This is a genomic window from Arthrobacter oryzae (assembly GCF_037911235.1).
Taxonomy (GTDB): domain Bacteria; phylum Actinomycetota; class Actinomycetes; order Actinomycetales; family Micrococcaceae; genus Arthrobacter; species Arthrobacter oryzae_E.
Genome location: NZ_JBBLYW010000003.1, coordinates 114,806 through 171,519, shown reverse-complemented (window position 1 = coordinate 171,519; position 56,714 = coordinate 114,806). Strand labels below are relative to the sequence as shown.

Below are 56,714 nucleotides of genomic sequence, written 5' to 3'. Positions count from 1 at the left end.
TCTGAGGCGTCGGCATTCCACATAGGGGCCGCGGCGTGGCCGGATTTCCTCCCGGCCACCTGGGGGAAACGCTGAGCCTGCCCGGGGACACAAGCTTGGAAGCGAAGGGACAGTCAATTGGGGGCTGTCCCTTTTCGTTTGCCCACCTAGCCAGACGATTCGACAGGGCGCTACCGCTGCCCGGGCCGCGGTAGTAGGGTCAAGACAAAGCCGCCAGGACACTCCAGGGAGCACTCCAATGAAGAAGCTGATCAACGATCCCCGCGCTGTGGTGGACGAGTCCGTGGAAGGCTTCGGCCTTGCCCACGCGGACCTCGTGACCGTCAGTGCCGAGCCCAAATTCATTACCCGCAAAGATGCCCCGGTGGCGGGGAAAGTGGGCCTTGTCAGCGGCGGCGGGAGCGGCCACGAACCGCTCCACGGAGGATTCGTCGGACTGGGAATGCTCGACGCCGCCGTGCCCGGCGCCGTCTTCACTTCGCCCACGCCGGACCAGATCATTCCGGCCACCCTGGCAGTGAACTCCGGTAAGGGCGTCGTCCACATCGTCAAGAACTACACCGGTGACGTCCTGAATTTCGAAACGGCCGCCGAAATGGCGGAAGCCGAGGGCGTCCAGATCCGCACTGTCCTGGTCAACGACGACGTCGCCGTGGAGGACTCGCTCTACACCGCCGGCCGCCGCGGCGTGGGCGGAACGGTCCTGGTGGAGAAGATCGCAGGTGCGGCCGCGGAACGCGGGGACGACCTGGACGCGGTGGCCGCCATCGGAGACCGCGTCAATCAGAACGTCCGCAGCATGGGCGTCGCACTGACTGCCTGCACCGTCCCGCACGCAGGGACGCCCAGTTTTGACCTGGAAGAGAACGAAATCGAAATCGGCATCGGCATCCACGGTGAGCCGGGGCGGCACCGGATCCCCATGGAAAACGCCGACGGCATAACCGACCGCCTGCTGGAGCCTATCCTGTCCGACCTTGGCGTCGCCTCCGGCGACAAGGTGCTCCTGTTCGTGAACGGCATGGGCGGAACCCCGCAAAGCGAGCTCTACATCGTATACCGCCGCGCAGCCCAGGTGCTCGCGGAGAAGGGTGTCACGGTGGAGCGTTCCCTGGTGGGCAATTACATCACCTCGCTGGAGATGCAGGGCTGCTCCATCACCGTGCTGCGGCTCGACGATGAACTCACCAGCCTCTGGGATGCGCCGGTCCACACTGCCGCGCTGCGATGGGGCATCTGACCATGGGGCTGGACGTTGACTGGGCCGTGCGGTGGCTTACCCTCTCCGCTCAGGCCATGGCGGACCACCGGGTGGAACTGATTGAACTGGACCGGGCCATCGGGGATTCCGACCACGGCGAAAACATGGACCGCGGCTTCAAGGCCGTGATGGAGAAGCTTGCCGAGGCACCCCCCGCCACGCCGGGCGCGGCCCTGAAGCTCACGGCCATGGCTTTGATGTCCAAGGTGGGCGGTGCCGCCGGTCCTCTCTACGGCACGGCCTTCCTGCGTGCCTCCACCTCACTGGGCGACACAACGGACATCGATCCCGCAGCGATGGCCGCCGCTATCCAGGCCGCCCGCGACGGCGTTGTGGCCCGGGGGAAGGCCGAATCCGGCGACAAAACCATGGTGGACGCCTGGACGCCCGCCGTCGATGCGGCAGCAGCGCAAGCCGCTGAAGGCGACGGGAACGTCGTCAAAGTCCTCCTCGCAGCTGCGGAGGCTGCTGAGGCGGGTGCCGTTGCCACTGATCCGCTCATCGCCCGCAAGGGGCGCGCCAGCTACCTGGGGGAGCGCAGCGCCGGCCACCGCGATCCCGGCGCGGTCTCCACCGCCCTCATCCTGCGCGCTGCGGCCGGGGCAGCCGAGTGACGGTACGCCTCGTCGTGGTGTCCCACAGCGAAAAGATCGCCGACGGCGCCGCGGAGCTGGCCGCCCAAATGGCACCCGACGTCGTCATCCTTCCGGCCGGCGGTACCGACGACGGCCGGATCGGCACCAGCCTCGAAAAGGTCATGGCGGCCCTGGAACAAGCAGCCGGCGGCGACGGCGTTGTGGTTCTGACGGACCTCGGTTCCGCCGTGATGACGGCCGAATCGGCTGTGGAATTCCTGCCGGATCCGGACTCGGTCCTGTTGGCCGATGCTCCCCTGGTCGAGGGGCTGGTGGCAGCAGCTGTTGCGGCGCAGGCGGGGGCGGACGCCACGGGAGTTAGGCAGGCGGCGGAAGCGGTCCGCCGCGCTCCGGCTCCCGAGGCCCCGGAGGCGCCGGCGGAAGAGGAGCTGTCAGGGCCGCCCGAAGCCGCGGGTGATTTTGAGCTGGTTAACCAGGCGGGCATGCACGCCCGCCCCGCCGCGAAGATCGCCGGGGGGCTCGCAGGCATGGACGCGGAGGTGACGGTCAACGGCGTGGACGGCGCGTCCATGACCGGCCTGATGACCCTCGGCGCGGGCAGGGGATCGGTCCTCCACATCGAGGCGTGGGGGCCGGACGCTGCCAAGGCTGTGAAGTACGTCGGCGGCCTGGTGGAGGCGGGGTTCGGGGAGCCTTAACTTACGGCGCCTGCCTGAGGCCGTCTGCATCCAGCAGCACGCCGGCCGTAACGAACTTTCCGCACTGCTCCCCGAACGGGTACTCCGCCCTTGGCAGGAAACTCAGCGTGCGTTCAGGCAGCGGCGCCCCGGCCGTGGAGGTGCCGGTGGCTGTGGCGTCGATGCGCGATTCGGTCAGGACGTCCATCATCAGCATGCCCGTGAGGGTGCCGTCAGGCGAGGAGGTTGCGGAACATACGCCGTCGGGGCCGGCCGAGGGCTCGCAGCCCAGATCCACGGCGGTGCTGCCCGGCATCAGTTCAAGGTCGGCTTCCCGGCACGTGCCGTCCTGGCAGGCCTTCAAATGGATGGCCTTGACGCTTGGCGCGTAGCTGGCCGCCACAGTCAGCGCCACCACGGGTGCCTGCGCGATGGCCGGGCACGGCACTGCTTCTGGCAGGCATGCGGACGGGAGCAACGACGTCGTGACCGCTGCCAGAAGCACGCCCAAGCTGCGCATGCTTCAGCGTAGATCTGTCCGGACTGGCGCGCCAGAGCGCGCCGGCATTCCGGCCGATTCCTGCGCGCACTCGGGGCAGGCACTCAGGCCGGTTGCCTCAGGCGGGCAGCGTCAGGCCGCCAGGGCGGAGTTCGGCAAGGCCGTCGCTGACCAGCCCGGCCAAAGCGCGCTCCAGCTGTTCCGGCGCGGAATTCAGCCGGTGCAGCGCCGCAAGCGGGACGCCGATGCCGCTTGCTTCGAAGCCAAGGTCCGCGGCGGGCTGATGGAACATCTCCGGTGCAACCGGCGCCTCCGCAAGGCGGAGGACGGCCATCACGGCACCCCGGACCTGCCGGTCGGTGCCGTGCCAGGACTGTCCTTTGGGGGTGTACGACGGCGGCGGCTCGCCCGCCGCCAGCCACGCGCACGCGCCGCGCACCGGGCAATCACCGCACTTGGGCGCCCTGGCCGTGCATATCAAAGCTCCCAGCTCCATGACCGCGGCGTTCCAGCGGACCGAGAGTCCGGCGTCGGCCGGAAGCAGTTCAGCGGCCAGCCGCATTTCCGCCGCTGTCAGCGATTGTGCCGGCAGGGCCGTGCCCGAAAAGAGCCGCGCGTGGACGCGGCGGATGTTGGTGTCCACAACGGTTTCGCGGCGGCCGAAGGCGAACGCCGCTACGGCCGCCGCCGTGTAGCTGCCCACCCCTGGAAGTTCCAAGAGGGCGTCGTACGTTCCCGGCACCTCGCCGTCGTGCTTCTCGACGATGGCGGCGGCTGCCCCGTGCAGGCGCAGTGCCCGCCGCGGGTAGCCGAGCCGGCCCCAGTGCCGCACGGCCTCACCGGACGCTTCGGCTGCGAGGTGGGCAGGCGTGGGCCACCGGAGGAGCCAGTCTTCCCACACGGGCAGGACCCGGACCACGGGCGTCTGCTGCAGCATGATTTCGCTGACCAGGACACCCCACGGGGAGCATCCGGGGTCGCGCCACGGCAGCTCGCGGGCGCTGGTCCCGAACCAGGTGTCAAGGGCTTCGTGGAGGGCGGCCAGCGGCGGCAGCGGGGGGCGACTCGCCGGGGACATGGCAGTGGGTACGGCTAAGGCTTCGATGCAAATACTGTAGTGGATACTGGCCAGGGGTCCGCCTTCCCGGCGTGGTGGTGCGCCAATGTGCCCGGCGTTCTCTAGCCTAGAAGGATGGTCAGGCAAGGCACTTCAGGAAAGAGCGGTTCGAAACCGAAGGGCACCCCCGGCCGGCAGGCGGGGCGGCCTCCGCTGAAGGCGGTCTACCGCCGTCGCAGGCTGTTTGTTGGCCTGGTGCTGCTTCTGGTTGCCTCTGTGGCGCTGGGAGGCTTTGCTGCCGTGTCCGGGGCCATGCGTTCCTCCGAGCAGGCCTCCTCCACGGAGCGGAAGGGTTCGGACGCGCAAGGGGCGAATCCGGATGCCACGCCGTCGGCATCTGCCACGCCCAGCACACCGGCGTCGCCAACGTGCGACCAGGGCCTGGTCACAGTCTCCGCGTCCACCGATAAGGCTGCCTACGCCGCGGGCGAGACGCCGCTGCTCAGCCTGAAAGTCACCAACGGCGGAAAAGTGGCATGCGAGGTGAACCTGGGCACGTCCCAAATGGAGTACACGGTGACCAGCGGCTCCGACCGGATCTTCTCCTCGGTTGACTGCCAGGCGGAGAGCAGTGACCTGGTCAAGACCATCGCTCCGGGCCAGAGCGAGACCGCCAACTTCCCGTGGCAGCGCAACCGCAGCGTGCCCGGCTGCGGCGCGGTGTCCGCGAAGCCCGGTGCCGGCGGGGCGTACTACATGTTCGTGGCCAGGCTCGGAACGAAGTCCAGCACCAAGGCCGTCTTCCAGCTGCTCTAACGCGTCCCTGGGGCCGACGGACGGCGGCGGGCCTTAGAGGAACCGGTCCAGCAGGCTCGCCTCGGCCATGCGGCTCAGCCCCTCCCGGACCGTGCGGGCCCGCTGGTCGCCGATGCCGTCGACGGTCATGAGGTCATCGATGGTGGCCGCCATCAGGTACTGGAGGCCGCCGAAGTGGTCAACGAGCCTGTCCGCCACGGCCTTGGGCACGGCCTTCAGGCCGGACAGAAGACGGTATCCGCGCGGCTGCACCACGGCGTCGAGCGTGTCCACGCCGCCCGCGAAGCCGATGATTCCGGCGATCCTGCTGAGGTCGATCAGCTCGGTGGGGCCGAGGCTGAGCAGGGCGTTGACGGCGCCGTCGATGTCCTCCGGAGAAGCGTTCGGGCCGGCGTAATCACGGATGATCACATCGCTGCCGGGGCCCCGGCCCACCGTGAGCTCGTCCAGCTGCAGCGAAAGCAGGCGTCCGTCCTCGCCCAGTTCAAGCACGTACTGGGAGATCTCCTCGGAGATCCGGCGCACCATCTCCTGGCGCTGAAGCGTCACGGCGACGTCGCGGACGGTGACCATGGCTTCGATTTCCAGGGCGGAGAGCGAGCTGGTGACCTGGTCCAGGCGGGACCGGTACCGTTCCAGGGTGGCCAGGGCCTGGTTGGCGCGGGCCAGGACCTTTTCCGAACCTTCCAGGACGTGCCGCAGCCCGTTCACGTAAAGGGCGATGATCTGCATGGACTGGCTGACCGAAATCACCGGAACGCCGGTCTGGATGGCCACGCGCTCTGCCGTGCGGTGCCTGGTGCCGGATTCCTGGGTTTCGATGCTCGAGTCCGGAACCAGCTGCACGGCGGCCCGGAGGATGTTGCCGGCGTCCTTGTCGCAGATGATGGCGCCGTCCATTTTGGCCAGCTCGCGGAGGCGGGTGGGGGAGAAGTCGATCCCGATATCGAATCCGCCGGAACAGATGGACTCAATGGTGCGGTCCGAGCCGAGGACGATCAGCGCGCCGGTGCGTCCGCGGAGGATGCGTTCCAGGCCGTCGCGCAGAGCGGTGCCTGGAGCCACTCTGCCCAGAGTCGCCTTAAGCGAATCTTCAGGGCTCCGAGCCATAGGTTGTCCCTTCAAAGGTGCAGGCCGTTGCCTGCGAGTATGCCGGTTTTACGATGCCGCCGGCAGGATCAAAAGTACTCAATTTCCCACTGGCTCCATACTAGGGGCAAAAAGCGCAATAACCGCACGGACAAGCCTCAAAGTGGCCCGTTTGGCCTGCCGGTGATGGTGGTCCGGAAAGGCTTCGTACGACGACGGCGGGAAGCGGCACTTGGGCGTCCCACCGGCGGCGCCTGCCGCCCTGCGATAAACTGGAAACCTTGGCTGCACAGTTCACGCGTGCCGGCCCATATGCAGATCCTGTTGAACTTAGCGTTCACATCCCATCCCAGCCCCATGCCGCAGCGAAAGTAGCACCGTGTCCCAAGAAGTCCTCAGCCCCGCCCGAGTCCAGGAGATTCACAAGCAGGCGGCCCGGCGTCGGACCTTCGCGGTCATTTCCCACCCCGACGCCGGCAAATCGACGCTTACTGAAGCCCTGGCCCTGCACGCCAAGGTGATCGGCACTGCCGGCGCCTCAAGCGGCAAGGCCAACCGCAAGGAAACGGTCTCGGACTGGATGCAGATGGAAAAGGACCGCGGCATCTCCATCAGCTCCGCCGCCCTGCAGTTCGCCTACCGGGACACCGTGATCAACCTCCTGGACACCCCCGGCCACGCCGACTTCTCCGAAGACACCTACCGCGTCCTGGCCGCCGTTGACTGCGCCGTGATGCTGGTTGATGCCGCCAAAGGCCTCGAGACGCAGACCATGAAGCTGTTCGAGGTCTGCAAGCAGCGCAACCTGCCCATCATCACCGTGATCAACAAGTGGGACCGCCCGGGCCTGGATGCCCTGGCGCTCATGGACGAAATCACCGAACGCACCGGGCTCCAGCCCATGCCGCTGACCTGGGCCGTGGGCATCTCCGGCGACTTCCGCGGCGTGTGGGACCTCCGCAACGACCGCTTTGCCCGGTTCCAGCGCAACAATGCCGGTGCCAACATCGCGCTCACCGAGTACTTCACACCTGAAGAGGCTGCCGCCAACCAGGGTGACGACTGGTCCAACGCCGTGGATGAGGCCGGGCTGGTCATCGAATCCAACCTCGAATTCGACGTCGACGCCTTCCACGCGGGCAAGGCAACCCCCATCCTTTTCAGCTCCGCCGCCCTCAACTTCGGCGTCAAGGAAATCCTGGACGCCCTGGTGGACTTCGCCCCGCCGGCGGCCCCCCGTCCCGACGTCGAGGGCGACCCCCGCCCGGTGGACGCACCCTTCGCGGGCTTCGTCTTCAAGGTCCAGGCGGGCATGAACAAGGCCCACCGCGACCACGTTGCGTTCATCCGCGTGTGCTCCGGCGTCTTCGAGCGGGGCATGGTGGTCACCCAGACACGCACCGGGAAGTCGTTCGCCACCAAGTACGCGCAGCAGGTGTTCGGCCGTGAGCGCGAAGTCATCGACGAAGCGTTCCCCGGCGACGTCGTTGGACTGGTCAACGCGTCATCGCTCCGGGTGGGCGACAGCCTGTTCCTGGACGAACCCGTGGAGTTCCCGGCGATCCCGCTATTCGCGCCCGAACACTTCCAGGTGGCACGCTCCAAGGACCCCAGCCGCTTCAAGCAGTTCCGCCGCGGCATCGAGCAGCTCGAGCACGAGGGCGTCATCCAGGTGCTCCGCTCCGACATCCGCGGAGACCAAGCGCCGGTGCTTGCCGCCGTCGGCCCCATGCAGTTCGAAGTGGTGGAGGACCGCATGGCGCACGACTTCAGCGCCCCCATGCGCCTGGAGCGGCTCCCGTACTCGATGGCAAGGATTTCGACGGCGGACGCTATGCCCGCGCTGGCGAACGTGCCCGGTGCCGAGGTGCTGCTGCGCTCCGACGGCGAATACCTGGCCCTGTTCAATGACGTCTGGGCACTGCGCCGGATCGAAAAGAACCACCCGGACCTCACCCTGGTGCCGATCGGAACCCACAACCCCGCGAAATAGGCCTTCGGTCGATGGGCGGCCGCTGGCGGGATATCATAAGCCTACTTATTAAATCTATAGCCGAGAGGCCTGATGGCTGCGAGCATGGAACCCGGTTACCTCCTGAGCGGACGGTACCGGATAGAGGCCCTGATTGGCCGGGGGAGCCAGTCCGGCGTATACCGGGCCTTCGACGAACTTCTGCAGCGCCACGTTGCGGTGAAGCTGTTCCGCGATGACCCATGCAATGTGGACCACACGCGCCGCCAGGGCGAGGAAGTGCGCATCCTGGCCGGAATGAGCCACCACGCGCTGGTAACGCTGCTGGACGCGGGCGCGGACCTCAGCGATCCCCGGCAACGCCGCACATATCTCGTCATGGAACTGGTCCGCGGCCCCGACCTCCGCGAACGCACGGCCCAGGGCCCCCTCTCCGCCGCGCACCTGGCGCTGATCGGCCACGACCTCGCGGATGGACTCGCCTACATCCACCACCACGGCATCGTCCACCGCGACGTCAAGCCCGCCAACATCCTCCTGGTGGACTACAACAACGACGACCGCCGGCCACGCGCCAAACTGAGCGACTTCGGCGTGGCCATGATCCTCGGCGACGGCCGGCAGAGCGGCCCCGCTGAAAGCTCCGGAACACCGCAGTACCTCAGCCCCGAACAGGCCGCGAGCGAACCGGTGGGGCCGGCGAGCGATGTTTACTCCCTGGGACTGGTCCTTCTCGAGGGGCTGACCGGCAAGCCAGCGTACCCCGGCGCGCCGATCGCCTCGGCCATGGCGCGGCTCCTGCGGGACCCGCACATTCCCGAGGGCGTGGCGCCCAAATGGGCTGACCTGCTTACTTCCATGCTGTCCCGGGAGCCGACGGCCCGGCCGGGTGCCCGGGAAGTTTCCCTTGCCCTCCGGCAGGAGGTGATCAGCGCTGCCGGCCGCCGCCGGAGCGTCGGAACTCCGGCAGCGTCAGGAACACCAGCCTCCGGAACGCCAGCGTCCGGAAGTTCCGCCGAAGCGCTGGCGGCAGCAACGCCGTCGGACATTGCTGCCGCGAAGGAGGCCGCGAATGAAGAGGCGCGGATGCGCGCCGTCGAGCGTTACCGGATCCTGGACACACCCCCGGACGGTACCTTCGACCGGATCGTCGGCCTGGCGGCACGGATGTTCTCCGTGCCCGTGGCCATCGTGAGCGTGGTGGACCATGACCGGATCTGGTTCAAGGCCCATCACGGCACGGAGGTTGGCGAGATCGGGCGGGACCCCGGGCTCTGTGCCTCGGCCATCCTGCAGGACGATGCGTGGGTGGTTCCGGATGCTGTCACGGACCCGCGCACGCTGGCTAATCCTTTGGTGGCAGGTGAGTTCGGCCTGCAGTTCTACGCCGGGGTGCCGCTGCGCACGCCCGACGGCTACAACCTCGGGACCTTCTGCATCCTGGACCGGGAGCCGCGGGAGTTCACTGCGGAGGACGTCCGGGCGCTGGAGGACCTGGCCGCGGTCGTGATGAACGACCTCGAGCTGCGGCTGCAAAGCCGGAGCGCAATGGCAGCCGGCCGATGACCGGGCTCCTAGCGCCGCCCCGCATGCAGGGCCAGTTCCAGCTCGAACCGCGCCCGCGGGTCTTCCAGCGCGTCGCCGAAGAGCTCACGCAGCTGCGCCGCCCGGTACCCCACGGTCTGCGGATGGATGCCGAGCTCCGCGGCCACCGGGGCCCGCTGGCCCCAGTGCCGCAGCCAGGAGAGGAGGGTCTCGGCCAGCCTTTCCCGCTGGGCCGGTCGCAATCCTTCCAGGGGCGCAAGCCTGCGCTCCGCCAGCTCCGCGACGGCCGATGGTTCGGAGCCGAGGATAATCTGCGCCAAGTGGTCATCGGCCCAGATGGGCGGATCCTCGGGGTCCTCCCTCGGCGGCAGCACCGAGGCGGCCAGTACGGCCAGCCGCAGCGAGTCGGGCACCTTTTCCCAGCTGCCGGCCGGCCCCACGGCAGCGGACCGGCCCTTCAGTGCCTTCTCCAGCGCGCTCCGGGCAGAGTCGGACTTCCTGGCGGGAACAAGCGCCACGGCATCCGTCTCGCGTTCCACCACCAGCGTCCCCGGCCCCAGCTGCAGCCGGAGCCCGGCCGACCGGTCCAGCGGGAGCGTGACCACCACGAGCCGTGCCGGCAGCGACCAGTCGGCCATGGAGGCCGCCTGCCGCAGCGCGGCCTCGTCCGCCTGGCCCATCAGCAGCAGCTCGAGCAGTTCGGTCCGGCGCCGGTCCACCGCCCCGGCGCGCTCGGATTGTTCAAAGGCGTAGGCCTCGGCGCTCACGGCGGACAGTTCGTCGATGTAGGCCAGGATCGATTCGCCCAGGTCCACCACAACGCTCTGGCCCAGGTCCTTCTCCATCGAGATCCGCGACATCTCCCGGAACGTCACCCGGGCACCCATGCGGTACGCGCTCAGGAGCGCGTCCATGCTCCTGCCCTGGCGGAACTCGCCGCTGCCGAGGCCCGCCACGAGCTCCCGGCTTTCCTCGGACAGGGCGGGCAGCCTGGTGCCGGGCAGCTGGAGGAACCTCTCCAGTGCCGCAGCCACTCCGCGCCGCAGCCCCCGCCCGAACCGGCCTTCGATGGGCCTGGCGTACGCAGGAACCAGTTGGGGGACGGCGTCGATGATGGCCTCCACTATGCCGGGCATCCTGGGGCGCAGCAGGTCGCTCACCTCCCGGGGCAGGGCGAGCCACGGCGGCTCGTACGCGGGGGCTGCGGGACTCTTCGAGGCCGGAGGGTTCATGAGAGACTTCCATAAGTTGTTTCGGGGGAACAGTTTAGAACGTTCGATCGTATGCCTTGGGAGAAGAAATATGCCTCGATCCAACATAAGGTTAATAACATGATCCGGCTCCGTAAGCTGGCGCGCGCCGCATCTGTACTGACCACCCCGCTAGCTCCAGAAGACATTCTGTCGCTCTTCAATCCTGTGTTCTCCGCCCGCCAGTTGCGCGGCGTGGTCACCAGGGTGGTCGCCGAGACGGCCGATTCCGCCACCATTTTCTTCCGCCCAGGCCGTGGCTGGAAGGCGCACCAGGCAGGCCAGTGGGCCCGCATCGGCGTCGAACTCGACGGCGTGCGGCACTGGCGTTCCTATTCCCTGAGCGCTCCCGCCGGCCAGGATCCCGCCATCACGGTGACTGACGTCGGCGCCGTTTCCGGTGTCCTGGTCCGCAACACCCGTCCCGGTGACGTGCTGTTCCTGGCCCCGCCGCAGGGCGACTTCGTCCTCCCCGAGCACCCCCGCCCGCTGCTCATGCTCACTGCGGGAAGCGGCATTACGCCCGTCATGTCCATGGTGCGCACGCTGGTGCCGCACCGCCCGGATGCCGACGTCGTGCTGATCCATTCAGCCCGGACACCGGCAGACAGTATCTTCCGGGAAGAGCTGTCGGAGCTCGCCGACCAGTTCCCCAACTTTAAGGTCACGCACTGGTTTACCGGCGAACGCGGACGGGTGGACTTTTCCTCCGCAGCGCTGCTTGACGAGCTCTGCCCGGACTGGCGCCACCGCGCAGCCTATGCGTGCGGGCCGGAAGGCTTCCTGGACGACGCCGAAGCGCTGTGGTCCGCGGAAGCCGCCGCGGCGGCCGAGGGTTCCGCCGCTGAAGGTTCCGCCGCTGGCGGCGAATCCCACCAGCCGGAAGGGCCGTTTGCGGCCGATCCGATCAACCTCATCATCGAACGCTTCACCACCAGCCTGGCCGCCGGGGCCGGGCACGACGGCGGCCTGGTCACCTTTGAGGCCTCCGACCGCGAGGTGGAGGCGGACGGCGGCACTACGCTACTGGACGTCGGCGAAGATGCCGGCGTACTGATGCCAAGTGGCTGCCGGATGGGCATCTGCCACAGCTGCCTCATCCCCCTGCGGGCCGGGCATGTCCGCGACCTGCGCACCGGCGAAGTCCACGGTGAGCCGGGCCAACTAATCCAGACGTGTGTTTCGGCAGCCGCCGGACCCGTTAACCTCGACATTTGAGGAGCACCACAGCATGGCAATAGTTACCAACCACGAAGCCGAGTCCACGGAAGACACCGTTGTGCCCGCTGCGAAGACGCGGCGCGGGGCGCTGGCCACCTCAGGCAGCCCCCTGGTCCGTCCGCCGGCCGCGGCGCACCTCTCCGACGAGCAGGTGGCCGAGCTGGGCCGCGAACTTGATGCCATCAAGGACGACATCCTGGCCAAGCGCGGAGCCTCCGACGCCGCGTATATCCGCCGCCTGATCAAGATCCAGCGCGGACTGGAGATCTCCGGCCGCGCCACGCTCCTGGTGAGCCGCAACAAGGGTGCCTGGGTTGCCGGCACCACCCTGCTCAGCCTGGCCAAGATCCTGGAAAACATGGAGATCGGGCACAACGTGCTGCACGGCCAGTGGGACTGGATGCGGGACCCGGACATCCACTCCACCACCTGGGAATGGGACTTCGTCACGCCGGCCCGCGCCTGGCAGCACACCCACAACGACCTGCACCACCGCTGGACCAACGTGGTGGGCAAGGACAACGACGTCGGATACAACCTCCTGCGCATGGATCCCCAGCAGGAGTGGAAGCCGTTCAACCTGGGCAACCCGCTGTACAACGCCATCCTGGCGCCGGTCTTCGAGTGGGGCATCGCGATCTACGACCTCGAGCTGCAGGACTTCAAAGAGGGCAACAAGTCCAAGGAAGCCCTGGTCAAGGACCTCAAGGCCCTCGGGGTCAAGGCCCTCAAGCAGTTCACCAAGGATTACGCTGCGACCCCCGCCGTCGCAATGCTGACCGGCTCCGGCAAGCAGGCGCTCTACGGCACCCTGACCGCGAATGCGATCCGCAACGTCTGGGCCCACGCAGTGATCTTCTGCGGCCACTTCCCCGAGGGAACGGACACCTTCACCGAGGAAATGGTGGAAGGCGAGACCCGCGGTGACTGGTACGTGCGGCAGATGATCGGCTCAGCCAACATCTCCGGTTCCAAGTTCATGCACCTCATGACCGGCAACCTCTCGCACCAGATCGAGCACCACCTCTTCCCGGACATTCCGTCCAACCGCTATGCCGAGGTGGCGCCGAAGGTGCAGGAGATCTGCAGGCGGTACGGCCTGCCGTACACCACCGGTCCGATGTGGAAGCAGGTCGGCTCCACCTGGGCCAAGGTCTTCAAGCTGGCGCTGCCGCCCAAGAAAGCCTAGGGCCGGGTCCACAACGGGCTCGAATAGTCGACAAAAGGGACGCCTGCCAACACGGCAGGCGTCCCTTTTTTCATACTCCTCTCAGCCGAGTCATTCCCGGGGTTTTGCCGCCGCACCAAGAATGTGGGCCAGCCGCGGATTGCCGGGGAGTGCCGAGAATCCGAAACGCTCCACGTTCTGCAGTGTGAGCCCTGCTTCTGCGATCCCGGCGGCGGTGTCGCGGTTTAGGTGGCAGCCTCCGCCCACCCGGCTCCACAGGGGCGTGAGCAGGTCCTCGACGGCAGCAAGCACGCGGTGTTCCGAACGGACGTGTTCATAAAACAGCAGCATGCCGCCAGGCCGGAGGACCCGCAGCACCTCCGCCAGGACAGCGGATTGGTCCGCGACGCTGCAGAGGACCAGGCTGGAGACCACCACGTCCACCGTTTCGTCCGCCGCCGGCAGTGACTCGGCCACGCCGTCGTGAACCGCGACCGGAACCGGTGCCTCGGCTGCCTCGGCCAGCGCCAGCGCCCGGAGCGTCGGGTCCGGTTCAAGCGCCAGGACGCTGGTCACGGCCGAAGGGTAGTAGGCAAAGGTGGCGCCGTAGCCCGCCCCGATTTCGACGACGGCCCCGTACGCAGCCTCTACGAGGCGCCTGCGGTGGGCTGCCGCCCCGCGGGCATCCATGCGCGGACCCACGCGCGCAAAGTATTGACCGTAGGAGGAGTTTCCCTGGCTGGTCTCCGGCATCAGTGTGCTTCCTCGGCTCAGCGCGTCTGCCTACTTCGCGCCGGCCAGGACATAGCCGGAGGAGCGCACGGCCTCAGCCAGCGCATCCCGGTCTGCGGTGCCGCTCACGCTCAGCCGCGACGTGCCGCCAGGAACCAGCTCCACTGTTGCCGACTCCACCCCGGACACGCCGGACACGGCCTTTTCAACGGTCTGGACACAGTGTCCGCAGGTCAGCCCTTCAAGGGCGTACTGCGCTGAGTAAGCCGGAAGCTCCGGCTTTCCGGCGGCCGGAGCAGCGGCCTGCGTTTCAGTGGCGGGCGAGCAGCAGCTGCAGCCCTGCTGCGCGGTTGAGGCCAAGGGGAGCTGGGTTCGTGTTTCGGGTGTTCCGCACATGTCAGTTTTCCTTCGAAGCGAGGGATAAGGAAGAGCTGTTGCGGTTGAACGGCTGTAACGGCCCGGGCCTGGACAAACCACGTCACTGGCAACATCCAAAGCATACCCCCTAGGGGTATCTTGAGCAAGAGGTGGCCGCCTGGGGCGGGCGCGGGGACCAAAGACTCTGACGCCACGGGCCGGACGAGACGATAGTGAACCGCAGGGGCACTTGCGGGTCCTGGGCGGGACCTTGACGCATACCCCTGGGGGGTATATGTTCAGCTTAACCGGAAAACGACGTCGCGGGCGGTGCCCTCTACGCAGTGAAGGTCCGACAGCAGCTGAACCGCCCGCTGTCTTCCCCGGATACCTCTGCGAAAGGACGCACCATGACTGACTCGAAACCGGCCGCCGGAGGAGCCGTAACCGCGCCGCTAAAGAGCACTGTCGTTCAAGTGCGCGGCCTCCACTGGGCCACATCCAAAGCAGTGGTGGAACACGTTCTGATGCAGCGGCCCGGAGTCGCCGCCGTCGACGCGAATCCGGTCGCCCAGACCGCGACCGTCAGCTTCGACCAGTCCGTGACCTCGGTGGAGCAGATCTCCGGGTGGATCCGGGACTGTGGATACCACTGCAGGGGCGAATCAGTCCCCGACCACGTCTGCTACCCGATGGACGAGACAGTGCATCGGGTGGAGGGTGATCACCGGACGATGCACGCAGGCCATGCACCGGAAACGGCGGAAACGGCCGCCGGGCATGTCCACCCGCCGGCAGTCGGCCATGCCGGCCATGGCGTGGACCAGCATGGCGAGATGACCCGGACCCCGCAGGACATGATGGGCCACGGCGGACACCACGCCGGCATGTCTATGGATGACATGGTCAAGGACATGCGCAACCGGTTCCTGGTCGCCGCGATTCTGTCAGTGGGCGTGACGCTGTGGTCCCCGATGGGGCGGGACATGTTCGGCTTCACCGCTCCGACGCCGTTCGGGCTCCGTGACGACGTCATGGCCCTGATCCTGTCCCTGCCGGTCATTTTCTACTCAGCCTGGATTTTCTTCGACGGCGCCTACAGGGCGCTGAAGGCCCGCACCCTGGACATGATGGTCCTGGTCGCAATCGCCGTGGGCACCGGGTGGCTCTACAGCGTCTGGGTCACCCTCACCGGCGGCGGTGAGGTGTTCTACGAAGCAGCGACCGTCCTTACCGCCTTCGTGCTGCTGGGCCACTGGTTCGAGATGCGCGCACGCGGCGGAGCGAACGAGGCCATCCGCACGCTGCTCGAGCTCGCCCCGCCGGTCGCGGTGGTCATCCGCGACGGCGACACGGTCGAGATCCCCACCTCCGAAGTCCAGACCGGAGATCTGCTTCTGATACGGCCGGGATCCAAAATCCCCGTTGACGGGGAAGTCGAGGACGGCCAGTCCGAGGTCGATGAGTCCATGGTCACGGGCGAGAGCCTTCCGGTGACCAAGACCATCGGCTCGGAAGTGATTGGTGCGTCCATCAACACCACAGGCACGATGCGCGTCCGGGCCACCAAAGTCGGAGCCGACACCGCCCTGGCCCAGATCGTGGCCCTCGTCCAGGAAGCCCAGAACTCCAAGGCCCCGGGCCAGCGCCTGGCCGACAAGGCCGCGTTCTGGCTGGTCCTGGTTGCCTTGATCGGGGGGACCGTGACGTTCGCCGCGTGGCTCGCCCTCGGCGCCGGTGTCCAGGCCGCCCTGCTGTTCGCCATCACCGTCGTCGTGATCACCTGCCCCGACGCGTTGGGGCTTGCCACGCCGACGGCAATCATGGTGGGCACCGGGCTCGGCGCCAAGCGGGGCGTCCTGTTCAAGAACGCCACCGCCTTGGAAGTCTCTGCCCGGATCGACACCGTTGTGATGGACAAGACCGGCACCCTGACCAAGGGTGAACCGGAAGTGACCGACGTCGTCGTCGAGGGAATTGGCCAAAACGAACTCCTGGCCCTGGCCGCCGCCGTGGAGCAGGAATCCGAACATCCCCTCGCTGCGGCCGTGGTCCGGCACGCCCGTGAACACGGTGCATCCGTTCTGGCCGCCTCGGATTTCCTGAACGTTCCCGGTCACGGGGCCGGCGCTACCGTGGACGGGCGACGGGTTCTGGTGGGCAACCGCAAGCTCATGGCCGACGAAGGAATAGACCTGGGCCCGCTGGCCGCAGTGCGCGATGAACTTGCCGACACCGGACGGACCGCCGTGCTCGTCGCCGTGGACGGCCGGGCCGCGGCGGTTATCGCGTTGGCGGACGCCGCGAGGGAAACGGCAGCCGCCGCCGTCGCAGCCCTGCACGAGGCCGGGATCGAAGTCGTTATGCTCACCGGAGACAACGAAGCGACCGCCCGGAGGATCGCCGCCCAGCTGGGCATCGACACCGTCATCGCCGAAGTGCTTCCCGGAGACAAATCAGCGAAGATCGCCGAGCTTCAACAGGCGGGAAAGAAGGTCGCCATGGTCGGCGACGGCGTCAACGACGCCCCGGCCCTGGCCCAGGCCGACCTCGGCATCGCGATCGGCGCCGGAACCGACGTGGCCATCGAAACAGCCGACCTCGTGCTCATGCGCTCGGACCCGCTGGATGTGCCCATCGCCCTGCGGATCGGGAAAGGCACCCTGCGGAAGATGCGCCAGAACCTCGGCTGGGCCGTGGGGTACAACGCCATAGCACTGCCCATCGCGGCAGGAGTCTTCGCCTTCGCCGGGATCGTCCTCAGCCCGGAAATCGCAGCGCTGTCGATGTCCGGGTCCAGCTTCCTGGTCGCCGTCAACGCCCTCCTGCTCAAGAGGCTCCGGCTTCCCCGACCGGAAACACCCGAGGCCACCCCCGCGCGTGCTTCCCGGCCGCTAGCCCCTGCCGGGACCCGCTAGACCCACCCCGCCATGGACCTCCGCCTCATCTGCCGGGTGCTGTTCCTGCGGGCCGCGTGGCGGAGAAGGGACCACTGGGACGCCGCCCGGATCGCCGCCCACCAGGAACACGCCCTGCAGGAACTGCGACGGGCAGCCTACGCCGGCTCCGGGTTCTACCGGCGCCATCACGCCGGCCTGCACGACGCACCCCTGGACCAGCTGCCGTCCGTGACGAAAGCGGACCTGATGGACCACTTCGACGAGGCCGTCACCACCCCGGACTTGAGGCTGGCGGACCTGGAGAACCACCTGCGGTCCCTGACGGAGCGCGGGGGAGACCCCGGGGCGCCGTGGAACGGCCGGTGGTGGGCTGCGGCAACGTCCGGAACAACAGGCCGGCGCGGAACGTTCGCCTGGAACCGTTCCGAATGGGGGACCGTCCTGGCTTCCTACGCCCGTGCGAACGACTGGGCCGGGATCTCCGCCGGGCTGACCCGGCCGCTGAAAATGGCCCTGGTCAGCTCCCGCGTCCCCACCCACCAGTCCGCCGTCGTCGGTGCATCCCTGCGCTCCGGACTCGTTCCCGCGCTCCGTCTGGACGTCACCGCGCCCATGGATGAGACGGTCGCCGCGTTGAACCGGTTCCAGCCCCGGATCCTGGTCGGCTACGCCTCAGCACTCAAACCTCTCGCGGCAGAGCAACGCTCGGGGCGGCTGCACATCTCCCCGCAGGGCGTGATGTCCGCCTCTGAAGTCCTCAGCCCGCAGACCGCCTCCGAACTGGAGGCCGCGTGGGGGAGCGCGCCCTTCGACGTTTACGCCGCCACGGAAACGGCCGGGATCGCCTCCCCCTGCACCTACCGGAACCGCCATGTCTACGAGGATCTGCTGATCATCGAACCCGTGGACCAGGCCGGGAAGCCCGTGCCCGCCGGGACAGCCGGGTCAAAGCTCCTGGTCACAGTCCTGTTCTCCCGGACTTTGCCGCTGATCCGCTACGAAATGTCCGACACAGTGAGGCTGGGCGGTCGGGGCTGCCCCTGCGGACGCTCCTTCACCCTTCTGGAGGACATCGAAGGGCGGATCGAAGACATTCTGCAGCTGCCAGGAAAAGCAGGAAGTGTGAATGTCCATCCGATCGTGTTCCACCACCTTCTCGATGAGGCCGGGAGTTCGGGATGGCAAGTTATCCAGGAGCGCTCGGGGCTTCGCGTGCTGCTCGCAGGTCTCGCTCCCGGAGCTTCCGCTGAAGGAGTTCGGGCTGCGATGTCCGCCGCGCTCACCGAAGCCGGTGTCGTGGACACGCAAGTGGATGTACACGTTGTTGAACGCGTTGAACGGACCGCTTTGGGAAAAGCACCCTTTGTGCGGGGACTGCCCCGCCCCGGTAAGTGACCCGCCTAACGGACTTCGATGACGCCCATCATTCCGAGGTCTTCGTGGTCCAGGATGTGGCAGTGGTAGACGGACCGCCCTGCGAAGTCCCGGAAAGCGACCCGGACCTTCACCCGCCCCTGGGCGGGAATATTGACCACATCGCGCCACTCCGGGCGCGGCAGTGCCTGGCCGCCCTCCTCAATCACCTGCATCGGCCAGACGTGCAGGTGGAACGGGTGGTCCATGGGGCTCGGGTTGGTCAGCGTCCATTCCTCCACCGTGCCCGCCGTGACGGTGGTGTCCGTTCGCGCCGCGTTGAACTCGCGGCCGTTGATGGTGAACCCCATCATGCCGCCGCCCATGCCCATGCCCATGCCGGAGGAGAGCGTGAGCTGCCGGCGCGCCGCCACGGCCGCTGTCCTGAGGTCCTCCGGTTCCGGGACACCAGGCAGCGGAAGCTGCAACGGCGGCAGCGGGGAAGCCGAAGGGGAGGGGGAGGGTTCGGTGCTTCCGGCAACCCGCAGCGTGGCCAACGCCGGGCCCGCCGTGTCCGGCCGGCCCGTCTGCCCGGGGCCGCGTCCCTGGCCCATCATGCCGGCCATGCTGCCCCGGTCGTAGTACGCGGCACGCAGGATGGAGTCCCCGGCGGCTGTGGTGACCAGTACGTCTGCCCGGTTGCCGGGGGTCAGGAACAGTTCCTCCACGTCCGACGGCGTACGGTACCGGCCCGAGTCCATTCCCAGCAGCTGAAGCTGCTGGCCGTCGAGCCGCAGCGAGAGATAGCGGGCCACGCAGGCGTTGATGATGCGCCACCTCTCGCGCGTGCCCGGCACTGCTGTGAATTCCGGATTGCTTTGTCCGTTGACCAGGACGAGTTCGCCTTCCCTGCCCAGCATCCGCTCCATTTGCGAAACGCGGACGACGTTCCCGCCGCCATCCAGCGTGGTGTCGGAAACGACTAGAACGCGTTCCGTGCTGACCGGCACGGGTTCCGCGTCTTCCACGATGATCGCGCCAAAGAGGCCAGCGAAAATCTGGTCGGCAACCATGCCGTGGTGGTGGGGATGGTACCAGAAAACTCCGGGAGGGTGGTCCGCGGGAAGGCGGTACTCGTAGTCATGGGCGGCGCCCGGATTTACCATGACGAACACGTTGTCCCCGGAGCCCTCCGGGGAGACGTGCAGTCCGTGGACATGCAGGTTGGTTGGCTGGTCAAGACCGTTGGCCAGCCGGACGCTCAGCACATCGCCCGGCCGCAGGCGGAGAGTGGGACCCGGAATTCCGCCGTTGTAGCCCAGAGCCCGGGCCTGCCGCCCGGCGAGCTGGAATTGGCCCGGGCCGGCGTCGAGCCGGACCTCCAGCCGGCCGCCGGCGCTCCGCAGCTCGGATGGCTGCGACAATTCCGCACCGGTCTCCGGGGCTGTCCGCGACGTTGGCCGGGAAGCCAGGGTCCACCACAGGCCTGCTCCGCCCACTGCCGTGCCGGCCGCGCCAAGGCCGCCCAGGAGCAGCGCGCTGCGCCTACTGATCGGCCGGCGGACCTTGGGACGCGGGCTTGGTGGCGGGCCGGGCTGGCTGAAAGGCTGCGGGCCCGACGGCGGGCTTGATGGGGGATTTGCCGGAGGCACTAGGGTTCCTCGCCGAGTACCCTGACCTGCTCGCGGTACTGGTCGGGGGTCAGTTCCCCTTTGGCGAACCGTTCGTCGAGGATCTGCCGGGCCCGGCTACGGCCCGGCCAGTGGCCCCCGGGTCCCGGCTGACCGGGAGGAGGGAAGCCGCCCTGATACCCTGCGCGGCCGCCGGAGAACACCCGCACGGCAACCAGCACCAGCAGGGCTATGCCCAGCAGCATCAGCACTCCCCACAGCCACATCCAGCCCATGTCCAGACCGTAACCCCACATCATGGCTGCTCCCTTCGTGGCATGTGCTTCCTACCCCAACAGTGCGCCCGCTTCCTGAACCGCACTAGGGTCCTAAGTCGCTTGTGGAGGCACGTCTTCGGGGAAGAATCTGTAACCACAGCCGCTCCCCGCCGGGGTGACGCTCAGCTGATGAGCAGGCTGAGGGCCTCGGCCAGGTGCCCGACTTCCCGGACGGAGAAACCGGCAGGAACGGGTCCCGGGCCGTTGGGGCTTGCCGGGACCACGGCGTGGGTGAAGCCCAGCCGGTGGGCTTCCTGGATGCGCTGGTTGATGCCTGGAACGGGACGGACTTCGCCGGCAAGGCCCACCTCGCCGAACGCGATCAGCCGGATGGGTAGCGGCTTTTTCGCCTTGGCCGACGCCACGGCCAGAGCCACGGCAAGGTCGGTTGCCGGCTCGCTGAGCTTCACCCCGCCGACGGTTGCCACATAGGAATCGTCCTTGTGCAGCAGGCAGCCGGCGCGCTGCTGGAGCACGGCCAGCAGCATGGCCACCCGGGAGCTGTCCAGGCCGCTGGTGGCGCGGCGCGGCTGCGAGCTGGCGCTCTCGGCCAGGAGCGACTGCACTTCGGCCAGCAGCGGCCGGCGGCCTTCCAGGGTCACGGTGATGCACGTCCCGGACACGGGCTCCTTGGTCCGGGAGACAAACAGCCCGCTGGGATCGGCGAGGCCGACGATGCCGTCCTCGTTGAGGTCAAAGCAGCCGACGTCGTCCGTGGGCCCGTAGCGGTTTTTGACGGCCCGCAGCAACCGCAGCCGGGAGTGGCGCTCGCCTTCGAACTGGCAGACCACGTCCACCAGGTGCTCCAGGAGGCGCGGGCCGGCGATGGAGCCGTCTTTGGTCACGTGTCCCACCAGCAGGGTGGTCATGTTGCGGCGCTTGGCCGCGGCGATGAGGGAGGCGGCCACCTCGCGCACCTGCGAGACGCCGCCGGCGCTGCCTTCGACGTCGGCACTGCTGAGCGTCTGGACGGAGTCCACCACAAGCAGCCGCGGCTCCAGCTTCTCCACCTGCCCGAGCGCCTGGCCGAGGTCCGTTTCGGCCGAGAGGTAAAGGGACTCCGCTACCGCATCGATCCGGTCCGCCCGCAGCTTGACCTGGGCAGCGGATTCCTCACCCGTGATGTAGAGGACGTCCTGGGCAGTGCGGGCGAATTTGGCCGCAACATCCAGGAGGAGCGTGGACTTGCCCACTCCGGGTTCACCGGCCAGCAGGATGACCGCGCCCGGGACCAGTCCGCCGCCCAGCACGCGGTCCAGTTCGTCCACTCCGGTGGGCAGGAAAGCAGCGGTGGTGGCGTCGACGTCGGCAATCCGGCGGGCGGGCTCCAGGACTGTGGTGGCCGCCGTCGTACGGGCAACGGCGGTGCCGGTTTCCTCAACCGTGCCCCAGGCCTGGCACTCGCCGCAGCGCCCCACCCACTTGACGGTGGTCCAGCCGCATTCGGCGCATTTGTAGGCCGGGGCTTTGGACGCCCGGGAAGTCTTTGTTGCCATGGGTTCCACCCTATCCGGGGACACTGACAGTGCTGGTGATCGAGCTTGTCGAACGCCCAACCACCGGCTACAGCGGCGGGAGGATGTCCCGGGCCTCCTTCGAATCCATGCCGGTGGCTTCGAGCAGGTCCACCATCAGCGGGCGGAACAGCATGACTACGGTTTCGCCCTCCAGCCGCTGCACGTCCAGCAGCCTCGGGTGCAGCCGTCCGGCGATTTCGGTCAGCTCCAGCCGGGACGTTCGGAGGTGCGCATGCCGGGCGCCTTCGTGCATTTCGGCGAGTCCCAGCGAGAGTTCCTCAATGGCCGCCGCGGTTTCCTGCAGCACCTCCGCGATGTTTTCCGTGGCCTCGTCCGAGAGGGCGGCGTGGTTGATGGCGCTGGTCAGGCGGCGGGCGAATACCCGGCTGTTGCGGAGCGCCAGGTCGATGTAATCGAGCGACTGCTCCAGCCTGTCGATTTCGTCGCGGTGGCGCCGGTACGCCGGGGCCAGGGTGGCCACCTCGCCGGAGGCACGCAGCGACTGGCGCATCGCGTCCACCAGGGGCTGACAGTTGCGGCCGCGCACCAGGGCGTGCCAGGCCTCAGTGGAATCGCTGTTCGTTAGTGCCGACGCACAGTCACGCAGCACTTCTGCGAGTTCGTGCAGCAGCTTCTGCACATCCTTCCGCGGCTCCCGCCGGGGATCCTTGGGCACGAGGACCGTGACCAGCAGCGCGAACATGCCGCCCACTATTGCGTCGATACTCCGGGTGAACGGACCCCCGGCCGGGGCATCCAACAGCACCACCAGCAGGGACTGCAGGCCCAGCTGGGTGGTGAAGATGTTGCCACTGTCCAGGAAGCGCGCCAGCAGGATGGAGATCAGGAGTACGACGGCGGCGACCCAGATGTCGCCGCCCAGCCAGTGACGCAGGAGGTCGCCCACGGCGATGCCAATGGTGCAGCCCAGGCCCACCTCAACCACCCGCCGCAGACGGGGCTCCCTGGAGAAGCCCAGCGCAATCAGCGACGACGTCGCGGCGAACAGCGGTCCGGAATGCCCCAGGACGTATTCGGCGAACGCGTACGCACTCACGGCGCAGACTGTCATTTGGATGGCCGGCACCAGGGAATTCCGGCTCCGGACCAGCCCGGTGCGGATCCTGGCTCGCAGGAATCTTCTGCTTGCGGAAATTCCAGTAGCTGGGGCCATGCGATCCAGTCTATTCACCGGACGTTGCACTACGACCGAAGATGTGATGTGCGCAATGCTGACGCCGCACATGTAAGCCGATGTCCCGCCGTCGTTAACCTTCCGTTCACTTTGGTCCACATATCCCGTTACCTAAGGCCCCTAACTTCGATGAAGGTACAAAAAGTACCTAACTTCTTTTGTTCGGACGTCTCCGGTCCGGAACGCATCAGAAAATCCCTGGAAGGGGTACATCTAGTGAAGGCACTCCGCTTCGGCCGCCACGCGGCTATCGCTGTCATCGCAGCCGGCGCACTCGCGCTCACCGCCTGTGGTTCCGACAACGCCACCAACACGGCCCAGTCCGGTGCCCCGTCCGCCACGGGAGCCAACGTCACCGGCACGCTGACCGGCATTGGTTCCTCCGCGCAGGGCGCAGCCATGGACGTCTGGAAGACCAACTTCGCCTCCGCGAACCAGGGCGCCAACGTCCAGTACTCGCCCGACGGTTCCGGCGCAGGCCGCAAGGCCCTGCTGGACGGCTCCGCCCAGTTCGGCGGCTCCGATGCTTTCCTGAAAGACGAAGAGTACGCATCGTCCAAGGAAGTCTGTGGCCCCGAAGGTGCCCTCAACATCCCGGTCTACATCTCCCCGATCGCCATTGCCTTCAACATTCCGGACGTCAAGGAACTGAAGCTGGACGCCGCCACCGTGGCCAAGATCTTCCGTGGCGAAGTCGCCAACTGGAACGATCCCGCCATCGCGGCCATGAACCCCGATGTGACGCTGCCGGACCTCAAGGTCACCCCGGTGAACCGCTCCGATGACTCCGGCACCACCACCAACTTCACGGATTACCTGGCCGCCGCCGCTCCCGAGGTCTGGACCGACAAGTCCTCAGGCGTCTGGCCTGCATCGCTGAAGGGCGAGAACGCCAAGGGCACCTCCGGCGTGGTCAAGACTGTCACCGACACCCCGGGCGCCGTCACATACGCCGATGACTCGGCTGTCAGCGGCAAGCTGGGCATCGCCCAGATCAAGGTCGGCGAGACCTTCACCAAGATCTCCGCCGAAGCTGCCGCCAAGGCAGTGGATGCCGGCAAGCCCGTTGAAGGCCGCGGCGCCAGCGACCTCTCCATCAAGCTGGACCGCAAGACTGCCATCGAAGGTGCCTACCCGGTTGTCCTGGTGTCCTTCCACGTTGTCTGCTCCACCTACGCCACCCAGGAAACCGTTGACCTGGTGAAGGCCTTCGAGACCTACGTAGTGTCCGACGCCGGCCAGCAGGCCGCAGCAGACGCTGCCAAGTCGGCTCCCCTCTCCAAGGAACTCCAGGAGAAGGCCGCCAAGGCCATCGAGGCCATCAAGGTCAAGTCCTAGGGAATTCGCTGCACAGCAAGGCATAGTGGAAACACGAGCCTGAACCAGGTTCCCTGTCCCGGGCAGGGCGGTCACAGACCGTCGCGTCCGGGGCAGGGAACCTAGGTGTTTGTCCGAAGTAAAGCCAGTTTCACCGCTGCTTGCCGGAAAAGATCCGGTCGAGGCAGTCGGTTCTATCCGAACCCAGAGGATCGTTTGTGACCACCACCTCCCTGACACAGTCCCGGGGCGCAGGGCGCGCCGGAGACAAGGTCTTTTCCGGAGCCGCCCTGGCCGCAGGATGCCTGATCCTTGCCGTGCTCTTCGGCGTTGCCCTGTTCCTGGTAGTCCAGGCCATCCCTGCCCTGGTGGCTTCGCCGGACAAGATCCAGGGCGGCGAAGGCTTCTTCGCCTACATCTGGCCGATCGTCATCGGCACCTTGATCGCAGCCCTCATCGCCCTCGTCATCGCCACCCCCATATCCATCGGTGTTGCGCTCTTCATCTCGCACTTCGCACCGCGCGGCCTCGCCTCCGGCCTGGGCTACGTGATTGACCTGCTGGCCGCCATTCCGTCTGTGGTCTACGGCGCCTGGGGTGCTGCCTTCCTGGCCAAGGAAATCTCACCGGCCTACGACTGGCTGGCCAAGAACATGGGCTGGCTGCCGATCTTCCAGGGCCCCGCGTCGGCCACCGGCAAAACCATCCTCACCGCCGGCATCGTGCTGGCCGTGATGGTCCTTCCCATCATCACGTCCCTGAGCCGCGAAATCTTCCTGCAGACCCCCAAGCTGCATGAGGAAGCCGCGCTGGCGCTCGGTGCCACCCGCTGGGAAATGATCAAGATGGCTGTCCTTCCGTTCGGCCGTCCGGGCATCGTCAGCGCCGTCATGCTGGGCCTGGGCCGCGCCCTCGGCGAGACCATGGCCGTGGCCCTGGTGCTGTCCTCCGGCGCCCTCACCGCCAGCCTGATCCAGTCCGGCAACCAGACCATCGCCGCGGAAATCGCCCTGAACTTCCCTGAGGCCGGCGGCCTGAAGGTGAACACGCTGATCGCGGCGGGCCTGGTCCTGTTCGTCATCACGCTGGGCGTCAACATGATTGCCCGCTGGATCATCAGCCGGCACAAAGAATTCTCGGGAGCCAACTAAATGACCTCCACCCTCACCCCGGTCCGCAAGCGTTCCGCCCTCACCAAGGGGCAGTTGCCCAAGTTCGCGCCGTACGTGGTCCTTGCCCTGGCGCTGGTGGTCGGCGCCGCCATCATGGCCGTAATCGGCTTCAATGCGTTCGGTTGGGGCATCGTCTCGGCCATTCTGTTCACGGCCGGCCTTGTGGGCTGGAGCGCCGCCGTCGAAGGCGGGCGCAAGGCCAAGGACAAACTCGCGACGTGCCTGGTGATGGGCTCGTTCCTGATTGCCTTGCTGCCGCTGATCTCGGTGATCTGGACCGTGCTGGTAAACGGGCTGCCCGGCCTCCTGGACCCCGGCTTCCTCAGCACCTCCATGAACGGTGTCACCGGCGCCTTCGACAACAAGAGCGCTGAGGAGGGCGCGCCTGTCCTGGGCGGCATCTACCACGCCCTTCTCGGCACCATCCAGATCACCCTGCTGGCCACCGTCATCTCCGTTCCGGTGGGCCTGCTGACTGCGGTATACCTGGTGGAATACGGCGAGGACCGCCCGCTGGCCCGGGCCATTACGTTCTTCGTGGACGTCATGACAGGCATCCCCTCGATCGTCGCCGGCCTCTTCGCCGCCGCGTTCTTCTTCGCCGTGGTGGGCCCCGGCACCAAAACGGGGGCCGTGGCCGCCGTCGCGCTTTCCGTCCTGATGATCCCGGTGGTGGTGCGCTCCAGTGAGGAAATGCTCAAGATCGTGCCCAACGAGCTCCGCGAGGCAGCGTACGCCCTGGGCGTCCGCAAATGGCGGACCATCCTCAAGGTGGTTATCCCGACGGCGATCTCCGGCATCGCCTCCGGCGTCACCCTGGCGATCGCACGCGTGATCGGCGAAACCGCTCCGATCCTGGTCACCGCGGGCTTCGCCACGAGCATCAACAACAACGTCTTCAGCGGCTGGATGGCCTCGCTGCCCACGTTCATCTACACCCAGATCCTGAACCCCACCTCGCCGTCAAACCCGGACCCCTCCTCGCAGCGGGCCTGGGGTGCCGCGCTGGTGCTCATCATCCTGGTCATGCTGCTGAATCTCGGCGCACGCCTGATCGCCAGGACCTTCGCACCCAAGACCGGCCGCTAGGTCGCCGGTAATATTCAATTCGTATCCAGCAAGTGAAGGAATACCATGTCTAAGCGCATCGACGTCAAGGATTTGAACGTCTACTACGGCAAGTTCCTGGCCGTTGAAGACGTCAACATCAACATCGAGGCCAAGTCCGTCACGGCATTCATCGGCCCGTCCGGCTGTGGCAAGTCCACGTTCCTGCGGACGCTGAACCGCATGCACGAAGTGATTCCGGGCGCCCGGGTTGAAGGCGAAGTGCTGCTGGACGGGGATAACCTCTACGGCCCCGGAGTGGACCCCGTGACCGTGCGTTCGCAGATCGGCATGGTGTTCCAGCGGCCCAACCCGTTCCCCACCATGTCCATCCGGGACAATGTGCTGGCCGGCGTGAAGCTGAACAACCAGAAGATGTCCAAGGGTGAGGCCGATGCCCTCGTGGAGCGTTCCCTGCAGGGCGCCAACCTGTGGAACGAAGTAAAGGACCGCCTGGCCAAGCCGGGATCCGGACTTTCCGGCGGACAGCAGCAGCGCCTGTGCATTGCCCGTGCAATCGCCGTGGAACCGCAGGTGATCCTGATGGACGAGCCCTGCTCGGCGCTGGACCCCATCTCCACGCTGGCCATTGAGGACCTCATCAACGAGCTCAAGGACCAGTACACGGTGGTCATCGTCACGCACAACATGCAGCAGGCGGCACGCGTCTCGGACCGCACCGCGTTCTTCAACATCGCCGGTACAGGCAAACCGGGCAAGCTGATCGAGGTGGGCGACACCCACACCATCTTCAGCAACCCCACCCAGAAGGCCACGGAAGACTACGTCTCCGGCCGCTTCGGATAAGCGCTGCTTTCCTTCATCGGTTGCTCCGTAACCACCGTTTTGGCAGCTCGAAACGGCACCTGCGGAGCAACCGATGGTGCTTTAAAGGTCCGCGAGGGGCGAGAGTGAGAGCTCCAGCACGAAGGCCGCCGCCGCCGTCACCACGGGGGTCAGGACCCAGAACGCCAGGATCCTGAGCACAAGCCTCCGGTTGGTGACCGGGAAGCCCTGGTTGCTGCCGGCACCCAACACGGCCGCCGTCACCGTGTGCGTGGTGGAAACCGGCCAATGCAGCCCGATCGCGCCGAGCAGCAGGATGACAGAGCTGTACAGCTGGGCCACGAAGCCCCGCAACGGATCGATGCGGGTGAGCTTGTAGCCGATGGTGTACGAAATGCGCCAGCCGCCGGCCAGCGTTCCGGCGGTCAGCATCGTCGCGGTGAGCAGCGGCACCCATCCGGGCATGGCACCGCCGTCGGACAGCCCCGAGGCGAGGAGCGCCAACAGCAGCACCGCGCCGGTCCGCTGTCCGTCCTGCAGGCCGTGGCCGAAGGCCACCGCCCCGGCGGCGATGGACTGCGTCCGGCGCGAGCGGCTGTTCACCACGCTGGGCGGCGTATAGCGTGCCGCCCAGGTTGCCGGCCACACCAGCAGGTACGCGCCCGCGAACGCGATGACGGGGGACACCAGCAGGGGCAGCACTACTTGGAACAAGAGGGAGTTGTTCACGCCGCCAACGGCGTTGCCGCCCACCAGCACGCTGGCCAGGCCCGCGCCGGCCAGCCCGCCCACCAGGGCGTGGGTGGACGACGACGGAATGCCGCGCCACCAGGTGTAGATGCCCCAGACAACGGCGCTGAGCAGCCCGGCCGCCAGGATGGTCAGGCCGTTTTCACCCCGGGGAAGCGAGATCCAGGTCCTGCTCACCTCGAGCGCCAGGAGCCCGCTCAGTCCGGCCCCGACGAAGTTGAAGAGGGCGGCCAGCAGGACAGCCACCGTGGGCGTAAGCGCCCGGGTCCGCACGGCCAGGGCCACGGACGTGGAGGCATCCCTGAAGCCGTTCAGGAAGGCAAACGCGGCGGCGAACAGCACCACCACGGCGAAGAAGAACACGGTCACGTCAGGATTCCTTGACGATGATGCTGCCTACCTGGGTGGCGATGCGCCGCATGTCCTTGGTGACTTCCACCAACTGGTTGGCGATGTCCCGGTTCCGGGCGTACTGGGCCCATTTCATGTCTTTGATCATGTCCGCAACCCAGACCCGGTGGGTCCGTTCCGCGCGCTTGGCCAGGCGGAGGATCTCGATCCAGTAGTCCTCCAGGTCGTCCAGGTTGTTCAGCTGCCGCATGGCCTCCACAGTCAGCTCGGCCTGCCGGCTGATGATCTCCAGCTGGTCCGCGGCGCGCTTGGGGAGGCGTTCGAGCTTGTAGAGGGCCACGAGCTCGGCGGCGGCGTCCAGCTTCTCCATGGCCTCGTTGAGGTACCGGGAGAGTGCGTACATGTCCTCTCGCGGCAGGGGATTCACAAAGCTGGTGCGCATGTGGGTCAGCAGCGCGAACTGCAGCTCGGCAGATTTGGCCTCATGGTCGTGCATGTCTTCAACCAGGCGGTTGTGTTCCGCAGCCGGTACGCCGAGGATTTCGGCGAGGGTAGCGGTGGCTAGGACGATCTGGCGGGCCATCTGCGAGAGCAGGTGCAGTCCCGCGGGCTCCTGGGGGAAGAGGCGGAGCTTCACCTTCTGATTCCGGGAAGGGTAGGGGCCGGCAGGGAATGTGGCCGCAGGGCCATGTGACTTGACGTTGACCCGCACATGGGGATTACTTTACCGGCAGATGCACGCGGGCATAAAAGTGGTGCCGAACCGGATACGCCTCTCGGCGGTAGGCCGCTCTAGGCGGCTAAATGTTGAAGCCCGGGGGTTTCGCGGTTCGGCACCGGTTTCAGTTTTCTACTTTGGCTGAACCAAGTCAACATTGACAGCCGGGCCCCTCCGTGCGTAACAGTGGAAGACTTGCGCAGCGCGTCAGTCCAGCTCGCCGAGCCGCCAGGCGTTTGCCGCGTGCTCGAGGTCCTCTGCGGTTTTAACCAGAAGGTGGGAATTGCGCGTCAGCTTGCTGGCGTGGCTTTCGTTGCTATGTTCGGCGCCGTCGGCCAGGGTGGCCTGGCCCAGGGCCACCACCCGGCAGAACGCGGCGGAACGTTCCAGCGCAACGTCGAACTCGCCGTCGAACGCTCCGGAGAGGATGGCATCCGCCATCGACTTCATTTCATCCGCTCCCGGCGGCTCGGCAGCGCCGGCCACCACGTTGGAAACCTGCGCCGTGTCCTTGCCGGCCTTGAAGTACACGGAGATGCGTTCGGGGTCCTGGATGGTTGCGGCACGCAGGGCGTACAGCCGCCAGAGAGCGCCGGGCAGGGACCGCGCCGGGCTTTCGGCCCACATTTCCGCGATGGCTTCCAGGCCTTGCTCATCCGCAAGCTTGACGAGTCGCTTGGTCACCTTGGGATCGTCGCTGTCACGGCCGTGGCGCACCAGCGCCTGGGCCGCCAGGTGCGCTGCCTCGGATACCCGGGCAGGGTCTGCCCCGCCGGCGAACGGCTCAAAGTCGATGGGCGCAAAAGGCTTGGGCTTGTGATGCCGGTTTGCGCCGCCGTAGGCCTTGGATCCTGCTTGCTCGCTCATGCCCCCACGCTACTCCTGTGCTGTTCTGTTATCGAGCTTGCCGTCGGACGGCTTTAGGAGTAATGAGCATGCCCCGGGTGCCAGCGTTACAGTTGGCCGGCGTGCTCAAAGCACGACGGCGCCCCGCGTCGTTGTGCCAAAGCTGCCCCTGGCGTGGGGTACAGTATTTAACGTCCAGAAATGGACTGGGCTGATGGTCCGATTGCGTTCGATTGCAGCGCAGCCGCGGGCGTCAGCTGGGGCCTTTAGCTCAGTTGGTAGAGCATCGGACTTTTAATCCGTGGGTCGTGGGTTCGATCCCCACAGGGCCCACTCTTTTAGCGAAGAGTGGACAACCTCCGGCTTCCTGGCAACAGGAGGCCGGAGGTTTTTTGTTGTCCGGAAGCTCTTATGGGCATCGACCGTGGTCGATATGCTGGGCGGGTGCAGTTTCTCGAGAACACTCCGCGGTTCCTGTTCTTCACCGGCAAGGGCGGTGTGGGTAAGACGTCCGTGGCGTGTGCATCAGCGCTCACCCTTGCGCGAGCCGGCAAAAAGGTCCTCCTGGTCAGCACGGATCCCGCGTCCAATGTGGGGCAGGTTTTCGGCGTGACCATCGGGAACACGGTCACTCCCATCCCGGACGTGCCGGGTCTCGCGGCGCTGGAAATTGACCCCGAGCAGGCTGTCGAGGCATACCGGGAGCGGATCATGGCGCCCGTCCGCGGGCTCCTTCCCGAGTCGGAACTCGCTGGCATCGCCGAGAGCCTCTCAGGTTCCTGCACCACGGAGATTGCCTCCTTCGATGAGTTCACCAATTTGCTCGCCGGTGACAGCACCTACGGGGAGTATGACCACATCGTCTTCGACACTGCGCCGACGGGTCACACGATCCGCCTCCTGCAGCTGCCCGGTTCGTGGACCGATTTCCTGGCGGCCGGCAAGGGGGACCCCTCCTGCCTGGGCCCCCTGGCGGGGCTCGAGAAGCACAAGCAGGTGTATGCGAAGGCAGTCCAGGCGCTGACCGACCCGGCCCGTACACGGCTTGTCCTGGTCAGCCGTGCCCAGCCATCCTCACTCGGCGAGATCGAGCGGACTTATCTTGAACTCAATCAGATCGGCATCGGGGGCGGCTACGTCGTCATTAACGGCGTACTGCCGGAAGCCGCAGATGGGGAGGAGCTGGCACACGCCCTGCGCGCCCGCGAAGCTGCGGCCCTCGCGGGAATTCCCGACTCCGTCGCCGGCCTTCCCCGTGATGTCCTGGACCTCAAGCCGGGCAACATGGTGGGCATTCCGGCACTTGAGTCCCTGTTCGCCGGCACTTCCGACGCCGATATCACGAAAGACGCAGCGCCGCTCCCCGAGATGGTGGACGCGCCGCTGGCCGCGCTGGTGAACGAAGTGGAGTTGGACGGCCACGGCCTCGTCATGTGCATGGGCAAGGGCGGCGTCGGGAAGACCACCGTGGCGGCCGCCATAGCAGTTGCCCTGGCCAGGCGGGGTCATGCCGTCCACCTCACCACCACTGACCCGGCGGCGCACCTCACCGAAACACTCCATGGTTCCGTCCCGGGACTCAAGGTCTCCCGCATCGACCCCGAAGCAGCCATCCAGGAATATCGCAGCCATGTGATGGATACGAAGGGCCGCAGCCTGGACGACGAAGGACGCGCGGCCCTGGCCGAGGACCTCATGTCCCCGTGCACCGACGAGGTGGCTGTGTTCCGGCAGTTCTCCAGGGTGGTCCAGGAATCCCGCCGGAACTTCGTGGTGATGGACACGGCGCCGACCGGCCACACGCTGCTGCTCCTGGACGCGACCGGTTCGTACCACCGGGAGATCTCCCGCCAGGTGGGCGACACCATGGGTTTCGTGACGCCGCTCATGCGGCTTCAGGACCCGGCCCAGACGAAGGTTGTCCTCGTAACGCTGGCGGAAACGACACCGGTACTGGAAGCCGGGGAGCTGCAGGAAGACCTGGAAAGGGCCGGGATCCACCCGTGGGCCTGGGTGGTCAACAACTCGATCGCGGCAGCCCGGCCGCAGACGCCGTTCCTGCGGGCGCGGGCGGCGAACGAGATCGACCAGATCGCGAAGGTGCACACCCTTACGGACCGGTTGTTCGTCATTCCGCTGCTGCCCGAAGAACCCGTGGGTGAAGCAAAGCTGTCAGCCCTGACCGCCCTCAGTTCCCAGCCTGCCTAGTGCCGCGGGAAGCAGTTACTTGCCGGTGAGGGTCCACGACCGCTTGGACAGGCCGAACCAGAAACCGTCGATGGCTGTTTTCGCGTTCAGGTCGCCGGATTCGTAAGCGGCACCAAGGGCGACGTAGAGCGGCGCCCAGTGCTCGCTGCGGGGATGCGCCTCACGCGCAGCCGGTGCCTTGTGCAGGAAGTCCAGGATGGAGTCGACGTCGCCGGCTGCCATGGTTTCCTCTGCCCAGTGGTCGAACTCGCTCGACACGGAGGGCGGCGTGGTGTCCGGTCCGCCCGCCGGATTGAACCAGCGGAGGTTGTGCGTGGTGAAGCCCGAGCCCACGATGAGCGTGCCGCGGTCCCGCAGCGGCGCCAGCGTCTTGCCCAGGTTGAACAGGCCCTGCGGATCCAGGGTGGGCATGGACATCTGGAGCACCGGGATGTCGGCTTCCGGGAACATTTCCACAAGGGGCACGTAGGCGCCGTGGTCCAGGCCGCGCTCCTCGTCGCGTTCCACGTGGTGGCCGTGGGTGGAAACGAGCTTCTCCACCTCGGTGGCCAATTCCCCGGCCTGGGGCGCGTCGTAGGTGACGTCGTAGTACTTCTGCGGAAAGCCCCAGAAGTCGTACACCAGCCCCGGCTTGTTCACCGTGGCACTGAGGGTCACCGGGGCGTTTTCCCAGTGGGCGGACACCATCAGGATGTCCTTGGGTTTGCCGAAGGAACCCGACCATGCGCTGAGCTCGCTGGTCCAGCGGGCGTCGTCGGCCAAGGGAGGGGCACCGTGGCTGAGGAAGAGTACGGGCGGGCGGTCGAGTGTCTGCGTCATGCTTCTATTCTAAGAGCATTTAGTTGAAACTTCAACCATCATTTTCCGTATGAGGTACGGCGGGCCGCCCCGGCGCGCACAGCGATGTGATGCCGGACACTCGTTTACGTATACTGGAACGGTTTTGCAGCCAGACATGGGGCTTCCCGCTAGCGAGGGAGTGTGGCCGGCAAACCCTCCCGCCCATCAGGATCCCCAGCAGTTAGGTACCGCGCCCATGTCAGGTCGCCGAGCAGCAAGCCCCCAGCGTCACGGCCGATTCCCCCGCAAGTCACCGTTCTTCTGGCCCCGGATCCTGATGATCGTTGGCGTGGTGGTGGCCATTGGCGTTGCCGCAGCCGCTGTCCTCTGGATCACGGGGAGCCGGTCGCCCCTGGCGAAGCCGTGTGACGTCCCCGCCGAAATTCGCGTCGGCGCTGACGCGACCATCGCCCCGGCGCTGGAAAGCGTGACCGCGAAGGTGCCCGCAGAGGTCTGTGTGACGTACACGGTGGAAACCCGGACGCAGCCTGAGCTCGCCGCAATGGTCACTGCAGGCAAGGACGCCCCTGACCTGTGGGTGGCCGACTCAGCCGTCCGGGTCCAGCGCGTCGCGGCTGCCACGGCGTCCGGGACCGCGGCTCCTGAGATCACAGTCCCATCCCTCGCGTCGACGCCTGGAGTGATCGTTGGACGCCAGGGGGAAGTTCCCGGATTTGCCACCTGGATCAGCGCGCTCCAGACGCCCGGTGTCCGGTTCAGTGACCCGCTGGTGACCGGAAGCGGGGAAGTGGCGCTGCTGGGCGCGCTCTCCGAAGTGGAGGCCGGCCGCGGGGAAGCGAAAACGTTGCAGGCCGCGACGGCCCAGCTGGCGCAGAGTGAGAGCCTGCGCACGGGAGAGAAGCTGACTGACGCCAAGCAGCTCGAGGCGGTGGCCTCCGGAGGGGGCTTCGCCATCGTCACCGAGCAGGCCTGGCTGTCCTTCGGGCAGACACCTGCCGGTGCCAAACTTGCCGCGTCGATGCCGCACACCGGGTCCGTGTCGCTGGACTACCCTATGGCGGTTACCGCCGCAGGCAGGGCGCGTGGAGATGCCGCCGCTGACGCCGCCAGGGCGCTGGCTGCTGCCCTGGCCGGCGAGGACGGAACAAAGGCGCTCGCGGACGGCGGCCTTCGGCCCGTGGACGGCAGCCGCACTCCGGACCGGAAGGGCGTGGGCAGTGTTGCGGCACTCCAGCCAGCTTCACCGGAGGCCGTGCAACGGACCTTGAAAGGCTGGTCGGTCCAGGCCATACCCTTCAGGTCGCTGGTGGTGATGGACGTCTCCGGCTCCATGAACTTCGAGGCGGGCGATCAGACCCGGATGCAGCTTACGCAGCAGGCAGCCATTGCCGGCAGCAAGCTTTTTCCCAACACCGCGGCCCTTGGGATGTGGGCGTTCTCCATTGGCCTGGGCGGCGGCAGCCAGGACTACGTGGAGCTTGATCCCATCCGGAAGATGGACCAGGTGGTAGGCGGTGTCACGCAACGGGACCGCCTGGTGGCGGATATCTCCGGGCTGGACAAACGCACCGGCGGCGCCACGGGGCTGTACGATACGACCCTCGCCGCGTACCGCACCGTCAAGGCGAACTACGATGCCCGCGCCGTCAACAGCGTGATCCTGTTCACTGACGGAGCAAACGAGGATCCGGATTCCCTCAGCCTCGAGGAACTGCTCGAGGCCCTCGAACGCGAACGCGACCCGGCCAAACCTGTGGTGATCGTCAGCATCGGCATCACGGAGGATGCAGACGCCGAAACCCTTCGGACGATCTCCGAAGCCACCGGAGGCTCGAGCTATGTTGCGAGGAATCCGGAGGACATCCCGAGCGTGTTCGTGGATGCGCTGCAGGCTCGCGCACAATAGCTTCATGGCCAACAGCAGCGAGCGGCGCCTTCCGCGACTTGAAGATGTAGCGGAACGCGCCGGCGTCTCGCACCAGACGGTGTCCCGCGTCATCAACAACCACCCCAACGTGAGCAAGTCGACCCGGGCGCGCGTCGAGGCGGCCATCGCCGAACTCGGCTACCGGCGGAACACCGCGGCACGGAGCCTGGTGACACGCCGTTCGCACACCATCGGCGTCCTGGCCAGCGAGCTGTCCCAGTACGGGCCCGCCAACACGCTGCTCGGGGTGGAGCAGGCCGCCCGCGATGCCGGATATTTCGTGAGCATCGCGGCCATCCGCGAGGTCGGTGCGGAAGCGATATCCGATGCCGCGCGCCACTTTATGGACCAGGGCGTCGACGGGATCGTGGCACTGGTCCCGCACACGGGAACGCTGCAGGCCCTGGAAGAGCTGAACCTGAACGTTCCCGTAGTGGTGGTGGGTTCCAGCGGCGAAGGCCGGTTCAGCGGGGCCATGGTGGACCAGACGATGGGCGCGCGGCTCGCCGTCGGGCATTTGATCGAACAGGGCCACCAGCGCATCGGCCACATCTCGGGTCCGCAGGACTGGATCGACGGCGCGGCGCGGGCCGACGCCTGGCGGGCGGCGCTGGCGGAGGCCGGATTGGCTGATGACCTTTTTGTCGAGGGCGACTGGAGCGCAGGCAGCGGCTACAGCATCGGGCAGAAGCTCGCCGTCGAACGGGCCGCGACGGCGGTCTTCGTGGGCAACGACCAGATGGCGCTGGGGCTGCTGCGGGCGTTCGGCGAAGCGGGCGTGCGGGTGCCGCAGGACGTCTCGGTGGTGGGATTCGATGACCAGCCGGAAGCCGGCTATTTCACGCCGCCGCTCACCACGGTCCGTCAGGACTTCGAGGAGCTTGGCCGCAGTTGCGTGGACTTGATGCTGCGGCTGCTCGAGGACGGCGCCGCGGCGGGCACTACTGTGGTGGAACCGCAGATGGTGGTGCGGAAGAGTACCGCACCACCATCTGACGCCAGCGTCCCTGCGTAGGGGCGGAGGCGGTACCGGAATGACGACGGCGCGCGGCTACCTTGCGGAGCTGGCCGGCGCCGTTTCCGGCTGAACCGGGGCCTTGGCAGGCTCTGCAGCCGCCGGCGGAGTCCCCTTCCACTTGAACCGCTTGCCGGTGGCCGAACCCGACCCGCTGGCGCTGCGGTTCTTATTGAAGATGTCGAAGCCGACGGCAAGCAGCAGCACCAGGCCCTTGATCAGCTGCTGGTAGTCCGTGCCGAGGCCGAGGATGGACATGCCGTTGTTAAGGACGCCCATGATGAGGCCGCCGATCATGGCCCCGGCCACGGTTCCGATGCCGCCCTGCACCGCTGCGCCGCCGATGAACGCAGCGGCGATGGAATCGAGTTCGAAGCCGGTGCCGCCGGCCGGCTGGGCCGAGTTCAGGCGCGCCGTGAACACCAGGCCGGCCAACGCAGCGAGGACACCCATGTTCACGAACAGCCGGAACGTCACGGCCTTGGTCTTGAGGCCGGACAGTTCCGCCGCGTGCAGGTTTCCGCCGATGGCGTAGGTGTGCCGGCCGAAGATGCTGTTGTTCATGAGGGCTGAGTAGACAATCACCAGGACCGCAAGCACGATCAGGACGATCGGGGTTCCCCGGTAGCTCGCCAGCAGGAAAGTAATGGCCAGCATCAGCACCGCGATAAAAGCGGTCTTCGTGGCAAACCAGGCCATGGGTTCGTTTTCGAGGTCAAACTTACGGCGGACACGGCGTTCCTTGAGGGCCTGGAAGAGGATCGCGGCCGTTCCGCCGACGCCGAGGATAACCGTCAGCCATTCCAGCACGGAGGTTCCGCCCGAAATGTCCGGCAGGAAACCGCCGCCGAGGGCGCGCATTTCGTTGGGGAACGGCGTGATCTGCTGGTTCTTGAGGGTGATGAGTGTCAGGCCGCGGAAGATCAGCATGCCGGCGAGGGTCACGATGAACGCCGGGATGCCGACGTAGGCGATCCAATACCCCTGCCAGGCGCCAACCAGGGCACCGACGAGGAGGCACGCCGGGATGGCGATCCACCACGCCCAGCCCCAATGGACAATCATGACGCCGGACACGGCGCCGATGAAGCCGGCGATTGAACCGACGGACAGGTCAATGTGGCCGGCGATGATCACCATGACCATGCCGATGGCCAGAATCAGGATGTAGCTGTTCTGGACCACCAGGTTGGTGACGTTCTGCGGCTGCAGGAGGATGCCGTCGGTCAGGACCTGGAACAGGATGACGATCAGGATCAGGGCGACGAAGATGCCGACCTGGCGGAGGCGGCTTGCCAGGAAGCCGAGGGATTCTCGTAGGGCAGACATGGGTCGTTATTCCTTCTCTTGGGTCATGTAGTGCATCAGGGTTTCCTGGGATGCCTCGGCTATGGGCAGTTCACCGGTGATGTGCCCGGCTGAAAGTGTGTAGATCCTGTCGCAGATGCCCAGGAGCTCAGGCAGTTCGGAGGAGATCACAATCACTGCTTTTCCCTCGGCTGCCAGCGCGGCGATGATCGTATAGATCTCGAACTTGGCGCCGACGTCGATGCCCCTGGTCGGCTCGTCGAGGATCAGTACATCGGGGTCGGAGAACATCCACTTGCTCAGGACCACCTTCTGCTGGTTGCCGCCGGAGAGCTTCCCTGTGATGGCTGCGACAGAAGGAGCTTTGATGTTCATGCTCTTCCGGTAGCGGTTGGCCACCTTCGTTTCCTCGTTGCCGTCCACCCAGCCGCGTTTGGCGAGCTTGCCGAGGGCCGCCATGGAGATGTTGCGCTTGATGTCCTCGATCAGGTTGAGGCCGTAGTGCTTGCGGTCCTCGGTGGCGTAGGCAATCCCGTGGCGGATGGCGTTGGGGACGGTGGAGGTGTCTATTTCCTCGCCGTACTTGAACACTTTGCCCGAGACTGCGCGGCCGTAGGTTCTGCCGAACACGCTCATGGCCAGTTCTGTGCGTCCGGCGCCCATGAGCCCGGCAAGTCCCACCACCTCGCCCTTCCGGACGTTCAGGCTGGCGTTGCGGACAACCATGCGGGAGTGGTCCTGCGGGTGCCGCACGGACCAGTCCTCAATGCGGAGGACCTCCTCGCCAATGACGGGGGAGCGGTCCGGGTAGAGGCTTTCGAGGTCCCGGCCCACCATGCCGCGGATGATCCGTTCCTGGGTGATCTGGCCCTCTTTCAGCCGCAGGGTCTCGATGGATTTGCCGTCCCGGATGATGGTCACGGCGTCGGCGACCTTGCGGATTTCGTTGAGCTTATGGCTGATGATGATGCTGGTGACGCCCTGGTTTTTCAGGTGCAGGATGAGGTCGAGCAGGTGGTCGGAGTCTTCATCGTTAAGGGCCGCCGTCGGCTCATCGAGGATGAGCAGCTTGACTTCCTTCGACAGTGCCTTGGCGATTTCCACCAGCTGCTGTTTTCCGACGCTGATGTGCTGGATCGGTGTTACCGGGTTTTCGCTGAGGCCCACCCTGGCGAGCAGCTTGGCCGCCTCCAGGTTGGTCTTGCGCCAGTCCACCCAGCCGCGCGTGGCCAGTTCGTTTCCGAGGAAGATGTTCTCGGCGATGGACAGGTAGGGGCTGAGGGCCAGTTCCTGGTGGATGATGACGATTCCGCGCTTCTCGCTGTCACTGATGGTTGAGAAGTCGCAGGGTTCGTTCTCGAAGAGGATGTCGCCGTCGAACGTGTTGTGCGGGTACACGCCGGACAGCACTTTCATCAGGGTCGATTTGCCGGCGCCGTTTTCACCGCAGATGGCGTGGACTTCGCCGCGATTGACATCAAGGGTGACGTCCTGGAGGGCTTTGACGCCGGGGAAGGTCTTGGTGATTCCCCGCATTTGGAGGATGGGTGCATTCATGTCATTTCCCGCTGACTGGTTGGAGCCGGGCGCTGCGGATGCAGGCCCCTGGAGGGGTGCGGCCGGGCGGCGGGCCCGGCCGCACCCCCACGGTGCCTATTTGACGTCGGCCTCGGTGTAGTAGCCGGAGTCGACCAGCTCCTGCTTGTAGTTGTCTTTCGTGATGATGACGGACTCCAGGAGGTAGGCCGGAACCACCTTCACCTTGTTGTCGTACGTCTTGGTGTCGTTCGTTTCCGGCTCCTGGCCCTTGAGGACCGCGTCGACCATCTTGACGGCCTGCGCGCCGAGCTTGCGGGTGTCCTTGAAAATGGTGGAGTACTGCTCGCCGGCAATGATCGACTTGACCGAACCCTTTTCGGCGTCCTGTCCGGTGACGATCGGTAGGGTTCCCTTGGAGTAGCCGCCGGTGCTGGTCAGTGCCGAGATGATGCCGATGGAGAGTCCGTCGTAAGGCGACAGGACGCCGTCGAGCTTGGTGCCGGAGCTGTAAGCGGCGGTGAGGATGTCTTCCATCCGCTTTTGGGCAACCGGTGCCTGCCAGCGAAGGATTGCTGCCTGCTCGAACTTGGTCTGACCGCTGGGCACCTTCAGGGTGCCGGCATCCAGGAACGGCTTCAGGGTGTCCATTGCCCCGGTCCAGAAGAAGTTGGCGTTGTTGTCGTCCGGGCTGCCCGCGAACAGCTCGACGTTGAACGGGCCCTTGCCCTCCACCTTCTTGCCGGCTGCGTCGAGCAGGCCCAGCCCGGTCAGCAGCGAGGTGGCCTGCTGGACGCCCACGGTGTAGTTGTCGAACGTCGTGTAGTAGTCCACATTCGGGGTGCCGTTGATGAGCCGGTCGTAGGCGATGACCTTGACGTTCTGCTCCTTGGCTTTTGCCAAGACGTCCGTGAGCGTGGTGCCGTCAATGGCGGCGATGATCAGGGCCTTGGCGCCCTTGGTGAGCATGTTTTCGATCTGGGACACCTGGGTGGGGATGTCGTCATTGGCGAACTGCAGGTCCGTCTTGTAGCCGAGATCCTTCAGGGACTTCTCAACGTTCCCGCCGTCGGCAATCCACCGTTCGGACGTCTGCGTGGGCATGGAGATTCCCACCAATGAGCCCGCTGCATCCGCGCTTCCGGTGGCAGTCGCGCTGCCCGGCCGGGAGCCGCAGCCGGTTGCCCCGACGGTCAGGGCGAGGGCGACTGCAACGACGCCCAGGAGTTTCTTGATTCTCACGGTTTCTCCTTCCACGGCGCGGATGCGCCGCGAACTGGTTTCTGAAGCGGAAAGCGAAATGCTCCTCGCCATTATGTCGGCCACCTCAGTCCCCTCGCCCAAGCGCAGGGCGCAGGCCGACTTCTTTGTGACCAATGATCACGCCAACAGCTCTGTTAGCGCTAACAACTTACCTAAGATTAGGCCTCAATTTCCTGTGAAGCAAATCACAATGTGATTACCGCGGGTGGAGTGCATCCATGCCCGCCATTGCCGCACGCAGGCCCCGCGGTCCGCTTGACGTCAAACTTGTTAGCGCTCACAATTGGTTCAGTCCGCACCGTTGCGGTCAGGTTACTGGAGGACTTCATGGACGTCACAGCAGACGGCAAAGAAAACTACGTTATTGGCGTGGACTACGGCACGCTGTCCGGGCGGGCCGTGGTGGTCCGCGTCCGGGACGGCAAGGAGCTGGGCAGCGGCGTGTTTGAGTACCCGCACGCCGTGGTCACGGACTTCCTGCCGGAAGGCTTGGCCGGCCTACCAGACGGAACAGCCCCGCGGCTTCCCGGGGAATGGGCGCTGCAGGTGCCCAACGATTATCGCGACGTGCTTCGTTACGCCGTGCCGGCGGCGATCACGGACGCGGGGATCGACCCCGCCGCCGTGGTGGGTATCGCCACCGACTTCACTGCCTGCACCATGGTCCCGGTCAAGGCCGACGGCACGCCGTTGAACGAGGTTTCCGGTTTCGCCAACCACCCGCATGCCTACGTGAAGCTCTGGCGCCACCATGCCGCCCAGCCGCAGGCGGACCGGATCAACGCCCTGGCCGCGGACCGCGGCGAAAGCTGGCTGCCGCGCTACGGCGGGCTGATCTCTTCTGAATGGGAGTTCGCCAAGGGGCTGCAGCTGCTGGAGGAGGACCCCGAGGCCTACGCCGCCATGGACCACTGGGTGGAAGCGGCTGACTGGATCGTCTGGCAGCTGTGCGGCAACTACGTCCGCAACGCCTGCACTGCGGGATACAAAGGGATCTACCAGGACGGCCGATACCCGTCCGAGGAATTCCTGTACGCCCTGAACCCGGACTTCAAGGATTTTGTCAGCGCCAAGCTGGCGCACACCATCGGTCGGCTCGGCGATGCAGCCGGCTACCTGACGGCCGAGGCGGCAGCCTGGACGGGGCTGCCGGAAGGTATCGCCGTCGCAGTGGGCAACGTGGACGCGCACGTCACGGCGCCGGCGGCGAAGGCCGTGGAGCCGGGACAGCTGGTGGCCATCATGGGCACCTCCACCTGCCACGTCATGAACGGTGCCGACCTGCGTGAGGTGCCGGGAATGTGCGGCGTCGTTGACGGCGGAATCGTCGACGGGCTGTGGGGTTACGAAGCAGGCCAGAGCGGAGTGGGCGACATCTTCGGCTGGTTCACCACCAACGGGGTCCCGCCCGAATACCACCAGGCTGCCGCGGAACAGGGCCTGGGCATCCACGAATACCTTACGGAACTGGCCTTCCGCCAGGCCATCGGCGAACACGGGCTCATTGCCCTGGACTGGCACTCCGGCAACCGCTCCGTCCTGGTGGACCATGAGCTCTCCGGCGTTGTGGTGGGACAGACCCTCGCCACCCGGCCCGAAGACACGTACCGCGCGCTGCTGGAAGCCACGGCCTTCGGCACGCGCACCATCGTGGACGCCTTCCGCGACTCGGGAGTGCCCGTCAAGGAGTTCATCGTGGCGGGCGGCCTGCTGAAGAACAAGCTGCTCATGCAGATCTACGCGGATGTCACCGGGCTGCAGCTGTCCACCATCGGCTCCGCCCAGGGGCCCGCGCTTGGCTCGGCCATCCATGCTGCCGTCGCCGCAGGGGCGTACACGGACATCCGTGCCGCTGCGGCCGCCATGGGATCGGAGCCCGGCGGGATCTATATTCCAATTCCGGAAAATGTTGCGGCCTACGAAAAGCTCTTCCGGGAGTACCGGACACTGCACGACTACTTCGGCCGCGGCACCAACAGTGTGATGCACCGGCTCAAGGCCATTCAGCGCGCGGCAAAGCCGTCGTTTGCGGCCGTGGCTGAGCCGGCTACCGCTGAACCAGCCGCAGAGGAAGTGTCCGCATGAGCAACCTCCTTGAAACCATCGCCCAGGTCCGCCGCGAGGTCTGCCAGCTGCACGCCGAACTCACCCGTTATGAGCTGGTGGTGTGGACGGCCGGCAATGTATCGGCCCGCGTTCCCGGCCATGACCTGATGGTCATCAAGCCGTCCGGAGTCTCCTACGCGGACCTTACGCCCGAGAGCATGGTGGTCACCGATCTCCACGGCGTCCCCGCGGACGGGGAGTGGGGCAACCCGCCGTTCTCGCCGTCGTCGGACACCGCAGCGCATGCATACGTCTACCGGCATATGCCGGAAGTGGGCGGGGTGGTGCACACCCACTCCACCTACGCCACCGCGTGGGCGGCCCGCGGCGAGGCGATCCCGTGCGTGCTGACCATGATGAGCGACGAATTCGGCGGGAGCATTCCGGTCGGCCCGTTCGCACTGATCGGCGACGATTCGATCGGCCAGGGAATCGTGGAAACGCTCCGGAATTCCACGTCACCGGCGGTCCTGATGCAGAACCACGGACCGTTCACCATCGGTAAGGACGCCCGCTCCGCGGTGAAGGCCGCCGTGATGTGCGAGGAAGTGGCACGCACCGTCCACATCTCCCGCCAGCTGGGCGAACCGCTGCCCATCGACCAGGCCAGCATCGAATCCCTCTACGCCCGCTACCAGAACGTCTACGGCCAGTAGCGCCGCAGCCCGCCCGCTTTCTTCAGGAGAAACCCTATGAGCAACGCCAACAACACGTCCGCCAACAGAACTTCGCTCGGCCACTACGAAGTCTGGTTCCTTACCGGTAGCCAGCACCTGTATGGCGAGGACGTTCTCAAGCAGGTCGCCGCGCAGTCGCAGGAAATTGCCGCGGCCCTCAACGCGTCCGCCGATGTCCCGGTCAAGGTGGTCTGGAAGCCCGTCCTCACGGACTCGGACGCCATCCGCCGCACCGCGCTGGAAGCCAACTCCGACGATGCCGTGATCGGCGTGACGGCCTGGATGCACACCTTCAGCCCGGCCAAGATGTGGATCCAGGGCCTGGACCTGCTCCGGAAACCGCTGCTGCACCTGCACACCCAGGCCAATGTGGAGCTGCCGTGGGCAGACATCGACTTCGACTTCATGAACCTCAACCAGGCCGCGCACGGCGACCGCGAATTCGGCTACATCCAGTCCCGCCTGGGCATTCCCCGCAAAACCGTGGTGGGGCACGTCTCCAACCCGGAAGTTTCCCGGCAGGTCGGCGTGTGGCAGCGCGCGTCGGCCGGGTGGGCCGCCGTGCGCACGCTCAAGCTCACCCGTTTCGGCGACAACATGCGCAACGTGGCCGTCACCGAGGGCGACAAGACCGAGGCCGAGCTGCGCTTCGGCGTCTCGGTGAACACCTGGTCCGTGAACGAGCTCGCCGACGCCGTGCACGGCGCCGCGGAGTCCGACCTCGACGCCCTCGTGGCGGAGTACGAGCGCCTTTACGACGTGGTGCCCGAGTTGAAGGCCGGGGGAGCGCGGCACGAATCGCTGCGCTACAGCGCCCGGATCGAACTCGGCCTGCGCAGTTTCCTCGAGGCCAACGGGTCTGCCGCGTTCACCACCTCGTTTGAGGACCTGGGCGAGCTGCGCCAGCTGCCCGGCATGGCCGTGCAGCGGCTGATGGCCGACGGCTACGGCTTCGGCGCCGAGGGGGACTGGAAGACCGCCATCCTGGTCCGCGCCGCCAAGGTGATGGGCTCAGGCCTGCCCGGCGGCGCCTCGCTCATGGAGGACTACACCTACCACCTGGCTCCCGGGCAGGAGAAAATCCTGGGGGCGCACATGCTGGAAGTCTGCCCATCGCTGACGGCCACGAAACCGCGCGTCGAGATCCACCCGCTGGGCATCGGCGGCAAGGAAGACCCGGTCCGGATGGTGTTCGACACCGACGCCGGTCCGGGCGTGGTGGTGGCGCTCTCCGACATGCGCGACCGCTTCCGCCTCGTGGCGAACGCCGTGGACGTGGTGGACCTGGACGAACCGCTGCCCAACCTGCCGGTGGCCCGGGCGCTATGGTCTCCCAAGCCGGACTTCGCCACTTCCGCCGCAGCCTGGCTCACCGCCGGGGCAGCCCACCACACCGTGCTGTCCACCGCCGTGGGCATTGACGTGTTTGAGGACTTCGCCGAAATTGCGAAGACCGAACTCCTCACCATCGACGAAGGCACCACGATCAAACAGTTCAAGAAGGAACTGAACTGGAACGCGGCCTATTACAAGCTGGCTGGCGGGCTGTAGGAGCAGCCCGCGCTGCCCGGTCAGCCCTCCGCGGCGGGGCGGGCAGCGAGCGTGACTTTGGCTTCCTTCGATTCCGTTCCCCTGCGGTAGGCGACGTTTACCGCCTGGTCCGGACTCTTGCCGCGGAGCTCGGCCAGGAGGTCCTCCGGCGAGGCGATCTCCTTGCCGTCCAGCGCGGTCAGCACGTCCCCGGGCCGGATGCCGGCGCGATCGGCGGGTCCGCCGTCGACCACCGTGAGCACCAGGGCGCCGCGGGTGTCCGGGAGTCCGAGCTGTTCGGCGATCTGGGACGTGATCCCGCCCGGGCGGAGGCCGATGAAGGCGTGGTCCGCCGTGCCGTCCTCGCGCAGCTGTTCCGCCACCCGCACGGCCGTTGCAGCCGGAATAGCGAAGCCCAGCGCCACGGCGCCGGACTGCGGCGGGATGTACGCCTCGCTGATGCCGATCACCTCGCCCCGGGAATTGACGACGGCGCCGCCTGAGTTCCCGGGGCTGATGGCGGCATCGGTCTGGATCAGGTCCACGAGCGACTGGCTGCTGGCTGCCGAGCCCGGGATCTCGCGGTGCAGCCCGGAGATGATGCCCGCTGTTGCGGTGTTTTCAAAGCCCAGCGGCGAGCCGATCACGACCGCCAGTTCTCCCACTCGGGGGAGGTCGGACTGGAACTTCGCCGCAGGAAGCCCGGTGCGCTTGGTCTCCACGAGGGCCAGGTCCGAAATGGGGTCCGTTGCCCTGACGGTGCCGGCGACGCGCTGGCCGTCGGCGAACGCGACCTCCACATCGGTGTTGCCCCGCACCACGTGCTCGTTGGTGAGGATCAGACCCTCGGCGGCGAAGACCACGCCGCTGCCCACGCCTCCATCGGTCAGGACCGTGACAACGGACGGCTGGACGTTCGCCACGATGGACGGAATGTCCGCGGCAGTCAGTGGTGTGCCGGGTTGAGTGCCCGACTGGGCGCCCTGCTGCGCGGTTTGGGCCGGGGTGCTCATCGTCGCGGAAGTGGGACGCGCGCCCGGCGGCGGGCTTGCCGTGCAGGCGGACGTCATGCCGAATACCACTGCCATGCCCAGAGCCAGCCGCGCGCGACCTGACCTTTCCCTGTTCAAGCTGCTCATCAGACTGCCTTTCGTTCGTCGCAGTATCGACGGGTCCGGCATGTCCGCGGCCGACCCTTGACGCCAGCGCCTTCACCCTCAACAATAGATTTCTATAACGTTGTAGAGAACAAGAAAACGAGGATGTTTACGTGAGCACTACCGAATCTGCCGCAGGCAAGACAACCGCCAAGATCACCCTGGACCCGGCCTTCACCGTGGGACCCGTCCGCCGCCGCACCTTCGGCGCGTTCGTGGAGCACCTTGGCCGCTGCGTCTACACCGGCATCTTCGAGCCGGGCCACCCCAAGGCTGACGAGGACGGCTTCCGGACCGATGTCCTGGACCTCACCCGCGAACTCGGCGTGTCCACGGTGCGCTACCCGGGCGGCAACTTCGTCTCCGGCTACCGCTGGGAGGACGGCGTGGGGCCGGTGGAGCAGCGCCCGGCGCGCCTTGACCTGGCCTGGCACTCCACCGACCCCAACCATGTGGGCGTGGACGAATTCGCCAAATGGTCCGTCAAGGCCGGCGTCGAGCCGATGATGGCCGTGAACCTGGGCACCCGCGGGACCCAGGAAGCACTGGACCTGCTGGAGTACTGCAACATCGACGGCGGGACGGCCTTCTCCGACCAGCGCCGGGAAAACGGGGCGGAAACCGGCTACGGCATCAAAATGTGGTGCCTGGGCAACGAGATGGACGGCTTCTGGCAGATCGGCCACAAGAACGCCACGGAATACGGCCGGCTCGCCGCCGACACCGCCCGGGCGATGCGGATGGTGGAGCCGGACCTGGAGCTGGTGGCCTGCGGCAGTTCCGCCCCCACCATGGACACTTTCGGCGAGTGGGAGCGCGTGGTCCTCACCGAGACCTACGACCTCGTGGACCTGATCTCGGCACACCAGTACTTCGAGGACTTCGGCGACCTGCAGGAACACCTCTCGTCCGGTCACCGGATGGAGGCATTCATCAAGGACATCGTGGCGCACATTGATCACGTGAAGTCCGTCAAGAAGTCCGCCAAACAGGTGAACATCTCCTTCGATGAGTGGAACGTCTGGCACATGAGCCGCGACGAATCCAAGGCCCCCACGGGCAAGGACTGGCCCGTTGCGCCCGTGCTGCTGGAGGACCGCTACACCGTGGCGGACGCCGTGGTGGTGGGCGACCTGCTGATTACGCTGCTCCGCAACACCGACCGTGTGCACTCCGCCAGCCTCGCGCAGCTGGTCAACGTCATTGCCCCCATCATGACCGAGCCCGGCGGCCGCGCCTGGAAGCAGACCACCTTCCACCCGTTCGCCCTGACGTCGGAGCACGCCAGGGGCACGGTGCTGCAGCTCGCCGTGGAATCCCCGCTGCTCAGCGGCGGAAAGACGGCGGACTTCGCCGCGCTGTCCGCCGTTGCCACCTTCGACGCCGACTCCGGCGAGGCTGTGGTGTTTGCCGTGAACCGCTCGGCGACCGACCCGCTGACGCTGGATGCCGCCGTCGCCGGGCTGGGAAGCATGAAGGTTGTTGAGGCGGTCACCTACGCCAACAAGGACCCGTACTGGCAGGCGACGGCGGACGATTCCACCTCGGTGCTGCCCGGCGAAAACGTCAGCGTAAAGCTCGACGGCGGCCGGCTCAGCGCCGAGCTCCCCGCGGTGTCCTGGAGCATGATCCGCCTGGCCGTCGACGGCGCTGCAGGCTAGGCCGAGGACGCGGCGGAACTAGGTCTCCAGCAGCGCCGGATCGAGGTGAACGGGGGCGTCCAGGTTGCGTGTGCAGACCAGGACGTCCCCTTCCACGTGCAGACGCGCCGCGTGGATGCTGGTCCGCTGTTCACGGACCGCCCGGGCCGGATCCTCCAGGCCGCTCACCATTTCGGTGTCCTGCCACTCGGGATGCGTGAAATAGAAGATATAGGCATGGCCGCCCTGTGTCACCACATCCGCATGCCTCCCGTAAGTGGCGTCGTCCGCCCCGGTGCCGGGAGAGTCCAAAATGAGGCCGTTGTTGGCCATCTGCCGGGTCCAGTCGAGGCCGTCGGCCGAGCGGTACACGGCCTGGCCGCGCCATTCGTCCACCACCATCCAGTACCAGCCGCCCAGGCGGAACACGTTGGGCCCTTCGTGGGCGGGCAGCCCGATGACCTGCCCTTCTGCACGCCAGCGGCCGCCGTCGGACGGTTCTTTCCGGGCCGCCGGTTCCTCCCGGACCGCCGACCAGGTGGTGGAGCCGTCCACCTCATCCTTGAACCAGAGCCGCGGACGCCCGTCCGCCACGATGGCGAAGGCCGCATCGATGACGTTCTCCGAGCCCACGTCCACCCGGTTTTTGAAGGTCCATTGCTCCAGATCGGGGCTGGTGAAGTGCACCAGCCGGCGCCGGGTCTGCTCCGCCCAGGTGCCGGGAGCGCCCGCGCCCCAGGTCAGGAACATGTGATATCTGCCGTTATGCCAGACCACCTCCGGGGCCCAGTGGGTGTTCAGCCCGGGAGCGTCTTCCGGATCAAGCCCCTCCACCACGCCGCGGTACTGCCAGGTTGCGCCGGCGTCGGAGGAGACGGCAATTCCGATCCGGGTGCCGGTGATCCAGTCCACGCCGCCGGTGGTGAGGGTGGCGCGGCGGGCGGTGTAGAACATCCACCACTCGGCAGTGCCGCGGCGGTGAATAACCGTAGGATCGGCAGCACCGTCGAAGACCGGGCAGCGGAAGAGGGGTGACGGGGCAGATGGCATTGCAGTTCCTTCGCGTGTCCAGGCCTTATGCCGGCTCGGGGGCGGCAGCCGCAGCCATTCTATAACGTTGCATATCGCGCGGACAGGGCAAAAGCCGGGCGGGTCTGCAACGATGTAGCTGAAAGTGTTGACGGGGAAGGGAATCACCTGTGGCTGTGACCATGAACGACGTTGCGCGCGCCGCCGGCGTCTCGTTGAAGACGGTGTCGAATGTGCTCAACGACTACGAGTTCATCAGGCCCGCCACCAAGCAGAAGGTGCTGGATGCGATTGCGGAACTCGGTTACGAAGCCAACCTGACGGCACGCAGCCTGCGCTCCGGGAAGACCCGGATGCTGGGGCTGGTGCTGTCCGATCTCTCCATCCCCTACTACGCCGAGCTCGCATCCCGGTTGATGACAGTAGCCGGCGGCCGCGGCTACCGCGTCTTGGTGGAACAGTCCGGAGCCACGGCCGCGCATGAGTTGAGTGCGCTCCAGGGACCCTTCCGCCAGTTGACGGACGGCCTGCTGTTCACCCCGCTGGCCCTCGACGCCGGAACCATCGCCGCGCACCGGGGCACCAAGCCGGTGGTGATGCTGGGGGAGCACATCGCGGATCCGCGGTTCGACCTGGTGACCATGAAGAATGCCGAAGCGGCTGCGGCAATCACCGCCCATCTCCTGGCGGGCGGCCGCCGCCGCATCGCCGTCCTGGGTGCGGCGGCCGGAGACACGGCGGACAGTCCCGGCCTGCGGCTGACCGGCTACCGGGCGGCGCTGGAAGCCGCGGGAGTGGAGTTTGATCCCGCCCTGGTGGTGCAGTGCGACTGGCGCCGTGATGCCGGAGCCTCCGCGGTGGCCGGCCTGCTGGACAGCGGAATCCGGTTCGATGCGGTTTTTGGCCTGAACGACACCGTGGCCCTGGGCGCCATGCATGAGCTCCTGATCCGGGGCCTCAAACTGCCGGACGACGTGGCAGTGGCGGGCTTTGACGACATCGACGAGGCACGCTTCGCCTCGCCGGCCCTGACTACGGTGTCGCCCGGCATGGAAGAAATCGCCGAGCGGTCCATCCAGCTGCTCATCGACCGGATCGAAGGCGCGGAGACAGCCGCCGAGGGGCTCCATGTCGAGGCCGGCTTCGAGCTAAAAGTGCGGGACTCGGCTCCCTAAGTGCTCCTGCGCTGCAAGGTAACCGAACAGCTGTCGCAGCCCGAAGTTCCATGGCGGAAGTTCTTCGGCGGCACCCACGGTGTTGACCAGGGCGCCGAGGTGGCGGCTGCGGATGGTTACCACGTCCCCCATCTTGTGGGTGAAACCCTGGCCCGGTTCGTCCCGGTCCTGCGTGGGTGCGAAGAGCGTGCCCGTAAAGAGTGCGAACCCGTCAGGGTACTGGTGGTGCCGGCCGAAGGTGGCTGCCACCAGCTCCTGGAACGGGCGGCTGATCCGGGCCACGGTGTTCCGGCCTTCCAGCTGGTAGCCGTCCGTGCCCTCCACGCGGAGCAGGATCTCCTCCTGCCGCAGGGTCTCGAGGGTGAATCCGCCGTCGAACAGCCGGATCAGCGGCCCCAGCGCGCTGGAGGCATTGTTGTCCTTGGCCTTTCCCAGGAGCAAGGCACTTCGCCCTTCAATGTCGCGGAGGTTCACGTCGTTGCCGAGCGTCGCGCCCACAACCTTGCCCGTTGACGTGGCGATCAGCACCAGCTCCGGCTCCGGGTTGTTCCAGGAGGAGAACGACGGAATCCCGATCCCGGCGCCCAGCCCCACCGAGGACAGCACCGGTGCCTTGGTGAAGACCTCGGGGTCGGGGCCGATGCCCACCTCGAGGTACTGCGACCACAGCCCTTCGGCGATCAGCACCTTCTTGGCCTCGCCGGCCTCGGGGGAGCCCGGCCGTATCGCGCCGATGCTGCCGCCGAGCGCACTGCCCACACGTTCCCGCATTTCGGCGGCCCTGCCGGCGTCTCCGCCGCAGCGCTCCTCGATGACGCGCTCGATCATGCTGTCCACGAAGGTCACCCCGCAGGCCTTGATGACCTGAAGGTCCACGGGCGCCAGCAGGTGCGGACGCGCCGTGTCCTGTGTCAGGGATGCGCCGACGACGTCCGCCGTCTTCCAGCGCGCCGCGGTCATGGCCGAACGCACCTCCGCCGCCGGTTCCGGACGTTCCAGCAGCTCCGACACCGTGCCGGCGAGGTGCTGCAGGTCGAACACATCCTCGCCCCGCACCGCCACTACCCGAGGGCCCGAGGTTTCCACATCCCAAAGACGGCCGACGAGCAGGGCGTCCTCCGCGTCCTCCGGAAGAACGGCAGCGACCGACGCCGACAGCGCCGTCACAGCTGCCCCTCCTGCCGGCCGGCAGGTCGCTGCCAGACGCCGTCGACCCGTTGCGGGACGTTCCACGGGTTCGCATCCTGCAGCGGTTCGGGCAGCCGCGGCTGAGGGAAGGACTGGAAGGCCACCGGCCGCAGGAACCGCCGGATGGCGGCTGTTCCCACGGAGGTGGTGCCCGACGTCGTGGCCGGGTACGGCCCGCCGTGGTGCTGGGCGTAACTGACCGTGACGCCGGTGGGCCAGCCGTTCCAGAGCAGCCGTCCGCTGATGTCCGCGAGCCTGCCGGCGAGCTCGGCGACGTCGTCCTCGGCTTCCGCCTGCAGGGTGGTGGTCAGCTGGCCCTCCAGGAGCCCGGCCAGGGCAGCGAGTTCGGAGTCATCGCCGTACTGCACCACCAGGCTGGCGGGCCCGAACATCTCCTGGCGGAGGATCCCGGGATTCCGGCGGACCGCGTCGGAGGTCGTCAGCAGGACGGTGGGTGCCGGAGTCTCGGCGAAATCGCCGTCGAGCAGTACCTGGACGCCCGCCGTGTCCCGCAGCCCGGCAACTGCGTGCCGGAACCCTTCGTGCAGCCGCTCGCTGAGGAGCTGCGCCGGGGTGAAGTCCTCGAGGGCCTTCCGGAGGCTGTCCCGGACCTCGTCAGTGTGCCCGGCGGGGACGAACAGCACGCCCGGCTTGGTGCAGAACTGTCCCATGCCCAAGGTGAAGGAGCCGGCGTAGCCGGCCAGGATCTCCTCGCGGCGCGCGGACCAGGCGCTGCCGGTGACGAAAACGGCATTGATGCCGCCCAGCTCTCCGAAGAAGGGGATCGGCTCCGGCCGCGCGGCCGCGCGGTCGAACAGTGCCCGGCCGCCCGCCGTCGAACCCGTGAACCCGATGGCCTTCACCAGTGGGTGGTCAACCAGGGCTTCCGCAGCCTGGCGTCCGGTGACCAGGGAGAAGAGGCCCGACGGCGCCCCGGCGGCTTCGAGCGCGGCGGTCACCGTTTCGGCGGTGCGGACCGCAAGTTCCCGGTGGCCGTCGTGCGCCTTGTGGACGACGGCGCAGCCGGCCGCCAGGGCCGACGCCGAATCGCCGCCCATCACGCTGAAGGCGAAGGGGAAGTTGGACGCCCCGAAGACTCCGACGACGCCGAGCGGGACGTTGTAGCGGCGAAGGTCCGGCCGCGGCCCCATGCCCCAGGCGGCATCGTCATGGTCGATGGTGGCGTCGAAGTGCTCGCCGCGGCGGATCTCCTCGGCGAAAAGGCGGAGCTGGAAGACGGTGCGCTTCAGCTCGCCCTGGAGTCGCGCTTCAGCGAGGTGCGTTTCCCCGGCCGCGATCCCAACGAGGGCCGCGGCGTCTCCTTCCAGGCCGGAGGCCACCGCTTCGAGCCAGGCTGCCCGTGTTCCGGGACCTGCCAGACGGGCTTTTTCGAAGGCTGCGTGGGCGGCCTCGACGGATGCGTTCAGCTCTTCTGCCGTAGTGTTCATCGGCCGGTTCCTGCGGGTGCGAGGCGGGCGCCGGTGACGGCGGCTCGGTTTCCCACTTCATGCCACCCTGCGCCGGAAGGGAATTCCCAGCGCGTCCGGGAGGCGCTGAGCATTTCGGCCCCCGTGCCCGGGAGTTCCGGGGCAGCATAGCGTCCGCCCACGATCCGGACCGGTTCGGCGAAGTGTTCGTGGAGGTGGTCCACATATTCGATCATGCGGCCGTCCTGGCTTCCGGTGATGGCCGCGTAGTCGAAGAAGGAGAAGTGCTGGACAAGCTCGCACAGGCCCACACCGCCGGCGTGGGGGCAAACGGGGACGCCGAACTTGGCGGCGAGCAGCAGGTTGGCGATGTTCTCGTTGACGCCGCCCACTCTGGTGGAATCGAGCTGCAAGACGTCGATGGCTCCGGCTTGGAGCAGCTGCTTGAACACAATGCGGCTGGCCACGGCCTCACCGGTGGCGACGCGGACCGGAGCGACACCCTTCCGGATCTCCGCATGCCCCAGGATGTCGTCGGTGCTGGTGGGCTCCTCGATCCAGTAGGGGCTGAACTCGGCCAGCTGGTTGACCCATTCAATGGCCTCGGACACTTCCCAGCGCTGGTTGGCGTCGATGGCGATGGGGAGGCTGCCCACGGCCTCCCGGGCGAGGGACATGCGGCGGCGGTCGTCCGCGATGTCGCCGCCCACCTTGAGCTTGATCATGGAGAACCCGGCGGCTGCCGCTTCCTTGCTGAGCCGGACCAGCTTCTCGTCGCTGTAGCCCAGCCACCCGGGCGAGGTGGTGTAGGCGGGGTAGCCGTCCGCCCTGAGGCTTGCGATGCGGGCCGCCTTGCCGTCCTGGCCTGCCCGCAGGATGTCCAGGGCCTGCTGCGGATTCAGGGCGTCACGGATATGGGTGAAGTCGACGACGTCAACAATCTCTTCCGGGGACATTTCGCTCAGGAGCAGCCAGAGAGGCTTGTTTTCGCGGCGGGCCCGGATGTCCCAGAGGGCGCTGACCAACGCGCCGGCCGCCATCTGGGTGACGCCCTTTTCCGGGCCGAGCCAGCGGAGTTGCGAGTCGTGGATGAGTCGTTTTGAGGCGTTGCCCAGGTCGTAGATCAGTTCGTCGATGTCCCGGCCCCGCAGGAGCTCCGCGTAGGAGTTGATGGCCGCCGTGAGGATTTCGCTGCCGCGGCCGCAGCTGAACACAAAGCCGTGGCCTTCATCGCCCGCATCGGTGCGGATGACGACGTAAGCGGCGGAGTAGTCGGGGTCAACGTTGACCGCGTCGGACCCATCGAGTTCCAGGGACGTGGGAAAGCGGACGTCCTGGGTGGTGATGGAAGTGATGGAAGGCATGGATCTCTTCTCTCGGATTGAACTGGAGGGTGTGCATGATTTCCTATATGAATTTCAATAATCATATAGGAACTGTGATCCAGATCAAGTGCCGGGGGCAAAAAAGAGCCCCGGCCGCTGGGTGAACTGCTCAGCGGCCGGGGCTTTGTTCTAATCGACGATGTGCCGCCTGGGCGGGCCGCTGTCCTGCAGCGGCGCGAGGTCGGCGTGGCCTTCGAAGGCCTGGGCAAAGCGGGCAAACGAGTTACGGATGTGCTCCGCCATGGCCGCTTCGGCCTGTTCCGGCTGGCAGGCCTTGATGGCCTCGCGGACCGCCGAATGCTCCGCGACGGTGATGGCTCCGTCGACGTCGGCCGGGTAGAGGCGGAAGGTGTGCAGGTGGCAGTGGGTCTGCGCGAACGCGTGGCGGACCACGGTGTTGCCGGCGGCGGCGAGGATCGTGTCGTGGAACCGGGTGTCGTGGGCCACCAGGTCCTGCCGCAGGTCGCCGTCGGACTTCATGGCGCCGCGGAACGCCGCAATTTCCTTCTCGAGGGCGGCCGCGGGGTTGGCCAGCCGGTCAATGGCTGCCGAGCGGGCGGCCCAGGGCTCCACCAGCAGCCGAAATTCAAAGAGGGAACGCAGTTCGGCCAGATCCAACAGGGGTGTTGTGCTGTAGCCCTTGCCGGGGTTGTAGACCACCAGGTTGTCGCCCTCCAGTCGTTGCAGCACCTCGCGCACCGGCGTCTGCGAAACGCCCAGGCTCCGCGAAACGGCGTCGATGTTGATCCGGGTGCCGGGCGCGATTTCGCCTTCGAGGATGGAGGCGCGCATCGACGAATACACATCGCTGACGGCGGCTTTGCCTCGGGAGATATCGGAAGACTGACGTGGGGGCACGCGCTGACCTCTTAGTGCTGGTTGGGTGTGTTGTCCGGGTTGGAGTCGCTGGGGGAATCATATTCCACCGGACCTTCCGCCGCCCCGGCAGGCGCTGCTGCAGGCGATTTTCTGAGGGGGCTTGATCTGCATCACGTTTTCTATATGATTAACCAGATTCCTATATGATTTGGCACCGATATCTTCGGTGTCTTCCCCCGGTGCCACAGGCGCCCGAAGCCATGTTTACGTCGAAGGAGACCACATGACTGCGCTCGGAAGTAAAGTTGCCAGTACGTCATCCCTCAAAAATCCCCGCACCATGACCCGGAAGCGCTGGGTCATTATCTGGCTGGCCTTCATCGGGTTGAGCATCAACTACCTGGACCGGTCCAGCCTTAGCGTTGCCCTGCCCTTCATGGGCAAGGACTTCGAATTGACCGCCACCCAGCAGGGCCTCATCTTTGCCGCCTTCTTCTGGGCCTACGACTTCTGCCAGCTGGCGGCCGGCTGGTACGTGGACAAAGTGGGGCCGCGCAGGTCGTTCTCGCTGGCGGCTGTCTGGTGGTCCATCTTCACGATGGTGACCGCCGCGGCGACGAACTTCTGGTCCCTGTTCGCGGCCCGCTTCCTCCTGGGCGTCGGCGAAAGTCCTGCGCCCAGCACCGCAGCCAAGGTGGTGGCCACCTGGTTCCCGGTCCGTGAACGGGCGTTCGCCACCAGCATCTGGGACTCGGGTTCCCGCGTGGGGGCCGTGATCGCGCTGCCCATCGTCACCCTGATCGTGGCGCTGACCTCATGGCATGCGGTGTTCATCATCATCGGCGTTGCCGGCATTATCTGGGCCGCGGTCTGGTGGAAGGTGTACCGCAGCCCCCAGGAGCACCCCGGCGCCAATGCCGCCGAGGTGGCCTACATCGAGGAGGGCGGCGCCCGCGGTGAAGGCAGCGACGACGCCAACGCCGCCAAGCTGCCCTGGCGCTCACTCTTCAAGTACCGCACCATCCTCAGCATGATGTTCGGCTTCTTCTGCCTGAACAGCGCCATCTACTTCTTCATCACCTTCTTCCCGAGCTACCTCGTCAAGGAACGCGGCTTCGACCTGCTCAAGCTGGGCTTCTTCGGTGCCATCCCCGGCATCTGCGCGGTGCTGTGCGGCTGGCTGGGCGGATACCTGGCCGACCGCGCCGTACGCAGCGGCGTCCCCGTCACCAAGGTCCGCAAGGCCACCATCGCCGGCGGCCTGATCGGCGGCTCCGTGATCATGTTCGCCGCCCTCGTTCCGGAAGCCTGGATGGCACTGGCGCTGCTCTCGGTCGCCTACTCAAGCCTCACCGTCGCGGCAACCGGCATCTGGTCGCTGCCCGCGGATGTTGCCCCGAGCTCCAGGCACGTCGGATCCATCGGCGGCCTGCAGAACTTCGCCTCCAACCTGGCCGGCATCTTCACCCCGATCCTGATCGGCGTGCTGGTGGACCAGACCGGTTCCTTCGTGGCCCCGCTGGCGGTCATCGGAGCCGTCTCCCTCGTGGGCGCCGCCAACTACCTCTTTGTCATGGGCAAGATTGAGCCCCTGAAGGTCAAGGAGCCCGCAGCCGTGGTGTAACCGTGGAAAGGGCGGCGGCAATCCGGAGGGGTTGCCGCCGCCCTTTTGCATGCCCGGCCCTTGCTTAATGCGTTAGTGACAACTAACGTATTTTCTGTGCCTGATCTTCTGGAAGTTGCAACGGAGCCCAACAGGCGGGCGCTGCTTAGGCTACTGGCAGAGGGGGAGAGGACTGTCACCGAACTGTCCGGCCATTTTCCGGTCAGCAGGTCGGCAATTTCCCAGCACCTGCTGCTTCTCTCGGAAGTGGGGCTGGTGACCGCCCGGAAAGACGGGCGGAACAGGTACTACCGACTGGACGGCGCCGGGATGGTCCGGCTGCGTGAACAATTCGAGGCTTTCTGGACAACCGAACTGGACCTGCTGGTGGCCGACGCCGGCCGGCCGGGCCAGCAACCACCGCAAGGGAATTCTGATGACATTCAATAAGACAGTATTCATTCCTGTTGACCCGGACGCGGCCTTCGCGCTCATCACACAGCCGGAGCGGCTGCGGCGCTGGCAGGCTGTTGCGGCGCGGGTGGATCTTCGCGTGGGCGGCGACTACCGCTGGACCATCACCCCGGGGCACTCCGCGACGGGCAGTTTCACCGAAGTTCAGCCCGGGAAGCGGATCGTCTTCACCTGGGGATGGGAAGGCGACGCCGGGCTGCCGCCGGGAGCGTCGACGGTGACGGTGAACCTGGAAGCTGTCGAGGG

Annotated in this window: 49 protein-coding genes and 1 tRNA gene (2 of these 50 running past the window's edge); 27 read left to right on the top strand and 23 right to left on the bottom strand. The window is 66.7% G+C overall.

Annotation, left to right across the window (positions count from 1 at the left end):
- From WMN78_RS01190 to dhaM, 4 genes are all read left to right on the top strand, one after another.
- A protein-coding gene (locus WMN78_RS01190; RefSeq protein ID WP_340531545.1) for a hypothetical protein crosses the window boundary here: on the top strand, positions 1-75 show its end. It extends 90 nt beyond the left edge of the window; the window shows 75 of its 165 coding nt (coding positions 91-165); its start codon lies beyond the left edge, outside the window; the stop codon is at positions 73-75.
- 163 nt (positions 76-238) lie between these two features.
- Positions 239-1,240 carry a dihydroxyacetone kinase subunit DhaK gene (dhaK, locus tag WMN78_RS01185; RefSeq protein ID WP_340531544.1) on the top strand — a complete coding sequence of 334 codons (1,002 nt, stop codon included), beginning with the start codon at positions 239-241 and terminating at the stop codon, positions 1,238-1,240.
- 2 nt (positions 1,241-1,242) lie between these two features.
- A complete protein-coding gene (gene dhaL, locus WMN78_RS01180; RefSeq protein ID WP_340531557.1) occupies positions 1,243-1,875 on the top strand; it encodes a dihydroxyacetone kinase subunit DhaL in 633 nt (210 codons plus the stop codon).
- Complete coding sequence (gene dhaM, locus WMN78_RS01175) at positions 1,872-2,555, top strand: dihydroxyacetone kinase phosphoryl donor subunit DhaM (RefSeq protein ID WP_340531543.1); 684 nt, start codon at positions 1,872-1,874, stop codon at positions 2,553-2,555. Before dhaL ends, dhaM begins: the two co-directional genes overlap by 4 nt.
- A 1-nt stretch (position 2,556) precedes the next feature.
- Here dhaM and WMN78_RS01170 read toward each other — a convergent pair whose 3' ends face one another.
- Together WMN78_RS01170 and WMN78_RS01165 are read right to left on the bottom strand one after the other, a co-directional pair.
- On the bottom strand, positions 2,557-3,054 hold the full coding sequence (locus tag WMN78_RS01170; protein ID WP_340531542.1) for a hypothetical protein: 498 nt from the start codon (positions 3,052-3,054) through the stop codon (positions 2,557-2,559).
- A gap of 97 nt (positions 3,055-3,151) precedes the next feature.
- A complete protein-coding gene (locus WMN78_RS01165) occupies positions 3,152-4,111 on the bottom strand; it encodes an A/G-specific adenine glycosylase (protein WP_340531541.1) in 960 nt (319 codons plus the stop codon).
- 114 nt (positions 4,112-4,225) lie between these two features.
- Between WMN78_RS01165 and WMN78_RS01160 the strand changes: the two genes are divergently transcribed.
- Entirely contained in the window at positions 4,226-4,906 is a 681-nt protein-coding gene (locus tag WMN78_RS01160) for a hypothetical protein (RefSeq protein ID WP_340531540.1), read from the top strand.
- A 33-nt stretch (positions 4,907-4,939) separates the two neighbouring features.
- On the opposite strand, the gene disA is transcribed toward WMN78_RS01160, so the two are convergent.
- On the bottom strand, positions 4,940-6,016 hold the full coding sequence (gene disA, locus WMN78_RS01155; protein ID WP_340531538.1) for a DNA integrity scanning diadenylate cyclase DisA: 1,077 nt from the start codon (positions 6,014-6,016) through the stop codon (positions 4,940-4,942).
- Positions 6,017-6,374: 358 nt separating this feature from the next.
- On the opposite strand from disA, the gene WMN78_RS01150 reads away from it, so the two are divergent.
- Together WMN78_RS01150 and WMN78_RS01145 are read left to right on the top strand one after the other, a co-directional pair.
- Positions 6,375-7,988, top strand: a complete 1,614-nt coding sequence (locus WMN78_RS01150; protein ID WP_340531537.1) for a peptide chain release factor 3 — start codon at positions 6,375-6,377, stop codon at positions 7,986-7,988.
- Positions 7,989-8,072: 84 nt separating this feature from the next.
- Positions 8,073-9,533: a GAF domain-containing serine/threonine-protein kinase gene (locus tag WMN78_RS01145; protein ID WP_340531536.1), complete on the top strand. Its 1,461-nt coding sequence runs from the start codon at positions 8,073-8,075 to the stop codon at positions 9,531-9,533.
- Between the two features lie 8 nt (positions 9,534-9,541).
- Here WMN78_RS01145 and WMN78_RS01140 read toward each other — a convergent pair whose 3' ends face one another.
- Positions 9,542-10,744 carry a helix-turn-helix domain-containing protein gene (locus tag WMN78_RS01140; protein ID WP_340531535.1) on the bottom strand — a complete coding sequence of 401 codons (1,203 nt, stop codon included), beginning with the start codon at positions 10,742-10,744 and terminating at the stop codon, positions 9,542-9,544.
- Positions 10,745-10,843: 99 nt separating this feature from the next.
- Between WMN78_RS01140 and WMN78_RS01135 the strand changes: the two genes are divergently transcribed.
- Complete coding sequence (locus WMN78_RS01135; RefSeq protein ID WP_340531534.1) at positions 10,844-11,980, top strand: ferredoxin reductase; 1,137 nt, start codon at positions 10,844-10,846, stop codon at positions 11,978-11,980.
- Positions 11,981-11,993: 13 nt separating this feature from the next.
- Positions 11,994-13,172, top strand: coding sequence for an acyl-CoA desaturase (locus tag WMN78_RS01130; protein WP_340531533.1), 1,179 nt, complete (start codon positions 11,994-11,996; stop codon positions 13,170-13,172).
- A 90-nt stretch (positions 13,173-13,262) separates the two neighbouring features.
- Here the strand turns inward: WMN78_RS01130 and WMN78_RS01125 are convergent, their stop codons facing one another.
- Together WMN78_RS01125 and WMN78_RS01120 are read right to left on the bottom strand one after the other, a co-directional pair.
- A complete protein-coding gene (locus WMN78_RS01125) occupies positions 13,263-13,904 on the bottom strand; it encodes a class I SAM-dependent methyltransferase (RefSeq protein ID WP_340531532.1) in 642 nt (213 codons plus the stop codon).
- A 30-nt stretch (positions 13,905-13,934) separates the two neighbouring features.
- Positions 13,935-14,279: a heavy-metal-associated domain-containing protein gene (locus tag WMN78_RS01120; RefSeq protein ID WP_340531531.1), complete on the bottom strand. Its 345-nt coding sequence runs from the start codon at positions 14,277-14,279 to the stop codon at positions 13,935-13,937.
- A 371-nt stretch (positions 14,280-14,650) separates the two neighbouring features.
- Between WMN78_RS01120 and WMN78_RS01115 the strand changes: the two genes are divergently transcribed.
- The gene (locus WMN78_RS01115) at positions 14,651-17,158 is read left to right on the top strand and encodes a heavy metal translocating P-type ATPase (protein WP_340531530.1); all 2,508 of its coding nucleotides are present in this window, start codon (positions 14,651-14,653) and stop codon (positions 17,156-17,158) included.
- A 12-nt stretch (positions 17,159-17,170) separates the two neighbouring features.
- A complete protein-coding gene (locus WMN78_RS01110; RefSeq protein ID WP_340531529.1) occupies positions 17,171-18,535 on the top strand; it encodes a phenylacetate--CoA ligase family protein in 1,365 nt (454 codons plus the stop codon).
- A 5-nt stretch (positions 18,536-18,540) separates the two neighbouring features.
- On the opposite strand, the gene WMN78_RS01105 is transcribed toward WMN78_RS01110, so the two are convergent.
- The 4 genes from WMN78_RS01105 to WMN78_RS01090 all read right to left on the bottom strand — a co-directional run bounded on the left by WMN78_RS01105 (position 18,541) and on the right by WMN78_RS01090 (position 23,132).
- Positions 18,541-20,046 carry a multicopper oxidase family protein gene (locus WMN78_RS01105; protein WP_340531556.1) on the bottom strand — a complete coding sequence of 502 codons (1,506 nt, stop codon included), beginning with the start codon at positions 20,044-20,046 and terminating at the stop codon, positions 18,541-18,543.
- A 98-nt stretch (positions 20,047-20,144) separates the two neighbouring features.
- Entirely contained in the window at positions 20,145-20,423 is a 279-nt protein-coding gene (locus WMN78_RS01100) for an SHOCT domain-containing protein (RefSeq protein ID WP_340531528.1), read from the bottom strand.
- Positions 20,424-20,563: 140 nt separating this feature from the next.
- On the bottom strand, positions 20,564-21,937 hold the full coding sequence (gene radA, locus WMN78_RS01095) for a DNA repair protein RadA (protein WP_340531527.1): 1,374 nt from the start codon (positions 21,935-21,937) through the stop codon (positions 20,564-20,566).
- 67 nt (positions 21,938-22,004) lie between these two features.
- On the bottom strand, positions 22,005-23,132 hold the full coding sequence (locus WMN78_RS01090; protein WP_340531526.1) for an FUSC family protein: 1,128 nt from the start codon (positions 23,130-23,132) through the stop codon (positions 22,005-22,007).
- 237 nt (positions 23,133-23,369) lie between these two features.
- Here WMN78_RS01090 and pstS point away from each other — a divergent pair, with 237 nt between their 5' ends.
- From pstS to pstB, 4 genes are all read left to right on the top strand, one after another.
- Positions 23,370-24,491 carry a phosphate ABC transporter substrate-binding protein PstS gene (pstS, locus tag WMN78_RS01085; RefSeq protein ID WP_340531525.1) on the top strand — a complete coding sequence of 374 codons (1,122 nt, stop codon included), beginning with the start codon at positions 23,370-23,372 and terminating at the stop codon, positions 24,489-24,491.
- A 197-nt stretch (positions 24,492-24,688) separates the two neighbouring features.
- The gene (pstC, locus tag WMN78_RS01080; protein ID WP_340531524.1) at positions 24,689-25,621 is read left to right on the top strand and encodes a phosphate ABC transporter permease subunit PstC; all 933 of its coding nucleotides are present in this window, start codon (positions 24,689-24,691) and stop codon (positions 25,619-25,621) included.
- Positions 25,622-26,731, top strand: coding sequence for a phosphate ABC transporter permease PstA (gene pstA / locus WMN78_RS01075; RefSeq protein WP_340531523.1), 1,110 nt, complete (start codon positions 25,622-25,624; stop codon positions 26,729-26,731).
- Positions 26,732-26,776: 45 nt separating this feature from the next.
- The gene (gene pstB / locus WMN78_RS01070) at positions 26,777-27,556 is read left to right on the top strand and encodes a phosphate ABC transporter ATP-binding protein PstB (protein ID WP_340531522.1); all 780 of its coding nucleotides are present in this window, start codon (positions 26,777-26,779) and stop codon (positions 27,554-27,556) included.
- An 81-nt stretch (positions 27,557-27,637) separates the two neighbouring features.
- Here pstB and WMN78_RS01065 read toward each other — a convergent pair whose 3' ends face one another.
- The 3 genes from WMN78_RS01065 to WMN78_RS01055 form a co-directional block, all read right to left on the bottom strand.
- Positions 27,638-28,654, bottom strand: coding sequence for an inorganic phosphate transporter (locus WMN78_RS01065; protein WP_340531521.1), 1,017 nt, complete (start codon positions 28,652-28,654; stop codon positions 27,638-27,640).
- Between the two features lies 1 nt (position 28,655).
- A complete protein-coding gene (locus tag WMN78_RS01060) occupies positions 28,656-29,273 on the bottom strand; it encodes a nuclease PIN (protein ID WP_340531520.1) in 618 nt (205 codons plus the stop codon).
- 288 nt (positions 29,274-29,561) lie between these two features.
- Positions 29,562-30,221 carry a hypothetical protein gene (locus WMN78_RS01055; RefSeq protein ID WP_340531519.1) on the bottom strand — a complete coding sequence of 220 codons (660 nt, stop codon included), beginning with the start codon at positions 30,219-30,221 and terminating at the stop codon, positions 29,562-29,564.
- A gap of 239 nt (positions 30,222-30,460) precedes the next feature.
- Here WMN78_RS01055 and WMN78_RS01050 point away from each other — a divergent pair.
- Positions 30,461-30,533: transfer RNA gene (locus WMN78_RS01050), tRNA-Lys, on the top strand.
- Between the two features lie 111 nt (positions 30,534-30,644).
- On the top strand, positions 30,645-32,408 hold the full coding sequence (gene arsA, locus WMN78_RS01045; protein ID WP_340531518.1) for an arsenical pump-driving ATPase: 1,764 nt from the start codon (positions 30,645-30,647) through the stop codon (positions 32,406-32,408).
- Between the two features lie 15 nt (positions 32,409-32,423).
- Here arsA and WMN78_RS01040 read toward each other — a convergent pair whose 3' ends face one another.
- Entirely contained in the window at positions 32,424-33,227 is an 804-nt protein-coding gene (locus WMN78_RS01040; RefSeq protein ID WP_340531517.1) for a class III extradiol ring-cleavage dioxygenase, read from the bottom strand.
- A 217-nt stretch (positions 33,228-33,444) separates the two neighbouring features.
- On the opposite strand from WMN78_RS01040, the gene WMN78_RS01035 reads away from it, so the two are divergent.
- Together WMN78_RS01035 and WMN78_RS01030 are read left to right on the top strand one after the other, a co-directional pair.
- Positions 33,445-35,115 carry a substrate-binding domain-containing protein gene (locus WMN78_RS01035; protein ID WP_340531516.1) on the top strand — a complete coding sequence of 557 codons (1,671 nt, stop codon included), beginning with the start codon at positions 33,445-33,447 and terminating at the stop codon, positions 35,113-35,115.
- Positions 35,116-35,119: 4 nt separating this feature from the next.
- The gene (locus WMN78_RS01030) at positions 35,120-36,151 is read left to right on the top strand and encodes a LacI family DNA-binding transcriptional regulator (RefSeq protein ID WP_340531515.1); all 1,032 of its coding nucleotides are present in this window, start codon (positions 35,120-35,122) and stop codon (positions 36,149-36,151) included.
- 36 nt (positions 36,152-36,187) lie between these two features.
- On the opposite strand, the gene mmsB is transcribed toward WMN78_RS01030, so the two are convergent.
- From mmsB to chvE, 3 genes are all read right to left on the bottom strand, one after another.
- Positions 36,188-37,480 (bottom strand): multiple monosaccharide ABC transporter permease, encoded by a 1,293-nt coding sequence (gene mmsB, locus WMN78_RS01025; protein ID WP_340531514.1) that lies wholly within the window; start codon positions 37,478-37,480, stop codon positions 36,188-36,190.
- A 6-nt stretch (positions 37,481-37,486) separates the two neighbouring features.
- Positions 37,487-39,016: a multiple monosaccharide ABC transporter ATP-binding protein gene (gene mmsA / locus WMN78_RS01020; protein ID WP_340531513.1), complete on the bottom strand. Its 1,530-nt coding sequence runs from the start codon at positions 39,014-39,016 to the stop codon at positions 37,487-37,489.
- A 96-nt stretch (positions 39,017-39,112) separates the two neighbouring features.
- The gene (chvE, locus tag WMN78_RS01015) at positions 39,113-40,237 is read right to left on the bottom strand and encodes a multiple monosaccharide ABC transporter substrate-binding protein (RefSeq protein ID WP_340531512.1); all 1,125 of its coding nucleotides are present in this window, start codon (positions 40,235-40,237) and stop codon (positions 39,113-39,115) included.
- Positions 40,238-40,585: 348 nt separating this feature from the next.
- Here chvE and araB point away from each other — a divergent pair, with 348 nt between their 5' ends.
- The 3 genes from araB to araA are packed head-to-tail and all read left to right on the top strand — an operon-like array spanning position 40,586 to position 44,592.
- Complete coding sequence (gene araB, locus WMN78_RS01010) at positions 40,586-42,343, top strand: ribulokinase (RefSeq protein ID WP_340531511.1); 1,758 nt, start codon at positions 40,586-40,588, stop codon at positions 42,341-42,343.
- Positions 42,340-43,020, top strand: coding sequence for an L-ribulose-5-phosphate 4-epimerase (locus WMN78_RS01005; RefSeq protein ID WP_340531509.1), 681 nt, complete (start codon positions 42,340-42,342; stop codon positions 43,018-43,020). The genes araB and WMN78_RS01005 overlap by 4 nt, the downstream gene beginning before the upstream one ends.
- A gap of 36 nt (positions 43,021-43,056) precedes the next feature.
- Positions 43,057-44,592 (top strand): L-arabinose isomerase, encoded by a 1,536-nt coding sequence (gene araA, locus WMN78_RS01000; RefSeq protein WP_340531508.1) that lies wholly within the window; start codon positions 43,057-43,059, stop codon positions 44,590-44,592.
- 20 nt (positions 44,593-44,612) lie between these two features.
- Here the strand turns inward: araA and WMN78_RS00995 are convergent, their stop codons facing one another.
- Positions 44,613-45,710 carry a S1C family serine protease gene (locus WMN78_RS00995; protein ID WP_340531506.1) on the bottom strand — a complete coding sequence of 366 codons (1,098 nt, stop codon included), beginning with the start codon at positions 45,708-45,710 and terminating at the stop codon, positions 44,613-44,615.
- Positions 45,711-45,841: 131 nt separating this feature from the next.
- Here WMN78_RS00995 and WMN78_RS00990 point away from each other — a divergent pair, with 131 nt between their 5' ends.
- On the top strand, positions 45,842-47,389 hold the full coding sequence (locus WMN78_RS00990; RefSeq protein WP_340531505.1) for an alpha-N-arabinofuranosidase: 1,548 nt from the start codon (positions 45,842-45,844) through the stop codon (positions 47,387-47,389).
- A gap of 18 nt (positions 47,390-47,407) precedes the next feature.
- Here WMN78_RS00990 and WMN78_RS00985 read toward each other — a convergent pair whose 3' ends face one another.
- Complete coding sequence (locus WMN78_RS00985) at positions 47,408-48,418, bottom strand: family 43 glycosylhydrolase (RefSeq protein ID WP_340531504.1); 1,011 nt, start codon at positions 48,416-48,418, stop codon at positions 47,408-47,410.
- 149 nt (positions 48,419-48,567) lie between these two features.
- Between WMN78_RS00985 and WMN78_RS00980 the strand changes: the two genes are divergently transcribed.
- Positions 48,568-49,572, top strand: coding sequence for a LacI family DNA-binding transcriptional regulator (locus WMN78_RS00980; RefSeq protein WP_340531503.1), 1,005 nt, complete (start codon positions 48,568-48,570; stop codon positions 49,570-49,572).
- Here WMN78_RS00980 and WMN78_RS00975 read toward each other — a convergent pair.
- From WMN78_RS00975 to WMN78_RS00960, 4 genes are all read right to left on the bottom strand, one after another.
- Positions 49,546-50,739, bottom strand: a complete 1,194-nt coding sequence (locus WMN78_RS00975) for a fumarylacetoacetate hydrolase family protein (protein ID WP_425341096.1) — start codon at positions 50,737-50,739, stop codon at positions 49,546-49,548. The genes WMN78_RS00980 and WMN78_RS00975 overlap by 27 nt on opposite strands.
- Positions 50,736-52,208 carry an aldehyde dehydrogenase (NADP(+)) gene (locus WMN78_RS00970; protein ID WP_340531502.1) on the bottom strand — a complete coding sequence of 491 codons (1,473 nt, stop codon included), beginning with the start codon at positions 52,206-52,208 and terminating at the stop codon, positions 50,736-50,738. Before WMN78_RS00970 ends, WMN78_RS00975 begins: the two co-directional genes overlap by 4 nt.
- Complete coding sequence (locus tag WMN78_RS00965) at positions 52,205-53,551, bottom strand: L-fuconate dehydratase (RefSeq protein ID WP_340531501.1); 1,347 nt, start codon at positions 53,549-53,551, stop codon at positions 52,205-52,207. Before WMN78_RS00965 ends, WMN78_RS00970 begins: the two co-directional genes overlap by 4 nt.
- Positions 53,552-53,701: 150 nt before the next feature.
- Positions 53,702-54,430 carry a GntR family transcriptional regulator gene (locus WMN78_RS00960; protein ID WP_340531500.1) on the bottom strand — a complete coding sequence of 243 codons (729 nt, stop codon included), beginning with the start codon at positions 54,428-54,430 and terminating at the stop codon, positions 53,702-53,704.
- A 244-nt stretch (positions 54,431-54,674) separates the two neighbouring features.
- Here WMN78_RS00960 and WMN78_RS00955 point away from each other — a divergent pair, with 244 nt between their 5' ends.
- From WMN78_RS00955 to WMN78_RS00945, 3 genes are all read left to right on the top strand, one after another.
- Entirely contained in the window at positions 54,675-56,015 is a 1,341-nt protein-coding gene (locus tag WMN78_RS00955; protein ID WP_340531499.1) for an MFS transporter, read from the top strand.
- 96 nt (positions 56,016-56,111) lie between these two features.
- A complete protein-coding gene (locus WMN78_RS00950; protein WP_340531498.1) occupies positions 56,112-56,444 on the top strand; it encodes a metalloregulator ArsR/SmtB family transcription factor in 333 nt (110 codons plus the stop codon).
- Positions 56,431-56,714: the start of a TIGR03086 family metal-binding protein gene (locus WMN78_RS00945; RefSeq protein WP_340531497.1), read on the top strand. 694 nt of this gene lie beyond the right edge of the window; the window shows 284 of its 978 coding nt (coding positions 1-284); the start codon lies at positions 56,431-56,433; its stop codon lies off the right edge, out of view. Before WMN78_RS00950 ends, WMN78_RS00945 begins: the two co-directional genes overlap by 14 nt.

What these genes read in the sequence shown, in the direction of transcription:
- dhaK (WP_340531544.1), top strand. Translation starts at nt 239, where the DNA reads ATGAAGAAGCTGATCAACGATCCCCGCGCTGTGGTGGACGAGTCCGTG.
- dhaL (WP_340531557.1), top strand. Translation starts at nt 1,243, where the DNA reads ATGGGGCTGGACGTTGACTGGGCCGTGCGGTGGCTTACCCTCTCCGCT.
- WMN78_RS01170 (WP_340531542.1), bottom strand. Translation starts at nt 3,054, where the DNA reads ATGCGCAGCTTGGGCGTGCTTCTGGCAGCGGTCACGACGTCGTTGCTC.
- WMN78_RS01165 (WP_340531541.1), bottom strand. Translation starts at nt 4,111, where the DNA reads ATGTCCCCGGCGAGTCGCCCCCCGCTGCCGCCGCTGGCCGCCCTCCAC.
- WMN78_RS01160 (WP_340531540.1), top strand. Translation starts at nt 4,226, where the DNA reads ATGGTCAGGCAAGGCACTTCAGGAAAGAGCGGTTCGAAACCGAAGGGC.
- disA (WP_340531538.1), bottom strand. Translation starts at nt 6,016, where the DNA reads ATGGCTCGGAGCCCTGAAGATTCGCTTAAGGCGACTCTGGGCAGAGTG.
- WMN78_RS01145 (WP_340531536.1), top strand. Translation starts at nt 8,073, where the DNA reads ATGGAACCCGGTTACCTCCTGAGCGGACGGTACCGGATAGAGGCCCTG.
- WMN78_RS01140 (WP_340531535.1), bottom strand. Translation starts at nt 10,744, where the DNA reads ATGAACCCTCCGGCCTCGAAGAGTCCCGCAGCCCCCGCGTACGAGCCG.
- WMN78_RS01135 (WP_340531534.1), top strand. Translation starts at nt 10,844, where the DNA reads ATGATCCGGCTCCGTAAGCTGGCGCGCGCCGCATCTGTACTGACCACC.
- WMN78_RS01130 (WP_340531533.1), top strand. Translation starts at nt 11,994, where the DNA reads ATGGCAATAGTTACCAACCACGAAGCCGAGTCCACGGAAGACACCGTT.
- WMN78_RS01125 (WP_340531532.1), bottom strand. Translation starts at nt 13,904, where the DNA reads ATGCCGGAGACCAGCCAGGGAAACTCCTCCTACGGTCAATACTTTGCG.
- WMN78_RS01120 (WP_340531531.1), bottom strand. Translation starts at nt 14,279, where the DNA reads ATGTGCGGAACACCCGAAACACGAACCCAGCTCCCCTTGGCCTCAACC.
- WMN78_RS01115 (WP_340531530.1), top strand. Translation starts at nt 14,651, where the DNA reads ATGACTGACTCGAAACCGGCCGCCGGAGGAGCCGTAACCGCGCCGCTA.
- WMN78_RS01110 (WP_340531529.1), top strand. Translation starts at nt 17,171, where the DNA reads ATGGACCTCCGCCTCATCTGCCGGGTGCTGTTCCTGCGGGCCGCGTGG.
- WMN78_RS01100 (WP_340531528.1), bottom strand. Translation starts at nt 20,423, where the DNA reads ATGATGTGGGGTTACGGTCTGGACATGGGCTGGATGTGGCTGTGGGGA.
- radA (WP_340531527.1), bottom strand. Translation starts at nt 21,937, where the DNA reads ATGGCAACAAAGACTTCCCGGGCGTCCAAAGCCCCGGCCTACAAATGC.
- WMN78_RS01090 (WP_340531526.1), bottom strand. Translation starts at nt 23,132, where the DNA reads ATGGCCCCAGCTACTGGAATTTCCGCAAGCAGAAGATTCCTGCGAGCC.
- pstA (WP_340531523.1), top strand. Translation starts at nt 25,622, where the DNA reads ATGACCTCCACCCTCACCCCGGTCCGCAAGCGTTCCGCCCTCACCAAG.
- pstB (WP_340531522.1), top strand. Translation starts at nt 26,777, where the DNA reads ATGTCTAAGCGCATCGACGTCAAGGATTTGAACGTCTACTACGGCAAG.
- WMN78_RS01055 (WP_340531519.1), bottom strand. Translation starts at nt 30,221, where the DNA reads ATGAGCGAGCAAGCAGGATCCAAGGCCTACGGCGGCGCAAACCGGCAT.
- WMN78_RS01040 (WP_340531517.1), bottom strand. Translation starts at nt 33,227, where the DNA reads ATGACGCAGACACTCGACCGCCCGCCCGTACTCTTCCTCAGCCACGGT.
- WMN78_RS01035 (WP_340531516.1), top strand. Translation starts at nt 33,445, where the DNA reads ATGTCAGGTCGCCGAGCAGCAAGCCCCCAGCGTCACGGCCGATTCCCC.
- WMN78_RS01030 (WP_340531515.1), top strand. Translation starts at nt 35,120, where the DNA reads ATGGCCAACAGCAGCGAGCGGCGCCTTCCGCGACTTGAAGATGTAGCG.
- mmsB (WP_340531514.1), bottom strand. Translation starts at nt 37,480, where the DNA reads ATGTCTGCCCTACGAGAATCCCTCGGCTTCCTGGCAAGCCGCCTCCGC.
- mmsA (WP_340531513.1), bottom strand. Translation starts at nt 39,016, where the DNA reads ATGAATGCACCCATCCTCCAAATGCGGGGAATCACCAAGACCTTCCCC.
- araB (WP_340531511.1), top strand. Translation starts at nt 40,586, where the DNA reads ATGGACGTCACAGCAGACGGCAAAGAAAACTACGTTATTGGCGTGGAC.
- WMN78_RS01005 (WP_340531509.1), top strand. Translation starts at nt 42,340, where the DNA reads ATGAGCAACCTCCTTGAAACCATCGCCCAGGTCCGCCGCGAGGTCTGC.
- araA (WP_340531508.1), top strand. Translation starts at nt 43,057, where the DNA reads ATGAGCAACGCCAACAACACGTCCGCCAACAGAACTTCGCTCGGCCAC.
- WMN78_RS00995 (WP_340531506.1), bottom strand. Translation starts at nt 45,710, where the DNA reads ATGAGCAGCTTGAACAGGGAAAGGTCAGGTCGCGCGCGGCTGGCTCTG.
- WMN78_RS00985 (WP_340531504.1), bottom strand. Translation starts at nt 48,418, where the DNA reads ATGCCATCTGCCCCGTCACCCCTCTTCCGCTGCCCGGTCTTCGACGGT.
- WMN78_RS00970 (WP_340531502.1), bottom strand. Translation starts at nt 52,208, where the DNA reads ATGAACACTACGGCAGAAGAGCTGAACGCATCCGTCGAGGCCGCCCAC.
- WMN78_RS00965 (WP_340531501.1), bottom strand. Translation starts at nt 53,551, where the DNA reads ATGCCTTCCATCACTTCCATCACCACCCAGGACGTCCGCTTTCCCACG.
- WMN78_RS00955 (WP_340531499.1), top strand. Translation starts at nt 54,675, where the DNA reads ATGACTGCGCTCGGAAGTAAAGTTGCCAGTACGTCATCCCTCAAAAAT.